At 37.3% G+C, this 57,671-nt stretch carries 42 protein-coding genes (1 of these 42 cut by a window edge); 15 read left to right on the top strand and 27 right to left on the bottom strand.

From position 1 onward, the window contains the following. The 3 genes from CGC49_RS08165 to CGC49_RS08155 form a co-directional block, all read left to right on the top strand. Positions 1-1,089 carry the 3' portion of a peptidylprolyl isomerase gene (locus tag CGC49_RS08165; RefSeq protein WP_095912346.1) on the top strand. Its footprint begins 279 nt before the window's first position, so only the last 1,089 of its 1,368 coding nucleotides appear in the window; its start codon lies off the left edge, out of view; the stop codon is at positions 1,087-1,089. A 72-nt stretch (positions 1,090-1,161) separates the two neighbouring features. Continuing rightward, entirely contained in the window at positions 1,162-1,878 is a 717-nt protein-coding gene (locus CGC49_RS08160; RefSeq protein ID WP_095912345.1) for a 16S rRNA (uracil(1498)-N(3))-methyltransferase, read from the top strand. 28 nt (positions 1,879-1,906) lie between these two features. Then, the gene (locus CGC49_RS08155) at positions 1,907-2,989 is read left to right on the top strand and encodes an AI-2E family transporter (protein ID WP_042007866.1); all 1,083 of its coding nucleotides are present in this window, start codon (positions 1,907-1,909) and stop codon (positions 2,987-2,989) included. 17 nt (positions 2,990-3,006) lie between these two features. On the opposite strand, the gene CGC49_RS08150 is transcribed toward CGC49_RS08155, so the two are convergent. The 13 genes from CGC49_RS08150 to CGC49_RS08090 form a co-directional block, all read right to left on the bottom strand. After that, on the bottom strand, positions 3,007-4,797 hold the full coding sequence (locus CGC49_RS08150; protein ID WP_042343451.1) for a chloride channel protein: 1,791 nt from the start codon (positions 4,795-4,797) through the stop codon (positions 3,007-3,009). A 126-nt stretch (positions 4,798-4,923) separates the two neighbouring features. Continuing rightward, positions 4,924-5,937 carry a LacI family DNA-binding transcriptional regulator gene (locus tag CGC49_RS08145; protein ID WP_095894059.1) on the bottom strand — a complete coding sequence of 338 codons (1,014 nt, stop codon included), beginning with the start codon at positions 5,935-5,937 and terminating at the stop codon, positions 4,924-4,926. Positions 5,938-6,073: 136 nt separating this feature from the next. After that, complete coding sequence (gene nqrF / locus CGC49_RS08140; RefSeq protein ID WP_095912344.1) at positions 6,074-7,387, bottom strand: NADH:ubiquinone reductase (Na(+)-transporting) subunit F; 1,314 nt, start codon at positions 7,385-7,387, stop codon at positions 6,074-6,076. Further along, positions 7,387-8,100, bottom strand: coding sequence for an NADH:ubiquinone reductase (Na(+)-transporting) subunit E (nqrE, locus tag CGC49_RS08135; protein ID WP_095912343.1), 714 nt, complete (start codon positions 8,098-8,100; stop codon positions 7,387-7,389). The genes nqrF and nqrE overlap by 1 nt, the downstream gene beginning before the upstream one ends. 25 nt (positions 8,101-8,125) lie before the next feature. Next, on the bottom strand, positions 8,126-8,767 hold the full coding sequence (locus CGC49_RS08130; protein WP_095894055.1) for an NADH:ubiquinone reductase (Na(+)-transporting) subunit D: 642 nt from the start codon (positions 8,765-8,767) through the stop codon (positions 8,126-8,128). 4 nt (positions 8,768-8,771) lie between these two features. Further along, a complete protein-coding gene (locus CGC49_RS08125) occupies positions 8,772-9,506 on the bottom strand; it encodes a Na(+)-translocating NADH-quinone reductase subunit C (RefSeq protein WP_095894054.1) in 735 nt (244 codons plus the stop codon). A 2-nt stretch (positions 9,507-9,508) separates the two neighbouring features. Further along, positions 9,509-10,735 (bottom strand): NADH:ubiquinone reductase (Na(+)-transporting) subunit B, encoded by a 1,227-nt coding sequence (locus CGC49_RS08120; RefSeq protein ID WP_095912342.1) that lies wholly within the window; start codon positions 10,733-10,735, stop codon positions 9,509-9,511. Positions 10,736-10,795: 60 nt separating this feature from the next. Next, entirely contained in the window at positions 10,796-11,674 is an 879-nt protein-coding gene (locus CGC49_RS08115; RefSeq protein WP_041913559.1) for a hypothetical protein, read from the bottom strand. A gap of 28 nt (positions 11,675-11,702) precedes the next feature. Further along, the gene (locus tag CGC49_RS08110; protein ID WP_095912341.1) at positions 11,703-13,052 is read right to left on the bottom strand and encodes a Na(+)-translocating NADH-quinone reductase subunit A; all 1,350 of its coding nucleotides are present in this window, start codon (positions 13,050-13,052) and stop codon (positions 11,703-11,705) included. Between the two features lie 263 nt (positions 13,053-13,315). After that, entirely contained in the window at positions 13,316-15,463 is a 2,148-nt protein-coding gene (locus CGC49_RS08105; RefSeq protein WP_095912340.1) for a S46 family peptidase, read from the bottom strand. A gap of 108 nt (positions 15,464-15,571) precedes the next feature. Then, entirely contained in the window at positions 15,572-18,664 is a 3,093-nt protein-coding gene (gene ccsA / locus CGC49_RS08100) for a cytochrome c biogenesis protein CcsA (RefSeq protein WP_232745170.1), read from the bottom strand. Between the two features lie 34 nt (positions 18,665-18,698). Next, on the bottom strand, positions 18,699-19,016 hold the full coding sequence (locus CGC49_RS08095; protein ID WP_042007852.1) for a heavy metal-binding domain-containing protein: 318 nt from the start codon (positions 19,014-19,016) through the stop codon (positions 18,699-18,701). Between the two features lie 211 nt (positions 19,017-19,227). After that, positions 19,228-31,389, bottom strand: coding sequence for a T9SS type B sorting domain-containing protein (locus CGC49_RS08090; protein ID WP_095912338.1), 12,162 nt, complete (start codon positions 31,387-31,389; stop codon positions 19,228-19,230). Positions 31,390-31,767: 378 nt separating this feature from the next. On the opposite strand from CGC49_RS08090, the gene pncB reads away from it, so the two are divergent. The 4 genes from pncB to CGC49_RS08070 are packed head-to-tail and all read left to right on the top strand — an operon-like array spanning position 31,768 to position 34,485. After that, complete coding sequence (pncB, locus tag CGC49_RS08085; protein WP_042008596.1) at positions 31,768-32,952, top strand: nicotinate phosphoribosyltransferase; 1,185 nt, start codon at positions 31,768-31,770, stop codon at positions 32,950-32,952. 17 nt (positions 32,953-32,969) lie between these two features. After that, positions 32,970-33,236 (top strand): hypothetical protein, encoded by a 267-nt coding sequence (locus tag CGC49_RS08080; protein ID WP_095912337.1) that lies wholly within the window; start codon positions 32,970-32,972, stop codon positions 33,234-33,236. A 26-nt stretch (positions 33,237-33,262) separates the two neighbouring features. Further along, positions 33,263-33,796: a Smr/MutS family protein gene (locus CGC49_RS08075; RefSeq protein WP_042008598.1), complete on the top strand. Its 534-nt coding sequence runs from the start codon at positions 33,263-33,265 to the stop codon at positions 33,794-33,796. A 23-nt stretch (positions 33,797-33,819) separates the two neighbouring features. Then, on the top strand, positions 33,820-34,485 hold the full coding sequence (locus tag CGC49_RS08070; RefSeq protein WP_042008600.1) for a carbonic anhydrase: 666 nt from the start codon (positions 33,820-33,822) through the stop codon (positions 34,483-34,485). 15 nt (positions 34,486-34,500) lie between these two features. Here CGC49_RS08070 and CGC49_RS08065 read toward each other — a convergent pair whose 3' ends face one another. Beyond that, entirely contained in the window at positions 34,501-35,286 is a 786-nt protein-coding gene (locus tag CGC49_RS08065) for an HAD family hydrolase (RefSeq protein WP_095912736.1), read from the bottom strand. 1,036 nt (positions 35,287-36,322) lie between these two features. Between CGC49_RS08065 and azu the strand changes: the two genes are divergently transcribed. Both azu and lipA read left to right on the top strand, forming a co-directional pair. Continuing rightward, complete coding sequence (azu, locus tag CGC49_RS08060; RefSeq protein WP_042008605.1) at positions 36,323-36,847, top strand: azurin; 525 nt, start codon at positions 36,323-36,325, stop codon at positions 36,845-36,847. A gap of 322 nt (positions 36,848-37,169) precedes the next feature. After that, positions 37,170-38,054: a lipoyl synthase gene (lipA, locus tag CGC49_RS08055; protein ID WP_042008607.1), complete on the top strand. Its 885-nt coding sequence runs from the start codon at positions 37,170-37,172 to the stop codon at positions 38,052-38,054. 737 nt (positions 38,055-38,791) lie between these two features. Here lipA and CGC49_RS08050 read toward each other — a convergent pair. From CGC49_RS08050 to CGC49_RS08035, 4 genes are read right to left on the bottom strand one after another with little or no spacing between them, the layout of a single operon-like run. Beyond that, positions 38,792-39,490 carry a hypothetical protein gene (locus CGC49_RS08050; RefSeq protein ID WP_095912336.1) on the bottom strand — a complete coding sequence of 233 codons (699 nt, stop codon included), beginning with the start codon at positions 39,488-39,490 and terminating at the stop codon, positions 38,792-38,794. After that, positions 39,477-39,869, bottom strand: coding sequence for a GntR family transcriptional regulator (locus CGC49_RS08045; RefSeq protein ID WP_042008612.1), 393 nt, complete (start codon positions 39,867-39,869; stop codon positions 39,477-39,479). The genes CGC49_RS08050 and CGC49_RS08045 overlap by 14 nt, the downstream gene beginning before the upstream one ends. 3 nt (positions 39,870-39,872) lie before the next feature. Then, positions 39,873-40,661: a hypothetical protein gene (locus CGC49_RS08040; protein WP_095912335.1), complete on the bottom strand. Its 789-nt coding sequence runs from the start codon at positions 40,659-40,661 to the stop codon at positions 39,873-39,875. A 9-nt stretch (positions 40,662-40,670) separates the two neighbouring features. Beyond that, positions 40,671-41,507, bottom strand: coding sequence for an ATP-binding cassette domain-containing protein (locus CGC49_RS08035; protein ID WP_095894044.1), 837 nt, complete (start codon positions 41,505-41,507; stop codon positions 40,671-40,673). Positions 41,508-41,701: 194 nt separating this feature from the next. Here CGC49_RS08035 and trxB point away from each other — a divergent pair, with 194 nt between their 5' ends. Both trxB and CGC49_RS08025 read left to right on the top strand, forming a co-directional pair. Next, the gene (gene trxB, locus CGC49_RS08030; RefSeq protein ID WP_042344994.1) at positions 41,702-42,646 is read left to right on the top strand and encodes a thioredoxin-disulfide reductase; all 945 of its coding nucleotides are present in this window, start codon (positions 41,702-41,704) and stop codon (positions 42,644-42,646) included. Between the two features lie 214 nt (positions 42,647-42,860). Next, positions 42,861-43,289: a DUF4268 domain-containing protein gene (locus tag CGC49_RS08025; RefSeq protein ID WP_095912334.1), complete on the top strand. Its 429-nt coding sequence runs from the start codon at positions 42,861-42,863 to the stop codon at positions 43,287-43,289. Between the two features lie 18 nt (positions 43,290-43,307). On the opposite strand, the gene CGC49_RS08020 is transcribed toward CGC49_RS08025, so the two are convergent. The 9 genes from CGC49_RS08020 to CGC49_RS07980 form a co-directional block, all read right to left on the bottom strand. Further along, complete coding sequence (locus tag CGC49_RS08020; RefSeq protein WP_369801119.1) at positions 43,308-44,081, bottom strand: tetratricopeptide repeat protein; 774 nt, start codon at positions 44,079-44,081, stop codon at positions 43,308-43,310. 41 nt (positions 44,082-44,122) lie between these two features. Then, the gene (locus CGC49_RS08015; protein WP_095912332.1) at positions 44,123-45,886 is read right to left on the bottom strand and encodes a BatD family protein; all 1,764 of its coding nucleotides are present in this window, start codon (positions 45,884-45,886) and stop codon (positions 44,123-44,125) included. 86 nt (positions 45,887-45,972) lie between these two features. After that, a complete protein-coding gene (locus CGC49_RS08010; RefSeq protein ID WP_042008628.1) occupies positions 45,973-46,878 on the bottom strand; it encodes a tetratricopeptide repeat protein in 906 nt (301 codons plus the stop codon). A 1-nt stretch (position 46,879) separates the two neighbouring features. After that, positions 46,880-47,917: a VWA domain-containing protein gene (locus CGC49_RS08005; protein ID WP_095912331.1), complete on the bottom strand. Its 1,038-nt coding sequence runs from the start codon at positions 47,915-47,917 to the stop codon at positions 46,880-46,882. 95 nt (positions 47,918-48,012) lie between these two features. Next, positions 48,013-49,014, bottom strand: a complete 1,002-nt coding sequence (locus CGC49_RS08000) for a VWA domain-containing protein (protein WP_042008633.1) — start codon at positions 49,012-49,014, stop codon at positions 48,013-48,015. Between the two features lie 94 nt (positions 49,015-49,108). Then, positions 49,109-50,725, bottom strand: a complete 1,617-nt coding sequence (locus CGC49_RS07995) for a hypothetical protein (RefSeq protein WP_095912330.1) — start codon at positions 50,723-50,725, stop codon at positions 49,109-49,111. 1 nt (position 50,726) lies between these two features. Continuing rightward, positions 50,727-51,593 (bottom strand): DUF58 domain-containing protein, encoded by an 867-nt coding sequence (locus CGC49_RS07990; protein ID WP_042008638.1) that lies wholly within the window; start codon positions 51,591-51,593, stop codon positions 50,727-50,729. Positions 51,594-51,978: 385 nt separating this feature from the next. Then, positions 51,979-52,632: an SGNH/GDSL hydrolase family protein gene (locus tag CGC49_RS07985; protein ID WP_042008640.1), complete on the bottom strand. Its 654-nt coding sequence runs from the start codon at positions 52,630-52,632 to the stop codon at positions 51,979-51,981. A 40-nt stretch (positions 52,633-52,672) separates the two neighbouring features. Next, positions 52,673-53,674, bottom strand: coding sequence for a MoxR family ATPase (locus CGC49_RS07980; RefSeq protein WP_042008642.1), 1,002 nt, complete (start codon positions 53,672-53,674; stop codon positions 52,673-52,675). A gap of 321 nt (positions 53,675-53,995) precedes the next feature. Here CGC49_RS07980 and thrS point away from each other — a divergent pair, with 321 nt between their 5' ends. From thrS to rplT, 4 genes are all read left to right on the top strand, one after another. Then, complete coding sequence (gene thrS, locus CGC49_RS07975) at positions 53,996-55,933, top strand: threonine--tRNA ligase (RefSeq protein ID WP_042345001.1); 1,938 nt, start codon at positions 53,996-53,998, stop codon at positions 55,931-55,933. 215 nt (positions 55,934-56,148) lie between these two features. Continuing rightward, positions 56,149-56,646, top strand: coding sequence for a translation initiation factor IF-3 (gene infC / locus CGC49_RS07970; RefSeq protein ID WP_212895895.1), 498 nt, complete (start codon positions 56,149-56,151; stop codon positions 56,644-56,646). 77 nt (positions 56,647-56,723) lie between these two features. Beyond that, positions 56,724-56,921 carry a 50S ribosomal protein L35 gene (rpmI, locus tag CGC49_RS07965; RefSeq protein ID WP_042008648.1) on the top strand — a complete coding sequence of 66 codons (198 nt, stop codon included), beginning with the start codon at positions 56,724-56,726 and terminating at the stop codon, positions 56,919-56,921. Between the two features lie 129 nt (positions 56,922-57,050). After that, a complete protein-coding gene (gene rplT / locus CGC49_RS07960) occupies positions 57,051-57,395 on the top strand; it encodes a 50S ribosomal protein L20 (RefSeq protein WP_042008651.1) in 345 nt (114 codons plus the stop codon). Positions 57,396-57,671: the final 276 nt, after the last annotated feature.

Genomic DNA, 57,671 nt, shown 5'->3' with positions numbered 1-57,671 from the left:
ATGACAGATTCCGAGGTTCGTGAATCTGTAAACAAACGTGTTGCCTTTTTGGTAGAACGTATCGGAAGTATGAAAAAACTATTGGAATTTTACAATAAGGACAATGAACAGGATATGCGTGAGGAGTTGTTCAATCTTTTTAAATTGAATATGTTGAGCCAACGCATGAAAGGTGAAGTCGTAAAAAATGTAGAGGTTACGCCAGAAGAAGTGCGTTTGTTTTTTAACGCCATCCCCGAAGAAGAACGTCCTATTTTCGGAACCGAATTGGAAATCGCTCAGATAGTCATCGACCCAGTGGCACCCAAATCCGAAGTGCAAAAAGTGATTGACCGATTGAACGAAATCAAAGCGGATGTGGAGCAAACAGGAAGTAGTTTTTCCATGAAAGCCATTCTTTACTCTCAAGACCGTGGAACAGGAGGAGAAATGCTGACTTTCAACCGAAATTCACCTTATGATAAAACTTTTAAAGATGTAGCATTTACACTGCAAGAAGGAGAAATTTCTAAACCTTTTGAATCAAGCTTTGGATGGCATATCATTGAAATGGTTCGGATTAGAGGGAAAGAAGTGAGCGTTCGCCACATTCTGTTAGTTCCTGATGTCCCGAGAACTGCCTTGGTAGAAGCGAAAGAGAAAATCGAAAAAATCAAGGAACGTATTGACAATAAAGAATTTACGTTTTCCGATGCTGCACGTAACTTTTCCGATGAAAAAGAGACCAAAGGCAATGGTGGACAATTAGTCAATCCTGATGACCTTTCTTCTCGTTTTGAGCTAACCCGTATGGAACCAGTACTTTACAATCGAGTTTCTAAATTAGGCGACAACGAGGTCTCTATCGCTTATTTGGACGAAGATGCTAATGGTAAAAAACGCTACAAAATATACCAAGTAACCAATCGCCATGAGGAGCATAAGGCTGATTTTGTGAAAGATTATGTGAAAATTCAAGACCTCACACTAAAAGAAAAACAGTTGAAAACCATCGAAAAATGGATAAATGAAAAAGTTGAAAAAACACATATCGTTGTAAAGGGAACGTATAAGGATTGTAATTTTTCGAACAATTGGTTGAAGAAATAAAACAAAATTTCTGATATGTAACCTTGTTCCGTGATACTAAAATCGTACAGCAAAACCTACAAAATACTAAAAATGCAACTTTTTTATAATGCCAACATTGACGAAAATGACCATAACTTCTATTTTGACAAAGAAGAAAGTCAGCATATTGTCAAAGTATTACGTAAAAAAGAAGGCGATCAACTGTACATTACCAATGGAAAAGGATATTTATTTGAAGGAAAAATAACCCTTGCGACTACCAAACGTTGTGAGGGTAACATTTTGAATGTCAAATATAAAGAAAAACATTTCTACAATCTTCATTTAGTGGTTGCCCCCACAAAAATGAATGAACGCTACGAATGGTTTTTAGAAAAGGCCGTAGAAATTGGCGTAGATGAAATTACACCCGTCATCTGTCAGCATTCCGAACGAACTGTTGTAAAAACAGAACGCCTTGAAAAGATCATTCTCTCGGCAATGAAACAATCATTGCAATTTCACCTACCGAAGCTCAATGAACCAATCAATGCATTGGATTTTTTTCATAGATACAAAGATGAGAAAAGTTCTAAATATATTGCCCATTGTCAAGAAGAGAAAAAAGTATTATTCTCGAAAATATTCCACCCTTTTCCGCAAAAATTAATCGTGCTGATAGGCCCTGAAGGCGATTTTTCTAACGAAGAAATTAAAACAGCATTCAGCACTGGTTTTCAGGCTATTTCATTGGGTGAAAACCGATTACGAACTGAAACAGCAGCTATTGTAGCGTGTAATGTCGTTGCTACAATGGCAACACTTTAAAATAGAAAATCACTAAATAAAAAATAATATGAACTCAAAAATGATTGCTAACGGAATATTAAGAGCTGTGGGAATAATGGTTTTAGTAGTTTTATCTCTTTATGCTCTTTCCCTTTTGAAATCGATTCTGATTTACATAGTCTTAGCATTGATAATCACACTTTTAGGAAAACCATTCGTTTTCTTTTTTCACAGACGACTAAAAATCAGAAGCAAAAGCGTTTGTGTAATCCTAACGATGACCATATTCATCATCTTAAGTTTGGGGGTTTTCAGTTTGTTCATTCCTTTGCTAATTTCACAAGGTAAAAATCTTTCGGGACTTAACATTGACCTACTCCGTACAAATTTGGATAATCTTTTACTGCATTTTTTTAAATTGACAGGAGTGAGCAAGGACGAAGAAGAAACTCTACTCAGCGTATCAGATGCTTTAAATTTCATTGACATTCCAAACCTTATAAACTCGTTTATCTCATTCATAGGAAGTTTTGGCGCAGGACTATTTTCTGTACTTTTTATTACGTTTTTCTTCATGAAAGACAACACTTCACTAATGAAGTCAACGCTGTCGTTATTACCGAATTCGCAAGTAAAAAGAACACGCACATCAATTGTAAAAATCAACAGCTTACTTTCACGCTACTTTGCAGGGCTGATTCTACAACTGACTATTTTGTTTGTTATTTACACCATCGTATTACTTATTTTTGGAGTACAAAACCCTTTCATCATCGCGTTTTTATGTGCTTTATTAAATTTGATACCCTACATCGGGCCTATTATAGCCTTTGTACTAATGGCTTTACTGACAATGAGTAGCAATATCGACAATGATTTTATGTCGGTTACCTTGCCAACTACGATTTATGTTCTGATAGGTTTCCTCATTGGACAGTTCATCGATAATGTGTTCTCACAACCGCTTATTTTTTCTAACTCTGTAAAATCAAGTCCATTAGAAATTTTCTTAATAATTTTGATATGCGGTACACTTTTCGGGGTTATAGGCATGGTAATTGCCATTCCTGCCTACACTGTATTGAAAGTCATCCTGAAAGAATTCTTACCTAACAACAAAATAGTCAAAATTCTTACGAAAAATTTTTAAAGAAAGATACACACGTTTTAATTAGAGAAATAAATCAATTTTCGGCGATATATGGTCAATAGTTTTGATTTGGATACAAAACCAATATAGGCACCTTCTTTCACCACGGGTAAATTCCACGCTCCTGTGTCTTGGAATTTCTGCATGATGTCAGGCATTTTATCTACTCCCAAACAGATGATTGCCGGAGGTTGATGCATGAGATCACCCACTTTTATTTGATCATATAACGCTTGGTTAAACATCATCTGACGTATATCGTCTAAAAGGATAATACCTTCAAAACTCTGATTTTGAGCATTTACCACAGGAAATATATTCCGATTAGATTTTGTAATAGCCTTTTCAATCAATTCTCCCAAGTTCATCTGTGCGGTTACAGGAATAAAGTTTTTCTCAATTACTGCATCAATATCCATCAGAGTGAGTACCTTATGATCCTTATCATGGGTGATTAGGTTTCCTTCTTGTGCCAAACGTTTTGTATAAAGTGAATGCTTTAAATAGTATTTCGACAAGGCAAAGGATACGGAAGCTACAATCATCAATGGTACAAAAAGCGTATGTCCTCCTGTAAGTTCTGCAATGAGAAAAATGGCTGTAAGCGGTGCGTGTAACACCCCTGCCACCAAACCCGCCATCGCTACGAGCGTAAAACTGGCTAACGGAACGGAATGCCCCAAAAACGGTAATTGATTAATGGTTCGTGCTACTAAATTACCCAATATTCCTCCTGTGAAAAGAGCTGGAGCGAACACTCCTCCCACCCCTCCTGCTCCAACGGTAGTTGCCATAGCAACCACTTTGAAGAGAACAAGCCCTAACATTAAAGCAATAATAGACCAAGGATTATCTACCTCCCAATTAAATGCATTTTGCAACACCTCTTTCGGGTTGCCACTAATGAGTTTATTCATAACCTCAAACCCTTCTCCGTAAAGGGGCGGAATGAAAAAAACTACCAATCCTATCATCAACCCACCAAAAAACAAACGTTTGATTAGACTATCAATTTCTTCAAAATAAGCGGTTATTCGTTGAAAAATTGTACAGAAATAAATAGACACTGCTCCAGTCAAAATCCCCAAAACAATGTAATAAGGTACATCTGCCAGAGTAAATTCTCCATCTAAATTAATAGGCATCAGAATTTCATTTCCAAGAAAAAAATAAGATGTAAGCACCGCTAACAATGAAGATGCCATCAGAGGCAAGAGTGACATCAAAGTCAATTCTAAACTAAATACTTCAATAGCAAATACGATAGCTGCCACTGGAGCCTTGAACATTGCAGCCATGGTAGCTGAACAGGCACAGGCTATAAGCAAAGTTCTATCAGATTGGTTTACGTGAAACAATCTGCTCAAATAGGAACTAAATCCAGCTCCTGAAATGACCATAGGGCCTTCCAATCCCACCGAACCTCCGAAACCCACTGTAAAAGGGGCTGTAACGAGACTTCCATACGTATGATAGGTAGGAATAATGCCTTTGAGTTTAGACATGGCGTAAAGGGTATAAGGAATGCCTGGCTCTAAACGTTTTCTAATGACATACCTCAGTATAAAATACACGATTAAAAAACCTATGGTGGGAAAAACGAAATAAAAAGCTCGGTGATAAGAAGCTACCAATCCATTTTGCAATACAAATTGGATTAGAAGAGTTACTTTTTTTATGAATACAGCAAAAACCCCCGAAACAACACCAATAACAGCACACAAAATGAGAATAAATTGACGATTGGTAAGATTTTTTGCCTTCCAAAATAAAAATCTAACAAATAAACTTCTCTTTTTTAATCCCATTGGTCAGTTAATTAAGTTTCGGTTGCTTAAATCAAAAAACACAAAACACTCATCATCAATAACATAAAACTCATTTTTTCGATAAGGTAAAGTATTTTTCTGATTGTATAATTTATTATATATTCATTACCTGGTTGACTCTCTTATTTGTAGTGATGTTTTTATAATTTCTGTTCTAAAATTACGGTCTTGATTAGTATTTTCGATACTTTCAACGAGTAATTCCATTGCTTTTTTACCAATTTCGGCTCCATGTTGATCAATAGCAGTAAGTTTCGGATACGAATATTTCGCCAAAGAACCATCGGCAAAAGTAATAATTCCTAATTCTTGCGGAATTTTAATATTTCGATCGTGAGCTTCACGCACTGCCCTAACTGCCAAAAACTCATTATTACACAACAATGCATCAAATTTACATTTGTCAAAAAATTCAGAAATGATTGTATCGGAATGTACATCTTCAACCGCTAAAATTAAACTTTCATCTATCGGAATTTGAGCATCTGAGAGCGCGTTTTTATATCCTTGTGTACGTAAATTTGCTACGCTGATGTAATTAGGAACAGTTAGTAGCCCTATACGATGGTATCCCGCCTGAATTAAATGATTCACAGCCCTGTATGAGGCCATTGCATCATCTACAATTACCTTGTCGCAATAAATATCTTGAGCCACTCGATCAATAAGCACCAAGGAAAGTTCTTGATTTAAAATTTCACGCAAATGGTGGTAATCCTTTTTAGCTTCACTGCCTTTGGAAAGAGCCACTATAAATCCATCAATACCCGTTTGCATTAATGTTTCGATATTTTTAACCTCTTGCTCAAACAATTCATTTGAAAAACATGTTACAATATTGTAACCTTTCTCTTCAGCTACACTAGCTATACCACTCACAACAGTTGAAAAAAAGTCATGTGCAATCTCAGGAATGATTACACCTACCGTTTTGGATTTTTTATTTTTTAAACTCAGTGCTATTGAATTAGGTCGGTAGTTATGTAACTTTGCAAAAGCCTTGATTCTTTCAGTAATCTCTTTACTAATCTCTCCACTGTTGTTAAGAGCCTTAGAAACTGTTGAAATACTAACATTCAATTCTCTGGCGATATCCTTTATACTTATTTTCTTTTTCATTATTCTTTCTATCCAATTTTCCGAGTAAAAATAGGCATATTTTCTCAAAAACCAAAACTTTTATAAAATTTAAAATCCTCGCCGTCCAATGACAGCGAGGATTTATTATTTTGAAAAAAATCAAATCGTGAAAGACCTATCCACCAAAGTCGTCGAAGCGGATATTTTCATCAGGCAGACCGAAATCTTGTCCCATTTTTTGTACCGCTTTGTTCATCATCGGAGGTCCACAGAAATACAATTCGATGTCTTCTGGTGCATCGTGCTTGCTCAAATATTGGTCGATAACCGCATTGTGAACAAATCCTGTAAATCCGTCTCCTTCAGTATCGTTAATGTCTTTCTTAACTTTCCAATTATCCTCTGGAAGTGGCTCAGACAACACGATGAAGAACTTAAAATTCGGGAACTCACGCTCCAATTCCCAGAAATGCTCCAAGTAGAACAACTCTCGTTTAGAACGTCCTCCGTACCAATACGTTACTTTACGTCCTGTTTTCAACGTTTTGAACAAGTGATATAGGTGCGAACGCATCGGTGCCATACCTGCACCACCTCCTACGTACAACATTTCGGCATTCGATTCGTTGATGAAGAATTCCCCGTAAGGACCAGAAATAACCACTTTATCACCTTTCTTACGAGAGAAAATGTATGATGAAGCCACCCCGGGGTTTACGTTCATCCAGCCGTTTTTAGCTCTGTCCCAAGGCGGAGTAGCGATACGAACGTTCAACATAATTTCGCGTCCTTCGGCAGGATACGAAGCCATTGAGTAAGCACGTTCCACGCTTTCGGTATTTTTCATCACCAATGGCCAAAGGTTAAATTTGTCCCACTCCATTTTGAATTTTTCAGGTTCGCCAGGGTGTTCCGCAGGGTGAGCCGTGATGTCAATATCCGAATATTTAATTTCGCAAGGCGGAATTTCAATCTGAATATATCCCCCTGGTTTGTAATCCATATCCTCAGGAATTTCCACCACAAATTCTTTGATAAACGAAGCTACGTTGTAGTTACGCACCACTACGGCTTCCCATTTTTTAATACCAAAAATTTCTTCCGGAATGGAAATTTCCATATCTTGTTTTACCTTCACTTGACAAGCCAAACGAGCTCCTTCTTTCAGCTCTTTTTTGGTAAAGTGAGGTGTTTCGGTAGGAAGAGCCTCTCCCCCACCCGAATGCACGTGGCACTCACATTGGATACACGACCCACCGCCCCCACAAGCCGAAGGCAAAAATATTTTTTGATTTCCTAAGGTAGAAAGCAACGAACCTCCCGAAGGCACTTCAATTACTTTCTCGCCGTTAATCTTGATTTTTACAGGTCCTGACGGAGCCAACTTCTGCTTTACAACCAGCAAAAGTGCCACCAACAGCAAGGTTATCACCAGCAAGGCAATTACCGTTACTGCCACCGTTACAAATATACTACTTGATAATACCATTACTTAATTTCTTTTGTGTTATTGGCTAATTTTTCAGTTTTATCAACTTTTTGCTCCATCATCGTTTGGGTTTTCTCCTCTTCGGCTTTCTTTTCGCCTCCGGTGAGCATACCTCCGAAACTCATAAACCCGATAGCCATAAGCCCCGTGATGATGAAGGTAATCCCTAATCCACGAAGTGCAGGCGGAACGTTCGAATAACGGATTTTTTCACGAATGGCAGCAATGGCAACAATGGCCAAAAACCAACCAATCCCCGAAGCCAATCCGTAAGTAGCCGCCAAACCAATGGTAGGAATTTCACGCGATTGCATAAAGAGCGAACCTCCCAAAATCGCACAGTTTACGGCGATAAGCGGCAAGAAAATCCCCAATGAATTGTACAAAGCAGGAGCAAATTTCTCAACGATAATTTCTACCAATTGTACCATTGTTGCCACCGTAGCGATGAACAAAATGTAGGTCAAAAAGCTCAAATCATAGCTTGCATATTCTTCGCCTAACCAAGCCAACGCTCCCTCTTTGAGCAGATATTCGTTCAGTAGCCAGTTCATCGGAACAGTTACAGCCAATACAAAAATAACCGCTGCTCCCAAACCAACCGCCGTAGATACTTTTTTGGACACCGCCAAATAGGAACACATACCCAAAAAGGTAGCAAATACCATATTATCTACGAATATCGACTTAAAAATCAGTTCTATATATTCCATTTTCTAATCTTTATTTAGTTACTAATTATTCCTCAATTAAGGATTTATTACGCGTACGCTGAATCCAAATCACAATTCCGTAAGTGATAAGAGCCATCGGAGCCAATAACATAAATCCGTTATTTTCATATCCTAATGCATACAAACCTGTCTTTTTGATAGGATCGCCCAATACTTGAAATCCAAGAAGCGTTCCCGAACCTAAAAGCTCACGGAAGAAAGCCACAATGATAAGAGCCAACGCATATCCGCCTGCGTTTCCAATTCCGTCCAAGAACGATTTCCAAGGCGTATTTCCCAAAGCAAATGCCTCAAAACGTCCCATAATGATACAGTTTGTGATGATAAGCCCCACAAATACAGAAAGTTGCTTACTCAACTCGTACGAAAAGGCTTTCAGCACTTGGTCAACGATAATTACCAACGCCGCTACCACCAACAATTGTACGATGATACGGATTTTTGAAGGAATAATATTTCTAATTAAGGAAATTACCACGTTCCCTACTCCCAACACAAATATTACGGACAATCCCATAACGATAGCCGCTTTAAGCTGTGCCGTGATTGCCAATGCGGAACAAATTCCCAACACTTGCACGGTAATCGGGTTGTTATCCCATAGCGGGTCTGTAACCAATTTTACGTCTTTTTTTGATAGTCCCATAATATTAGTTTTTTAAGTTTTTAATATAATCAACGTACGCACCAACGCCCGTTTTTACCATCTCGTTTACTCCGTTTACGGTAAGCGTTGCCCCTGCAATGGCATCTACCTTGCCGTCTTCTTTGCGTTTGTTTTCAGGGTCTCCGTTTGATTTTGAACCCTCTACGCTTTGGAAGTTGCCCGAAGCGTCCAACAAATGCTCTCCGATGAAGTCGTCCATAAAGAAACGCTCTTTGATGTTTGACCCCAACCCGGCAGTTTCTCCTTTGTGGTCGAAGAAAACACCTTGTACGATAAGATTCTTATCCACAGCCACATAGCCCCAGATAGCGTCCCAAAGTCCTTTTCCGAAAACGGGAATGATGTAAAACGTTTTGCCTTCTTTCTCACCTACAAAAAGCGGTAAGCCTTTCTCGGCAGTCCATTTCGGGTCTTCAATCAAATCGGCCTCAACGGCTTGATTTCCTTTAATAAAGTATTGCCCTTTGATGTACTTTTTAAACTCGGCAGTAACCTCGTTGGTCGGAACAAAAGTTACATCACCCTCGCCCAAATTGGTATTCTGATTGCGGTTTACGCCCATTGCGTAAAGTACGTTTTGTTGCTTTTCGAACTTCTTATTCTCGCTGATTCTATCGCTCAACGCCGAAGAAACCCCCGCAAGCAACGCTCCTACGATAATTACCATTATGATGGCAAAAATCACTGTATATGAATTACTTTCAGTTCTGTTTGACATATCTATGCAGTTTTAGCTTTTAGACGTTTTTTTCTTCTTGCCACATTTGCCTGAACCACGTAATGGTCAATGGTTGGAGCAAATACGTTCATTAGCAGGATTGCCAACATCACTCCCTCAGGGTAAGCAGGATTGAAGCAACGAATCATTATCGAGATGAAACCTGCCAAAAATCCGTAAATGTATTTCCCCGTATTGGTTTGCGATGCCGTAACAGGGTCGGTTGCCATAAACACCGTACCGAAAGCAAAACCACCCACCAACAAATGTTGCCAAGCCGGTAAGCTCCACAAAGTGAAGAATTTAGTACCTTCCATAGCAGGAGCAAAAGCGTTGAAAATATACCCCATTGCCAATCCTCCAAGTACCATACTGAGCATAATTCTCCAACTTCCTATTTTAGTGAAAATCAAGAATAAAGCTGCTAAAATAATTAGCAAAGTTGATGTCTCACCGATAGACCCCGGCGTAAAGCCAAAGAACATATCCGAAACAGAATATTTATCCGCAATGTTGTGATGCTGAGCCAAATGCCCCAAAATAGTTTCCCCTGAAATAGCGTCTAAATCCGCTCCTTTGGCGATTTCAGCCGCACGCTCGGTAGCTCCTTGCACCCAAATTTTATCACCACTCATCGAAGTAGGATACGCGAAGAACAAAAACGCACGAATGGTCAGTGCGGGGTTTAAGATGTTCATTCCCGTTCCTCCGAAAACTTCCTTACCGATGATTACCCCGAAAGCCACCGCTACGGCAAGCATCCAAAGGGGCAAATCCACAGGAACGATAAGCGGCACGAGCATTCCCGTTACCAAATATCCTTCCTCTACTTCGTGTCCGCGAAGGGTGGCGAACACAAATTCAATTCCCAAACCAACGGCGTAGGAAACCGCTACCAACGGAAGCACTTTTATAGCTCCGAAAGAGAAGTTTTGCCACGACCAAAATTCGGGACTAAAAAAAGGTAGCCCTACGGCGTGCGATAAAGCTCCCGTAGCTACATAATGCTGATACCCCACGTTAAAAATCCCGAAGATAAGACACGGAACCAGTGACATAATCACGGTATTCATCGTACGTTTGAGGTCGTCAGCTGCCTTAATGTGCGTACCGCCGTGGGTCGTTTCATTAGGCAAATAAAGGAACGTATGCAAAGCATTGAACGTCGTTTCCAGCTTCGTTCCCTTATACTTTTCTTTTAACGTATGTAATTTACTTTTTAAGCTCATTTTTAAAAAGAATGATTGTTATATTTTATTATTTTCTGCAAGAGGTAAATCAAAAAAAATTTACGCTCTAACTCTTAATTTCAGTGCATCGTACGCTGTTTTGTCGATACGCATATACTGAATAAGGTTTTTGGTTTCAAATTTGATTTTGCCTTTATCGTCTTGTTGTGCCTTATTATTAATTACCGACACGTAATAAACACCTTCCAAGGCATATAAAACAAAAAAACTATGACTTTGCTTTTTATCAGACAAGGTTAATTCGGAGATTCGCTCATAATCACCTGATTCTAAATCACTTTTAAACGATTCTTGATCTTCAATGTAAGATAACAACGGAAGTTTTTCTTCCTTAAACCATTTGTCAGCAACTTCGCTAAAAGGTCGTTTCGCTTGGTTTTTAGTTCCCAAGAAAGCTGCGTAGAAAATCACTATAATCTCGGCTACCCATACTATCGAAAGAAAAATACCATTAACTGTCGAACCTTTCACTCCCCAAGTTCCTACGGAATTGATTTCGGCTATCAATGAAAACAAATCAGAAGGATTCAGTAACAAATGAAATAATTCTCCAAAATTGACGTTGCTGATTGCCACCCCAATACGATTATTCCCAATAGTATCGGTCGTATTCAATGCCAAATCTGCCCAAACTATCCATTGAGCATAATAAGCTACCAAAGCACCCAATAGAGTAAAGATAACCCCTAAGGCATAGTTACGAACCTTCCCTAATTTGATAACTAAATTTGCAATCACCCCAGCAATAGCAAATCCGAACATAATGGTAATCAACACATTAATATAAACCAACGGAATATACCAAGTTGCGTAAGCGTAGATACCTCCCAACAACGGAAGTACGAACAACGATACCAATAAAAAATAAACAAACGCAACGGGAGAATACTTCCCAGAAGGCTGATAATACTTTGTCATAATGTTTTTCAAATTAAAAATCAAACACCTATCCCAACTCCTGCATCATTAAATCCAAACCTTCACGGATAATCTTCTGATGGGGTTGTTTTGAAACACAAACAAATTCAGTAAGTGCAAAATCTTCAGGAGCAACTTCATACGCACCCAAGTTTTCCAACTCATCTAAATCTTTGTACAAACACGCTTTTAAAAGTTGCATCGGATAGATGTCCAACGGAAAAACTTCTTCGTACATACCCGTCATCACAAAGGCACGATGTTCGCCATTGGTGTTGGTGTTTAGGTTGTATTTTTTCTTCGGATTGAGCCAAGAGAAAGTCATTGCCCTCGTGGTTGAAACTTTATTAAAAATAGGTTTGTTCCAACCGAAAAACTCGTAGTCGTCTCCTTCGGGAATTACCGTGATTTGGTCATCGTAATACCCTAAAAATCCGCCTTCCGAAACTTTTTCCCCCGTAAGCACATCACCACTGATGATACGTGATTTCTCCTTTTTAAGATTTCCAGAAACAAGGCTATCTATCTGAGCACCAGCAACTACCGAAAAGTATTGCGGTTTTTCCACACAAGCCCCCGTAAGAGCCACAGTGCGAGTAAGGTTGAGCTTTCCAGTTACAAAAAGTTCACCGATAACCACCAAATCTTGCGGGGTTACCACCCAAACCACTTCGCCCTTGTTAATCGGGTCAATTTTAGCAATTTGCGTACTGACATTTCCAGCTGGATGTGGCCCTGATACGTTGTGAAGCACAATGTCTTTGAAGTTACGGAAAGGAGACAAAGAACTGTCTTTAAACACCGAAACGTGTACTTTTCCAGTGGTCAGTTTCGCCAATGCAGAAAGAGCTACTTGCAACTGAACCTCTTTTCCTTTCAAGGCGTAGTCATAGTCGGGAGCAAGCGGATTAGTTTTACAAGCTGAAACAAAGATAGCCTTTGGTTTGTCATCAGGATTGGCAATGACGTCGTAAGGACGCTGTTTGATAAACGGCCAACACCCCGAAGCTAACAAATGCTCTTTGATTTGTTCTGCTGACAACTCTTGTACGTTCTTTTTTCCAAAATCTTTGAACTCTTGTCCGTTGGCCTCGATACGAATTTCCAAAATCCGACGTCTTTCCCCACGAACAATTTCTGTCACCTTACCACTGACTGGCGAAGGGAACAAAATACGCTCATCACTTTTCGAATGAAAAAGAGCCTCGCCTGCTTTCACTTCACTACCCTCTCTTACAATAAGTTTAGGGATGATTCTATGAAAATCATCGGGTTTTATACCATACGTTTTAGCCAGCGGAAGTTGCTTTATTGCCTTATCAGCCTCCCCTTCTAAGCGAATGTCTAACCCTTTTCGAATGCGGATGTCGTTTGACATATCTGTAATAATTGTTAGTTAGTTTTATTAAAATTCGGGCACAAATATACTACTTTATATTTATTTATGTAGTAAAATAGATAGTTTTTTCAGTGTTTTATGCTTCTTATATTTGATTTGTGGATAAACACATGTGGTCACGCTATCCTAAAAAGTTAAATATAACAAAATGTTACTATTTAACTTATGTCTGGGATTTGGCGAACCCTATGTTCCATATCAAGAAGAGACCGTTCAATACATTGAACAGCCTCTCTTACTACCTATTCCACAATAGTCATTTCATCAACAATATGTTTTGCTCCTGCATATTTGTCAATTATCCAAAGTACATAACGAATATCCACATTAATGGTACGTTGCAATTTAGAATCAAAGATTACATCTCCCGCCATAGCTTCGATATTTCCGTCGAAAGCGAGACCGATAAGCTCCCCTTTCCCGTTCATAACAGGTGAACCTGAGTTACCTCCGGTAATATCATTATCAGTCAAGAAATTAACATGCATTGTTCCATCTTTATCCAAATAGCGACCAAAATCATTTTTATCATACATTTCCACCAATCGTTTTGGCATATCAAATTCTGGATCGTTTGGTTTATATTTTGCTACCATTGACTTGAATGTTGTGTAGTTATTCAACGAAGCATCTGCGTTGCGAGGATCGGCAGGTAGCGATTTAACAGTTCCGTAAGTAAGTCGCAACGTTGAGTTTGCATCTGGATATTGAATACGACTGATACCTGATTTACGCAAACCATCTACATATTTTCTGTATGCCTTACTGTAAGCATCTTCCAACGCGTTTAATTCTTCTGAACTTTCTCGCAACTTGGCTATTAATGATTTAGACAACAAAATCAACGGATCATTTTTAAGTCTTTCTGCATTTGGATTGTCCATAAACTCTTGTACACGTTCTTTACTTGCTACCACACTCACTGAAAAAGCTTCTTCAACAAAGCGGTCGAAATCACCTCGATATTCTCTATTAATTTTTTCAACTTCATCTGCTAAATTTTTGCCTTTCATCGCGTACAACTTCAAGGTTTTTGCTAAAATAGCTTTTTCCGCAGGAATATGCATATTATCATAAACAGCTGAAAGCCTTTCATCTATAGATGCAGCCATTGTAATTCTCGCCATGTGTGGAGCTTCAACTAATTTCCCTAATTGGTTGTTCAACTCGAATGGAAGAACACTAAAATTAGTGGCACGGAACAGCGTTTGTAGATAATTTCTATCAGCTGAACGCTCATTGGTACGCTCAAAATAGGTTGCAATGGTTTGTAGCACATCTCCGTAAGTGGCTCTATTAGCTTTTTTTCTTGCCCATTTTGCAAATTTTGCTTCGTAAGAACGTTTCACATCAGCAGTCTTGTGGAGAGTTAAAGCCTCAATCATTCCCTGTCTGTTTTTCCAGTAGTTCGCAATTTGAGCATATTTTGAAGCATACATCAAACGAACTGCAGGATCAGCATCCATAAACGGTTTCATACCGTCCATAGCCGCTTTTGAAGATTCAACCCATGCAGGGTAGGCATATTTCACATTTTGATCTACCCAATGCGATGGCACCCAACGGTTAGTACGTCCTGGATAACCTAAAATCATTGCAAAATCATTTTCTTTAACCCCTTTGATACTCACTGCCAAATGTCTTTTGGATTTCATTGGAATGTTATCAGCTGCGTATTCGGCTGCATTTCCATTTTTATCGGTATAGACACGGAATAAAGAAAAATCTCCTGTTTGACGAGGCCACTCCCAGTTATCAGTATCACCCCCAAATTTACCAATACTTTCCTCTGGCGTACCTACCAAACGTACATCCTTAAAATCTTGGTAAACAAAGTAATAGTACTCATTTCCTTGAAAAAACGGACGCACTGAAACCACATATTTTCCATTTTCACTATTTTCTTTAATAATCTTTGCAGTTTCGCGATTCAAAGCTGCTTCTCGATCTTTTTCGGACATTTGATCATTCACCACTGCCAACATACGTTCAGTTACGTTATCCATACGCACAAAAAAACGTACGTAGAGCGAGGAAGGTTTTATGTCGTCTTGGTCACTCTTTGACCAAAAACCATCACGCAAATAGTTGTTTTCGGGAGTAGAAACTTCAGCAATTTGACGGTAACCACAGTGGTGATTTGTCAACACCAACCCTCTGGGAGAAATAATACTCGCTGTACACCCTCCGTTAAACTGCACAATAGCATCTTTCAAACTATTGTTATTGATGTCATAAATCTCTTTTGCAGTGAGCTGCAAACCTTTTTTCTGCATATCACGTTGGTTCAAACGTTCAATAAACATCAAAAACCACATCCCTTCATCGGCACGAATCACACTCGGAACGAATGTAAAAGCCGCAACAATTGCTACAATTATTTTCTTCATTTTACTGATAAATTTATATTAAAGGCTTAAAGGTAAATATTATTTGCAAATTAAATCATACTTTAAGATTATTTAACTTTTATCGGAGAGAATTCTTTACAAAATAAACTAATTACTATACAACTTATTACGTTCCTCCTGAGGCATTTTTTTGTAGGAATACCACGCAAAAACACTTATGACCACTAACAACGCTACTACAAAATAAACCCATTTGGGAATAGGAATAGGATCCCCTGTAGCATAAGAATGAAGCCCTACTAAATAGTAATTCACCCCAAAGGAGGTCATTACGATAGTGGAAAATGCCCACATAGTCACAAGATAATAAACTAACGCATTTCTAAATTTTGGAATGAGTCGCAAATGTACCACCACACTGTACACAATAATCGAAATCAATGCCCAAGTTTCCTTAGGATCCCAAGCCCAATAACGTCCCCAGCTTTCATTTGCCCAGATTCCTCCCAAAAACGTCCCTGCAGTAAGCAAAAATAAACCAATAGTAACTGCCATTTCTTGTACAACAATCATTTCCTGCATGCCTCGCCACCACGTTTTTTTTGGTTGTAACGGCTTGAATATTAACAAAATCATGGACAATAAAGCAATAACAAAGGACAAGCCTAAAGGTGCATAGCTTCCAACAATCACAGTCACATGAATTTTCAGCCAATAGGAATAGAGTACTGGTTTCAATGTGGTAATTTCAGGATTAAGCCAGTCCAAAAAGCTCACTAAAAGCAACGTCCCCGAAAAAAGCAAACCTAAAGGTAAGGTAAACGAGGATTTTCGAACAAAGAGCAATCCAAAAAGCAAAATCCCCCATGAAACAAATAACAACATTTCAAATCCATCGCTCCACGGCGGATGTTTAGCGATATACCAACGTAACCCTAAATCAAAAGTAAATACCACCCAAATAATACAAGCCAAAATAGACCCTACTGTCAGTGTCTTTTGCAACCATTTAGCCGACAGAAATAAACTTAAAATATTAAAAATAAGAAGAACTCCTCCTAATAAAATACATATTCCAAAGAGATAATTCCCTATACGAGTACGAGTGTAAAAAATCTCAGCTTCTACTTCGTTCTTGGTGGGATATACATTTTTTCCTGCTTCTTTTTGATATGTTGCCAAATAAGAAAGAGCCTGATCGGCTTCGGAAAAATCGTTGGTTTGCATTCCTTTTTCTAATCCTGCAATGTAGAAATTATGTATATTTTTCACAAAATCAGCATCTTGCTCTTCAAATTCTGAAAACTGATCAGCTGTTAACCATTTATTGTTTTGAGATTTCGTATTAGGATATAGTCGTAAAAAATTACCTGTAAATACATTGTAGAGAATATTAAAACGTTCGTCTACTTTGAGTAATTCCTTCTGACTTTCAGAACGCTGGGCAGGTTTCAACCGATTGGTTTCTTCTACCACATCCTTGAGCAGATACGCACCACTGGCATCTAAGAAATCCATAAACTGGAGCATTCTTTTTTGATTGACATTCAGAATATTAAATACAATGGCTCCTTTATCAGTATTTATCTTTATAAGTGGCTTTTCAGCAAAAGTTTCCGGACTTTTCTGTAAGGCTATCAAAAATTGTTCTGGCGATATTTCAATTTTTTTACCCTCATGTGTATTGAGCTTCACACTAGTTTTTCCTGTTAACTTTCTGGTAATTTCATAGGCTAAGGTAGTTAACGGCTTCATTCGTCCGTCAAAATCTTGAACAATCAAACGTCCATACTCTTGAGCTTTTTCTTGCGGGATAATATGTTCCTCTAAATAACCTCCGGACTGAGCAAACGAAGGCAACACAAAAAACATGAACAATACAGAATGCAACTTACCTATATCTAATGCTTTTATTTTTTTTAAATTACGATTTAGAAAACTAAAACGACTTCCATAAGCGAATAGTAACCAAAACATTGAAAAGAATAACACCCCATAACCTAAATAAGTGATTATAGTTCCTTCACGGTCTTTATTGAGTGACAATAATGTACCTTTTTCATCCTTGTCATAGGACGATTGATAAAATCTATACGACTGATAATCAAGAACATTATTCATAAAAATATTATACGAAAATGACTTATCTCCGTCAATGACCTCAACATAACTCATGTAGCTTTCGGCACTTTCACTTCCTGGATAACGTTTCAAATGAAACTTATTAAGTTTCAAAGCAAAAGGAAGATCTATTTGCTTGGAAGCATATGTATAAGCGTATCTTTCACCTTGATAATCAAACCATTGCCATTCGGGAATATTTTTAGTAGCTGAAAAATAGCTCTCCGTGATTAATTTTCCTTCATTTCTGACTTCTAACTTAACGACACTTACCTCTTTTTCCGCTTTATCATTCTTACCTAAAGGTTCATAAACCAACTTTTTATTATCATGGATAGCTTCAATCATGAAAGAACCTCCCGACCAACGATAGACCGTATGTGGCATAACATTAGTCCATTGTTGTGGTGAGAAACTGGACATCTGCTGGGATTCCAAATGAATTGTATGCAGTGGAATAGCACTCCACAATTGCCAATTATTTTCGTTCTTTTGTATTTTAAACACATGCTCTTCATCAGATTGAAAAGCTAAAGAATAATTGTCAACCTTCTGGCTCTGTCCAGATTTCATTAAATGATAACTACTTTCTTCATCTGTTTCCAACATGACAATTTCGAGAAATGACTCCTCCCCATCAACAAATTTTTGGACAGCTTTCGGTAAATACTCCGTAAGAACACATTCGAAGTGGTTATCATTGTCATCAATTTGCATGGTTTCTTCCGAAAAAAAATATGGAATAGGTTGTGATTTTTTGTAGAAATAGGCATTTTCGGTTTGAAACTGAATATACTTTTCATTGGTAGTATAGGAAGTTACAGTTTGATTTTCACGGATATGCACCATCCCTTCTTTACTAAAATAACGGGTTACACCTGCTCCTATAATAATAAGAATAAACGCCAAATGTAGTAATCCTACAGGAAGTTTACTTTTTGAAAACAGCCTATACCTTTTGATATTAAAAAGAAAATTAATGGATAACCAAATCATTATAAGTTCAAACCACCATGCTTCATAGACGAAAGCTCGAGCTACAAGAGTACCGAAATCATTTTCAACAAAAGTAGCTACTGCCATCGACAACGCTAATAGCAGTAGCAATATAACAGACATCTTTATGGAAACCACGCGTTTCATAAGCTAAAGTTTAAATGACCACAGCAGTACCACTGGCAGTAACCATCAACATTCCTCCGTTATTTCCCAAGGTTTCATAATCCAAGTCTATACCTACAACGGCATTTGCTCCCATAGCCATGGCACGTTGCTGTAATTCAACAAGTGCAGTATTCTTAGCCTCTACGAGTACTTTTTCATAGGTTCTTGAGCGTCCTCCAAAGAAATCAGTCAACCCAGCCATAAAATCCTTTATAGCATTCGCCCCAATTATGGTTTCCCCTGTAACAATACCTTTGTATTCCTTAATAGGCTTACCTTCTAAAGTTGGTGTAGTTGTTAAAATCATTTATGTATATTTTTATGTATAGGCAAATTTAATGATTTTCTTTTTACTTTTCAAATTTTTCAAAAGAGAAAAGCTCCCGGGTTACCAATTCAAGGCCTTTTATCGTACTTACGGTTATCTGCTTTTGTCAACAACATTAGAAGATTCATTGTAATCTGAAATAATAAAGGCTGACCTAAAAAGATCAGCCTTTACTATTCTTTAAATTTTACTACCTATAAATGGTGAAGTTTCCTTTAAACTTACGTGGATCTATATCGCTATTAAGCTCTAATAGATACCAGTAATCTCCACTTGGAAGAGGTTTCCCGTTATAGATTCCATCCCATGACTCACCTACTTTAAGGGTTTTTATTTTGCGACCATATCTGTCGAAAATATGTGTTCGAGCATACGGATATTCATCAATATATTTCGGAGTCCATGTATCATTGTTTCCATCTCCATCGGGAGTGAAATAATTTGGAATTGTAATGTCATGGAACAACTCTTTGATAGTAGCTGTAACGGTACAACCTACTGCATCATAGATAATCACATCAATCACTTTGTAACGTTTTCCATCTTCGCCAATCTCTTCAGGATCAGTTATTTTTAATTTATACACTCCGTTACCTCCTTGATTTTGTCCGTTGAAGACATAGGTGTACGGATATTGACCATCTTTTCCTGCTACTTGGATAGTGTTGATTTCATCATTTGCTACTCTTTTGACTTTGTCCAACTGCATTAAATTCTCTATCTTCACTGGGTCGCCCAAGGTGTAAGAACACAGTACAACCTGTCCTGTTGCTGCGATCTCATCTCTATGGAAAATAGTCAACACTTGCAAAGGTTGTGTTTGGTCAATTCCATTAGCATTGATTATTGCAACATTTCGTTTTGTGTCAAACCTTGCAAATACACGTTCTGATTTACTTCCTAACTTGTAGCTCAACTTCATTGGATCAACGGTATGCTTGAATTTCACCTCAATCCAAGTTGTGTACTTATTGTCTTGACAGTCGTGTATCTGAGTTGCAGTTGCTTCTAAATTCGGAGTTTCTTCCACTTCAAACTCATAAACTGGTGACATCGTACAGCCTTGTGCATCGGTAATATGTACCTCATATTTACCTTTTGATAAACCTCGAGCTACATTTCCAAGAAATGCCGTATCGGTGCTTATTACTGCCCCTGTAACTGCTTTTACAATACTTACTTCATAAGGAGCTGTTCCTCCATGTACCTCATAATTGATCCAAGCAGTAGCTTCACCATGGCACACCACTAGCTCAGCACTTACCACTTTGAACGATAGCTCTTCAGGTTCAGTTACATTCAATTCGCCTATTTTCTGATCACAGTTCCAAGCATCCATGACCCATACTTCATACTCACCTGGAGCTAAGTTTTCAAATCGTGGAGATTCTTGAGTAATCACGGTGGCTGTTCCCTGACGTAATTCAAAGAAATAAGTAGGTGAACCTGAACCTCCTGCTACATTTGCGATTTCAATGATTCCGTTGGCTGCATCTTTACATGTTACATTCTGAATCACAGTTGCTGTTGCCGTAATAGGTGTTGGATGTACCAAAGTAATGGTTACCGAGTTATCCTGACAACCGCTTCCATTTCTATCTATAACCTGAACAGTGTAGACTTGTGACGAGCCATTTGAAGTTAATCCTGTGAATAAGAATTCTCCTTCATTTGTGATAATATTTCCTCCTATTTGTGGCGACGAAACGTATCCACTCGAACCATGTAAAATCACCTGATATGGAGCTTCACCTCCAGTAACTTTGACCAAAATCTCTCCTTTATTATCCAAGCAAGTTACTCCATATGTTTGAGTAGCTGTAGCCGCTAACGGACGTTCGCTCTGTAAGATTTCAAAAGCTACAGGTTCTGTTGAACATTGATTGCTCAATGCTTTTGCAATCATTTGATAATTTCCTGCTAACAAGTTTGTCACTGTAGTAACAGTTCCTCCAGTGACAGTTCCTGTTACCGTTGAACCTGCTGAACCTGTCACTGGACTGATGACAAATTCAAATCCTGCTGCGGCATGATTTCCATCACCTAAACGCATATCTGAGAAATTCAAAGTTACTGCTCCCGTCGCTTCTCCATAACATTTCACATTGACAATATTTGAAGCAGTAAATAAGAATGAATTCGGTTCATGAACGTCATAAGCTGTTGTAACAAAACAATTGGTTGCTGGATTTGTGACTCTGATAGTGTAATTACCTATTGGCAAACTAAACACCTGTGTCGTAGTTGCTACACTTCGTGTAAACTCCGTAGTTTCTGTTCCATTGGCATTTCGTTTGATTACCTCATAAAGAAGTGTTTCTCCGTTATATACACTTGTTGTTACAGTTACGCTTACTACCTCTTGATTGGTTGTACAATCTATTTCAACAGAACGGGTAGCCGTTACACTCGACAATACCAAAGTTGGTGTTACGGTTACTGCTGGTGTGATTACCTCACAACCATTAGCATCGAATACTTTAACAGTGTAGGTTTGCGTAGCTGCAACATGGTCAGTAAGCGTATAGGTGTACGATGTTGTTCCTTGACTGATAACCTTTATATTGACAGGTATAACAGAACTTTGCTCATAGAACTCTACTCGTGTGTAGCTCTGTGTTCCTCCACTCACTTTTGACAAATCAAAAGTCAAGGTCGGTAACGATGTTGTATTTCCTACACATTGGTAGCTTTCCATTGTCAAAGCATTTGATGCTAAGACAAGTGGTGCTGGAGTTGTAACTACAACCGTTTTTGTTACCACACATCCATTAGTTGCTACTGCACTAACGATGTATGTCTCTCCTGTTAAAGAACCTGATAAGCCATCAAACACAGCGTAATCAACACCTGAACTTGTAGCTGGTAACACCATACTTGTAGTTGGATTTTCAATAGTAAACGTATAAGGAGCTAATACACTCGGACTTACTTTCACTCGTGCGGAACCTGTTCCTGTGCTACAAGTTGGGTTAGTTAAGCTCAACACCTCCATCTCTGGAATTTCAGGAAGGTCAATCGAAAAGTTTCTTACCTCCGGACATACCGATGTCTGGCTACGGGTTGCCTCGTCATACAGACGAATAGCATATGAACCTACAAGAACTGCTGGTGAAATAGTCACCGTTACGGTACCTGCCGTTGTTGTTTTCACTCCTGTTATCGGCACAAAAATCTCCGAAGTGGTGTGATTGATAGGATCCAAAACAGTTTCCACCTTATTGATCGTATAAGCATATTTACCTGAACCTCCTGTCAGATTTTTGATAACAATATCAGCCGACACAGCTCCACAGTGAATCAACGGTGTTACCACTTCATATTTCACCTGCGAATACAATTTAATATCCTCTGAGGTTGCACAATCATTAGCATCTTTCAACTCAATGGTATATGTTTGTGTAGAAGGCTGTAAACGTACTGGCAATGATACAGATGTAGCATAAGGAGACACACTCATAGGCATCCAATCTGCAGTAGGCGTTCCTCCAAGTTTCACTCGGTAGTAGTGTTGTCCTGTTCCTACTTTTGTTAGATTTAAACGCACTGAATATGCTGTTTTATCGCTTGTACAAGGATTATCCAGAACCACAGACGAAATCTCTGGAGCTTTATCTTGATCTACCGTAACAGAGCGAGTCTTGATACATCCATTATTATCACGTACAAACACATGCCATGTTCCTTTATCTAAACCTGAAACTGTATGTCCATCAGTGGATGCTACTATAAGTGCAGTCAATGTTGATGTTCCAATTGCTGGAGGAGTTCCTAAAGCAGATTCATTATGATAATAATATTTGTAAGGAGCTACTCCATGACGCGCATCAACCGAGATACTACCTTGCCCTCCTGCCTGACAGTTATCATTGATGACGGACAAATCTTGAATTACTAACTCCATTGGAGCCTGTGGCACTACGACAGGTTCAGATGCTTTTCTACAATGAGGTGCTGTTGCTGTTTCTTCTGTGAATACAACATATACCTTACCTGCAGGCACCCCTAACACAGTTCCTGTTTGGATGGTTGCAGAAGTCACTCCCGGAGGAATTGCTATTGAACCTCCTGCACCAAGCACAGGATCGTGGGTTGCATAATAGTAAGCCTGATATTTTAGATGAGTAATCATAGGATTCATTCCTTTAACCTCAAAATCAATTTTTCCATCGTTTGAACCTCTACATGTAGTGGTTGTTGGAGTCAATGTAATACTCAAAGTAGATGATGCTGTTGGCACTTGAGTCACTTCTTCTATCACATAACATTTTGTTGATGAGTCATATACGATAAATCGATATTTAGCCCCTGGTGTCAAACCTGGAATGGTAGCTGTTGTTCCTGAAACAGTTGTTCCCGACACAGTTGTTACATCAGTCACTGTTCCTGCATACCACGTGTTCCCTCCGTCTATCCAAGTTGGCGATGATGGAGGCGTTCCTGAAGGAATTGTCATACCTTGTTTATAGATAGCTACCCAATGAGAACCTGCAGCAATGGAACTTCCTGCCGCACTACTGTAAGCAGACACCTCTAATGATGCCGTATCACACCCTGGTATAGTGGTTGCTTTTGCAACAATTCTATCTGATGTACCAAAAATCTCAAAGGTTTTTGTTGTTACACATCCATTAGCATCGGTAATCGTACCCACATATTCATGTGGAATTAAATTTGGTACAACAATTATGTCTCCTAAGTTCACATTCGACTGATTGTACAATGCTGTACCATGTGGCACATCTTTGTAATGCAATTCGATAGAGAACGGAGCTGTTCCTCCACTCACAAAATTAAATCTAGCCTCTCCATTATTCATTCCTCCTCCTAAAACTCTGTCACAACTAACATCTACTGTTGTTACTGCAACATTTAACTGAGGAGATTGTCCTATAGTAATATTCTGTGAGTCTGAAATACAGCCATTTGCGTCACGCACCGTCAATTGATAGGTAGCTGCTTTCAAATTGATGATGTTACCCACTGCTTGCGTTGTCGTGTTAGTTCCATCGAACAATATCAAATCGTACGGAGCTGTTCCTCCTTGAATGTCGGTCAATGACACGTTAATTCGACCTGTTGCCGAACCATAGCAGGCTGCATCCTCTTTGGTTAAAGTTGTTTTGAACTGAGGACGTGATATTTTCACTTCTTGTTTTGATGCTTTTCTTTCACAAGAACCTGCCGTCACTTTGAAGTAATAATCTCCTTCAACATTGGTTGTAAATGTAGCCGTATTTCCTGAAGCTGTTAGAGTGATGCCCGTAGCATTCGTGCTTTGGTAACTTACTCCATCGTTGCTCCACAAGAACTGTTTTGGCTGAGTTGGATTACCTCCTGTAGCGTTCAACACAAAAACAGCATTCGATCCTGTGGCACAAGTCAAGGCTCTTGTTGGTTGTACGTTCAGAGTCAACGGCTCTGGAATATCAACAGTGATGGTTGTTGAACAATTTGCTCCATCAATTACCTTAAACACATACACTCCTGGATTCAAATCCTCGAATGTGTACTCTGCAGTGGCTGATGGAGGTGTGAAGTTCACGCCATCTTTACTATATCGATAGTTTCCGTTTCCGTCAAGTACTTGAATGGTAACCTCAGCCTTTTCACCTGGCAACAAACAAGCATTATTACTATTCGCTTCTAAGGTCAGTGTTTTTGGTGCATCCACTTTCAAAGTTGAGGTAGTCACACAACCATTAGCATCGGTCAAACGTAACTCATATGTTCCTGGCGCTAATGCCCTTGCTCCGTCAAAAACAGCCTCATTATTTACCATATTTGCTACAGTTGAAATTCCTCCCGAAGGTACTGCAGTAACGGATTGATATGGTCTTGCTCCTCCAGTAGCCATAACTTTAACATCTGCGTTCATCGGATTACAACTTGCCACTCGAAGCAATTGTGTAGTTATTGAAACGGTTTCTAATGCATTGATGGTATAAGTTAATTCCACCAAACAACTTGGTTCATTCTGTTTTCTGACATACACAGTACCGCTGGTTACTGCTGCTAAATTAGGAATCACAGCCATATCAACATTAGACACGCTGGTAGCCGTCGGCGTTATTGTTGTCCAATTAGCATTATCAAGCGAATAAACAATATCACTTCCGTTTCTATTTTCAATTCTTAATTTCAGTTTGCCTAGTCCATCACAAGCAGCATCTTCTGCCGAACCTGTAACAGTGAATGCTTTTGCGGCCTCTATCACTACTGATTTTGCATCTGTTCGTGGGTTGCAAACCTTGGTTTCCTGCCAAATCAAAATATCATCAACTGCCACATCACTTCCAACACTGGTTGAAACAGGTTCTTTACTCACAATTTGGAAAATGACCTCAGTGTTTGTTCCTATGTCCGCACTATTGAATGTAACAGCTCTTGAATGCCATTTCTCATCTGCTAATATCTGTCCTAAACTTATTCGTTTAAGTTCAACTCCTCCTGAGGTCAGTAGAACAAAATCTAAGTTTGGATTAACACCTCCTATATAAGTAGATTTCAGTAAATTATATAATTTCACACTTACCTTAACATCTTGTCCAGCAACAATATCTTTGATGTTTTTAGTATATATAACCCCTAAATTACCTTGGTTAGAGTTAGCATTTACTGCTAAATAGCGACCATTTACAACTCCTGAAGCATCGGTTGGAGTTGTCCACTCGGCTCTTGGCGTCACTTGTTTTGTAATAACATACTGACTATTTTGCAACTCCTCATTAGGTTTGCAAGTCATGTATATAATGGAGTTATTACAAGTATCATTTCCTGTTCCAAAATCTTCTTGGAACAAAACATTAGGGGTGGTCGCTGACGATGATCCCGATTGGTGGTACACATAAACAGAATAGTTTCCTGCATCCAATGTGAACACTCCTGAAGTATTTCGTTCTGTAATTCCTCCGCCTACCACTTCGTACTCATACGTACCCGCAGGAGAGGCAGTCACAGTGAATGTACCTTTACCTAAACAACTGTACATCACGGTGCTAACATTAACTTCTGGAGATGGAATATCTGTTATCGTAACAGGAATTGCAATTTCACATTTAGCACTATCTCTCACATACACATTTCCTGAACCGGATAAATATACAACATTTGAAGTTGTATAGCTACCACCTTCTGACTTATACATATAGCCCGTACCAGTTCCTCCGCTGACGTTATTAATATGAACTTTGTATCGTTTTGGTGAATTGGTAGTGTCGCACGATTTGTCTTCCACCACCCCAGCAAAAGCTTTCAACGTATTTTCATCTTCTCCTATTTCAATTGGATTGACATACGTACAAACTCTTGAACCTTGTGTGATAATAACTTCTAGTTCATATTTCCCTTGTACAATTCCCTGAGCATAGATTCCAGAAGCGTTCTCAAATGTTTGCACCCGAGTTCCACTTTGTAAACGATGTAATCGTGTGATTATGTCTTGAGGATGTGCTGTTGTAAACGTTACGGAAACAACTCCTGAAGTGTCTCCACAAGCTACGTTTTTCACATTAATAGCATAGTCCGTAATCCCCTCTGGTCTAATCATTTCCCCTGGAGAAACCGTCTCGGCATAGGCTCCATTTGCGTCTTTTACAACGAAAATATATCTTCCCAGCTGAGTAACATGTACATCTTGATCCACTTGCACACTTCCCTCTGGAATGGTAGCAATGAATGCTGTATCAGGAATAGAAGTGTAATCAGGATAACGTTGTACCCCATCTATTTTCCATATAGCGAAGCGATACGGTGCTTTTCCTCCTTGTGCCCCGAAGCGAACTTTTACATTATTACAGTCACTCCATGAAAGCACCGTTGCTGTAGTTGTCAGATTTTTCCGTTCTTCAACTGTTGCTCTCAATGTTGTTGAGCAATTAGCTATACTTCCTGATTTCACTTCAATAGTATAAGTTCCAGGAACTGAAATTCCTCTTACTGTAATGTCATGACCTCCGTTATATTGGTCGTAAGTTATAATATTAGCAGCATTACTACTATCCATATACGTCTGCCCATTCGGATCTTTAATTGTATATTGATAAATTACGCCCTCAGTAGCCATCTTCACATTGAAATGTCCAGGTTGATAGTTGGTGATATGCCCCACAGGTTGTATCACTTCCCCTGACAATCCGTTCATAAACACCTCAAAATAATAGTGAGCTTCACAGCCATTGGCTGAAGAAACTTTCAATCGGTAGCGTCCGGCAGCATTAATGGTAAATGAACTACCTGTAGCTCCTGAAATAGTTTCCCAACAACTGTCATTATAGTTCTGACATCTGCCATCGTTGGGTGGTGAACAGCTTGCTTTAAAACGTTGCCACTCAAGACTCGAATCACGGAAAGTTACAGTAATAATTTTCGATGACTCATTACACAAAATGAAGTGACTCGTCCAACGTCCATCAGCTCCACAAGTAGCCCCTCCGTTTGCCAATGCTCTGATAGGGTCTGCTGTTGCACTTGAGCTAAACGACTCAAAACGAATGATTTCTTGGCTTGTTACGGTAACAGTTCCAAAAGTAGTATCTGAACATACGGCTGTTTTTTGCACCATATATTCAGCTGCTTCCGTAGCCATGTAAGAATTTCCTGTTACCGAAGGAATTTCTGTACCGTTTTTAAACCATTTATAGGAAATAAATCCTGGTGTTGCTTTCAACATCAATGAGGACCCGACACAGAACAATTCCGAACGAATGTCATTTTGTGTTGAAATTTCAATGGAGTTCATTCCTGTTTTGGTTTGCGTTCCCGTAGGACACGTTTGATTATCTCTTTGATATTCAATTTCATACTTCACACCAAAGATATTCATACAAGGCGTTCCTATTTCCGCATACGTTGCATTCATCGTCAAAGGAATATAGATAGCTCTTTCCCCACTACTGCCTTTTAGTATCTCCTTCGGCAACACAAACGTATACACCCTACCAACATGGGTGTACGTTGGCATTTGGGTTAAAGTGGTCGGTTGATAGGTTGGAACACCTATATTAATATATGGGTTGGCTGAAAAGTCTACCGTCAAAGTGGCAGTAGCCAAATCATCTAAACCGCTATTGTTGTACACTATTTTATATTGGAAACCTTCATTCAATGCTAATTTGCGGTTCAATACATTTCCATTGCCATCAATATAATTGGCTTGGATGTCTAATGCTAAGACATTTGACTTGACCTCCACATTAAAAGTACAAGTACTTGTATTTCCTGAGGTGTCCGTAAACAGATAGGTCACGGTGTGAATTCCTATTGGGAATCTGTCTCCGCTTTGGTGGGTTTGCGTATGCGTAAATCCACAATTATCCGTAGCAGTTACCGTTCCCCAAGTAACGACGGCATCACAAGCATTGGCTGGTGCGTTCACCACAATGGCTGATGCAGGACATCCTGAAATCACGGGTGGCGTGGTGTCAGGAATGAACGCTACCGTTACAGGAGACGTTACGCCCACAGCAACACCACAGATTGAGGTGTCTTTCAAGGTGTACTCTGCCTGAAACTGTGTACTTGTCATCACCGTTTGAGTGATAGTAGCTCCGGTTCCTATGCTTTCAAGCGAACCATCGGTTTTAATTTTAAACCATTCAACATTGAACAGCACCTCTGAGCCACTAAAAGCGAGCCTCACTACATCTCCGTTACAAGGATTTTGACTCTCTGGAGAGGCTGTGATTCTCGGAGGAGCATATGTATCCGCTTTCACACGAACGTCATAAATACCCTCCGTACACTGATGGCTTACTTTTACGGTATAGTCTCCGTCAGGCAAATTTCTAAATATATGACTATCCGCCTCTGAATCAGCGTCATACGTGACAGATGCCACTTCTGTACCATCTTGTTTGTAAAGTGTGAAGGTCAAAGGATAACGAACATCTTCTCTGTTTTGAACATACATAATCGCCATACCCGTACCCGTTGCCGTTCCGCAAGAAGTTCCTATGGCACTCACTTGCAGAGGCTCCGTTTTAGTAATCGTCAATTCTTTCACTATCTCCACTTGCAGTACCGACCCTCGTTGGAATTCAGGGCTGTTAAGGCGTAACGCATTGAGGTATTCAGGAATCAACGTATATCCTGCCACTCCCATAACATTGGTAAGGTTTTCCAACACGTAGCCTGAACCACTTCTTTTCCACACGGCATGTTTGTCATACGAGAAACTATAGGCTCGCACACGATATTCACCCGCTTCCAATCCTACAAACGTTCCTCTTGGGTCATTCATATCCAAACGTTGAGATGTAATCGGTCCATAAGTTCCATCAGGTCTTTTCTTCTCCAAGACTATCGGAGCCCAAAGCACCGTTCCTCTACGTACGTTACTTCCTATAGCATAATGAATTTCTGAGGCCTCGCAACCCAATACGGGTTTTACGTAATTTTCGCCCAGCGTCATTCCTTCCTCAAAATCAATCTCTCTACTATCTGTATTTCCACATTCATCTTTTACTGTGATTCTATACTTCCCCTTAGGGAAATCACCATACATAACGTTGGAGTTTACAACCTCTGCATTAGGAACTATCTTTTTCACAGGAAAAACAATGCTTCGCTGATGTTGCACACCATTGTCAAGAGGTAAAGAAGTATTGAAAGTCATGGTAAACGTAGCTGTACCTGCGGGAGGAACTGAAGGAGTTGCTCCTGGAACAGAAATAGGCTCAATAGTTACCTCCAAAGGATAATTAAAACTTACCGCTGAAATCCATTTTCTGAATGAAACCGTGTTTTCAAACAGCCCCTTACCGACGTAGAGTCCATCGAAAAATTGGCTTATTTGATTCGCTATCGGTTGAAAATTATACATCCTTTTTGGCTCATAACAAGATTGTAAACCTGTTTTTTTATACACGACTTTATAATGACCATATCCTGTATCTGTCACATCAACAATGTCGTGACGGTCATTCCATTGAAGAGAAGGTATCACATCATGAGGCATGTACAGAGGATGTCCTGCAGGAATCGGGACTTGTGTTTTGCGTTTCCATCCTACTGTAGCATTAAGATTGGGTGTTCCCGTACCTTCCCATTTATAAATCTCAAAGTAGTATCCGTCCTTACCTTGATTGTACAACTCGTCATCTGTCAAAAACAGTGAAAAGTCTTGATACCATTCATACTTGTGATACCCCGCTGGATCGGATGGGTTCGCTGTGTTCGGAAACTCTACTTTTTGGTAGTAAGGTGCTGCGTATAACAATTTGCGACCTTGACATAAGTCATCCAAATGAGAATAGTTAGCAATACCAATAGGTGTTTGATTGGGTGCTGCCGCTACTATCTGCATAGGATCCATTGGGGTCAAGGTAAATTTCTCTCGAATAGGTGTCATACCAATATTGATAGTTACCTCTACCTCATCGCCATCTTCAAACACATAATCTGACACAAAAGAATTATACTCTGCAACAATATTGTAATTAGCACTAAATGAAGAAGTAATGTCGTACTCAGCTTCTTCAATAATATTACCGAGTGCATCTCTTTTGGTACGCTTTACAATAGCTATCCCTGAATTATTTTCACTTATATAGCTATGTATGGGTGCCATATCATTCCTACCGTCTTTTCTCTGTATACGGAAAGAGATTCGGCGTTTACAATCCATATTGGTTTGGATACGGGATTGTCCGTCCATTTTCTCAATTTCAATACAATCCACAGAGGGGTTTATAGGAGGGATACTCACGCGTTCCTTACGAAGTTCACAATTGGGAGTTATTCCTGTCATATCTTGTACATTGACAAACACGTACTGATTTGCTGTCAATGGATGTGTTGCATTTCCTTGTACAGTGACATCTAAGTCTGTATTAGCGTTGGGACGCGTAAACGTCTGTGCAGGCACAAGCACATTTCCTGCATCGTCAGTAATTGACACCTCAAAGTTAGGCCCTTTCCCTGTGTTCCTTACTATGGTAAAAGATACCTTAGCGTCATTAGTATTATTACAAGACGAAGCCGTTACTTTCCATTTTGTCAACTGGGTACTGACGTAGGTCGTAGGTATCGTTACAACTTTAGGTTGGGAACGCACCCAACCATTTTCATTGATAACCGTGATGGTGTACGTTCCTGGTTGCAACGAACCAAAGATATACTCAGAAGTGTCAAACTCTTGCACTCGAGTAGATGGCAACCCTGGAGTGGGTGGCAACTGAATCTCTGCGGTCAGCTGTGCTGGGGCGTAATTCCCCGCCCCCAAATTCACCTTTATCTTGGAATTGGAATAGCAATCACCAGGTTCGGGCGTAACCGTAAAGTCATCTAAATTCTGCGACTTAGCGATACATACTGTGAATAATAAAACAATTGTTAGTAAAAATCTATTCATAAATATGATATAATATTGAAACAATTAAGCACACAAAGTTATATGTAAAATTCAGAATTACAAAAAAAATATTTCTACCAACTGACAATCTTACAAGAAAAAAATTCATAAATTGGACCACAAAACACATTAAATTCACACCTATTTCTGATTTTCATTGAATTAAAAACAATTTTGACACCACAAAAACTGATATTCATCAACAGAAAGCCCTTTCTATTTTTAACGTAGCTGACCTTTTTTTTAACATTCAATCTTTCCTTTTTAACGAAACAGAAAATAGTTTTTTGCTTATTCTAAATTATTTGTATATCTTTGCTGGGAGTCTGCTACATTTCATTAAATTACACCATATTAATATTATATATACATAAAAATATGTCGCAAGAAAATTACCGAGTTTTTAACTCCATCTTAGATAACGATTTCTACAAATTCACGATGCAGTGTGCTGTCGTTAAGCTATTTCCTAACACTAAAGGACGATACAAATTCATCAATCGTGGCAAACATGAATTTCCAGAGGGTTTTGCTCAAGCGATGCAACAATCTGTAAATCAAATGTCTCAATTGAAACTTACCAAAGAAGAAAAGGCTTTTTTGAAAGCATCATGCCCATACCTCAACCCTGCGTACATTGACTTTTTAGAGGGATATAGGTATGACCCTTCAGAAGTAAAAATCACCCAAAACGGTAGCGATTTTCAAATGGAAGTAGAAGGACTTTGGTATCGTACCATTCTTTGGGAAGTGCCTTTGTTGGCAATGGTTAGCGAACTGTACTACAAATTGACGAATGCCACACAATGGAGCGATGGTCAAATCATCGAAAACACCATCGAAAAGGTAAAATTCTACGAGAATTTAGGCGTTGTTTTTGCAGAATTTGGAACACGTCGGCGCCATTCGTACTATGTACATAACTTGGTTATGCAAACGCTTACTAAATCACAAAAATACAACTTTTCAGGTTCAAGTAACGTACATTTGGCTATGAAATACCAAGTGAAACCTATTGGCACACACGCTCATGAATGGTTTATGTTCCATGCCGCTGAATATGGTTACAAAATGTCCAACGCCCTTTCATTGGAACATTGGGTAGATGTTTTCCGTGGCGACTTAGGTATTGCTCTTTCAGACACTTACACTACGGATGTATTTTTCAAACAATTCGACAAAAAATTCAGCAAACTCTTTGACGGTGTACGACACGACAGTGGCGACCCTATTGTTTTTGCTGAAAAAACCATTGAACACTACAAAAAATTCGGAATTAATCCTCTGTCGAAATACATTATTTTTTCCGACGGACTCAATCCAGAGAAAGTAAAATCAATCGCTGAAGCATGTAAAGGAAAAATCGGAATTTCATTTGGAATTGGAACAAACTTAACCAATGACGTAGGACTTCGACCGATGAACATCGTAATGAAACTTACGGAAGTATTGACACGTGATAACGAATGGGTATCGACTGTAAAACTATCTGATGAACCTAACAAACATACGGGCGACCCGAGAATGATTGAATTAGCTAAAGAGCTACTTCAAATTAAATAATTAAAAATGAAATCACTATGAAAAATAAGTGGATTTATTTACTGATGGTGCTCGGTGCTACGATGGCATTTACACGTTCATTTTTTAAGGGTTACGAACAGCTTCTGCTCATCGGAGGGATGGCTTTACTGATGTTTGGAATTTACAATATTTCAAGAAAATTGAATTCAAAAACGTCTGATCCCTACCCTATGCCTCAGGAAGAAAAAACCACACCCTACCCTCACTCTAAAATAGAGAGTGAGGTAAAGACCGAAACACAGCAACAACAAGAAAAGAAGTAAACGAACAGAATAAGATTAGCTAAAAATTGAATATAGGTGACCACATAGAAGTTTTAGACGACACTATTCGGGGAAAAATCGTTAAAATTAAAGATCAAGAAGCTACAATTTTAACTACTGATGGCTTTGAATTGACATTTCTACTTTCGGAATTGGTAAAAATCAATGAAAACAACATGATTCGCGTACCTATTTCAGATATGAATCATGATTTTCTAGCTAAGAATATCGAAAAAAAGAAAAAAATCATTCCACGGAAAGATAAAAAAATCCCACCAATGGAAGTAGATTTGCACATTCACCAACTCACCAATTCCACCAAAAATATGACTAACCACGACATGCTTACCCTACAACTAGAAACGGCTCGTCGGCAACTGGAATTTGCTATTGAAAAACGTATTCAGAGAGTAGTTTTCATCCATGGTGTGGGCGAAGGTGTTCTACGTACAGAATTGGAATATTTATTAGGAAGATACCCCGTAAAATTCTACGATGCAGAGTATGCAAAATACGGCATTGGAGCTACGGAAGTGTATATTTTTCAAAACGCTAATTAACAATAGCTTAAAACCAAAAACAGATGCTAAATTCATATGACGATATTTTCAAAAACAACAAAAAATGGGTAGAAAAAAAACTGAAGGAAAACCCGAGCTTTTTTAAAGAATTAGCAGAAACTCAAAACCCTGATTATCTGTACATTGGCTGTTCCGACAGTCGTGTTACGGCAGAAGAACTTATGGGGATGAAGCCAGGCGAAGTTTTTGTACATCGAAACGTAGGAAATATCGTTAACAATATTGACATGAATGTAGCTGCTGTAATTCAGTACGCGGTTGAGCATCTGAGAGTTAAACATATTATTGTCTGTGGGCATTATGAATGTGGCGGAGTGAAAGCTGCAATGATTCCACAAAACATGGGATTGCTAAACCCTTGGCTAAGAAACATTCGTGATGTTTATCGTTTACATCAAGTTGAACTGGATCGCATTGATGATGAACAACTTCGCTACGATCGTTTGGTGGAACTCAACGTACAAGAACAGTGCATAAATGTCATCAAAATGGCGTGTGTGCAAGAGCGATATATCATTGAAGAGTATCCAATTGTTCATGGATGGGTTTTTGATCTGAAAAATGGCAATCTAATCGACCTTCAAATTGACTACAAACGGATTATGAAAGACATCCAAAAAATCTATGATTTGACCAATTGCAAATGGATGATGCAACACAAAAAATAATTAAAACACAATATATCAACTAATTAACTCTAATATTTTCCGAGGAACTCCACTATCATTGTTATCATAGTCGGTAATGAAAGAAGCTATTTTCTTTACTTCTTCATGTGCATTTTTCATCGCATAGCTGAATTTAGCTTGTGCCATCATTTCAACATCGTTCATCTGATCGCCAAAAACCAAGGTTTCTTCCGGAAGAATTCCCCACATTTTTTGTAAAATAGACACAGCAACCCCTTTATTTACCTCCTTGGCTGTAATGTCAAGCCACATATCCCCTGATATAACCACTTTAAAATCAGATTCATAGACTTTCAATTTAGGATACGAATTTTGTTGTGAACCTTTTTCATCACAAACAGTCACTTTCAATATGTCATCATCTACCATATTAAAATCTGTAACATATTCAATAGCAGGATAATGAAGGTTAATTTCCTCGTAAAGTCGGATATTTTCTGTTTTCACATAAGCCTTTCTTTTACCACAAAGAGCCACCGCAATCCCCTCTATGGATTCACAAGTTTCTAAAATTGGCTTCAACAAAGTTTTTTCAATTGAATTTTCGTGCAACACTTTATCTTGATATTTAACCAAAGCACCGTTGTCAGAAGCAAAAGCTATCTGTTGTTGAATCGGTGCAAACAACTGCTCTAAACTCTGTATTTGTCGCCCACTTGCCGCACAAAATCGTATATCTTTTTGTTGAATCAATTTAAAAACTTCCCAAAAAAGAGGTGGAATTTCTTTGAATTTATTAACCAAAGTTCCGTCAATATCAGATACAATTAATTTTATCATCATTTATTTTTTTTTGCAAATATACTATACAAAAGAGATTATTACCAACACTTCGTTAAGAACGAACACAAATTATTGATTTTCAGAAAAATAATGACAATAAAATATTAAAGAAAGGCTTTGTTTTTTTACCCAAGTATATACCTAAGTCAAGAAAGTAGCTCCAAGGATTGACTATTTTTGGTCGGGATACGAAAGGGGGATTGGGACAGAAAAAGAGCATTTCATTTGGACACTTTTCAAACTATCAATAATAAAGAAGGAAAACCATTGTTGATGATAAATGAACAAACGAATCACTCTTTCGTTTTCTTTCTTAAAAACAAAAAAAACGTAAAAAATATTTTCTCCATTAACTCTTTATGAATTCGACATTTTTTCTCATAAAAAAAATAGACATTTCTTTTTTATTTAACACACACTCCGTAAAAACAACAACATAACTAATTGAAATTTAGGAAAACATTTCACTGTTTATTTGTTTTTATAAAAAATATTCTATACGTTTGTAACTGAAAAATCACAACATTAGTCAAGAAACGGACTTACCCTCCAAAAATCGGAAATGTGAAAGTCGAAACCGAATTAAAATAAAAAGTAAACCGAGTTACGAAAATCGAAAGAGTAGAAAAATATTATTAATCAGAAAAATCTGCAAAAACAAAAGGTTTTTCTAAAAACATTTTTTTTAATTTATATTATGCCAATCGTTATACTAACTATATGTGTTGTTTTTATCGTATATACATTATTTGATTTAATCAAGAATGTGCAATTGGATAAAAGACAGAAAGTGACTTTTGCTTTTTTGATTTGTGCGTTTCCTTTATTAGGTTCGTTCGTCTATGTATATTCAAAAATTTTATTTATTAAGAAGTAAACCAAAAAAGAAAATGACAGACACCTTGCTTCCTCATAAAAATTTTGACGCTTGGTAGCTTAATACGCAATTTAGAATTGAAATAAATTACTTTTGGGTATATCAAAAAAAATCATTATCTTTGTACCTAAATTTTAACGTTAAATTCTATCTCAAATGAAAAAAGTATTATTGGTAGCTCTTATGGGGGCATTGGCAGTTTCTTGCGGAAACACAGAAACAAAGAAAAAAGAGGAGTCTTCTGTAACTCACAATCATGAGCATGTAGCTCCTGAAACACCTTCAAATTCTACAGCTAAACATGTTGAAAATGGTACAATTGTTTTGGAAGGTACGGATCAAATGACGTTCAACCTTTCTGAAATTAAAGCAAAAGCAGGAGAAAAGGTTACACTAACCTTAAAACACGTTGGTAAAATGCCTGTAACGGTTATGGGACACAATTTTGTATTGCTAAAACAAGGCACTGACGTGGCGGCTTTTGCAGCTGAAGCATTGAAAGCAAAGGATAGTGACTATGTTCCAGCGGGAAGTGATGCTGTAATTGCACACACAAAAGTAATTGGCGGTGGAGAAGAAACTACTATCACTTTTGACGCTCCTGAAGCTGGAACGTATGATTTTATCTGCTCGTTCCCTGCTCACGCAGCTATGATGAAAGGTAAATTCATTGTTGAATAATTTACTTATTAAATAACACACATTTAGGACGCTGTCCGAAAAGTAAACAATTGCAAGATTCAGCCATTTGATCTGGCTGACGAGGCAAGGTTTTCTTGTTACATTCAAGATACGTTTATATGTTTTTTTAACTTATAAATTCTTCTTTCATGCAAAACAGTAAGGAGTTATTCGTTAAGTGCATATACAGGTATACTGAAAATATCACAACAAGATTATAACTTTTCGGACAGTTTCTTTTATTTGTAAATAAGCGATACTATTTTGTCAATTTCCAAAAAAAGTGTACTTTTGGGCATTATTTCCATAAGAGAATAACTTTATGAGTGCCGAAACAATGACAGTAGAAAACAATGTACTTCCGCCAAAAGGCAAACCGAAATGGATTCGTGTGAAACTTCCCACAGGAAAAAAATATACTGAACTTCGAGGGTTAGTTGATAAATACAGTCTTAATACCATCTGTACCTCAGGAAGTTGCCCAAACATGGGAGAATGTTGGGGGGAAGGAACGGCTACGTTTATGATTTTAGGAAATATATGTACACGTTCTTGCGGGTTTTGTGGCGTAAAAACAGGACGTCCTGATTCTTTGGATTGGGAAGAACCAGAAAAAGTGGCACGTTCAATCAAATTGATGAACATAACACATGCCGTTATTACCTCCGTGGATAGAGACGATTTGAAAGATATGGGTAGCATCCTATGGGCAGAGACCGTAAAAGCCATCCGAAGAATGAGTCCAAAAACTACTTTAGAAACCTTAATCCCTGATTTCCAAGGCGTAGAAAAGAATATTGATCGTATCGTAGCCGTAGCTCCCGAAGTAATTTCACACAACATGGAAACAGTTCGACGATTAACACGTGAGGTACGTATTCAAGCAAAATATGACCGCAGTTTGGAGGTACTTAAATATCTTAAAAGCAGTGGAGCTCATCGCACAAAATCTGGAATTATGTTGGGATTAGGCGAAACGGAAGAAGAAGTAATCGAAACGTTACACGATTTGAAAGCAGCAAATGTGGATATAGTTACAATTGGACAATACTTACAACCTTCAAAAAAACATTTACCTGTAAAACAATTTATTACACCTGACCAGTTTGCGAAATTTAAACAAATAGGCGAATCATTAGGTTTCCGTCATGTGGAAAGTGGTGCTTTAGTACGCTCTTCGTACAGAGCTCATAAACATGTTTTATAAGAATCATATAATTAAACTAAGCAGGAAAGAGCTACTGACATCCCTTCAAAAAAATACAAGATATTGTATTTCAAATAATTGAAAAGTTATAAAGAATAGTTTCTTTTTCATCTGGCTATTCTTTTTACACTTACCACACTAGTTAGAAGAGAGAGTAAGCAATACTGAGGAGTAATTCGTTAGAAATATAATCAATGTTCAAAACAATGGTTTTAAGAGTGTTTTTTAAACATACTTTTTTATTAAATCTACGGAAGAACACTATCAATAAACGGTATTACACCCTTGACTTTTGTATTTTTAAAAGAACCTCTTTACAAACTTCTTTTAATCTCAGAACGAAGCTATCTGTATAGAACTAACTTTTCTTTTAAATACGTAAAACAGCTTCTAAGTGATTGATGCACAATATTTCCATTATCTTGAAAATAGGTAAATGTATTAAGTAAAAAACTGATGATATAGCAAGTAGCTAAGCGTAACCTGTTATAACAAAAAACTTTGAAATGGCGTTCGTTTGTTGAGTCTAATGATACATAAATCGAAAGCGTTGCTCACCATTTCTTGTCTCATTTTTTACAATATGGTTAGATTATATGCTTGACATTTTTTATTCGTTTTGGATATAAAACAAGAGTTATAGCGAAACTAATTCCACTACAACCCTTAGTAAGTTCATAACTCACAATATTTTACACAGTTTTTGAACACAATTCCACCCATTGCGTGAATTATAATCAAGTCTTTATTTGAATAAAATCATTTAAACTTTCGGTAGCCTTGACAGTTGTTTCCGAACTGACAGTAGCTGAAAAATTATCAATGTCAAGATGTTTGACCATTAAGAGCGATTTTCCGGATAATGTAATGTGCATATTTTCAACTTTTGTTGGAGTATCTACTAAGATAGTACTTTTCGTACCTTCAATAGTTATATTTTTATAATCTCTTGTTTTTCGTTCTTGTTGTAATGTGATATGAGATTCGTTCATACATATGTCCAACGAAGCGTTTTCTACGGAAGGGTAGGCATCCAGCGTAAAGTTGCTTTTATCTAATGTTAATGACTGTAAATCAGGGGTGTGAACTTGAAAGAAATAAGTGTATTCCAAGTTTTTTTCTGTTTTTATATTCTCATAAGAAACTATAAGTGTATCCTGATGATAGATAAATTTAGGTCGGGGAGCTGATTTGTCCTGAGGAACGAACGCAAAGGCAGAATCCGAGGATGCGAATGCTAATTGCATGTTGTGATAACTTCCTACAACTTTCAGATGTTTGAAAGGTAGTAGCTTTTCAGGAACATAGTCATACGTGTATTTATTGAATACTTTCGGAGCTTTTTTATTTTCTACATTTTTGAGCAGTGTCAAAAAAATAGGAAATAGCAATAGCGTTACTCCAAGTCCCATAAGAATTTTATTACTGGTTTTCATCTTGTTTAGCTTTTAATTGTTGTTTAAATACTTGAAATTTAGGTTCTAAATCATTTAGTTCTATTCCCAAAGTGTGCAATGTGTTGAAAAAAGTAGGTAATTCATTCTCAAGAAAGTCCGCTTGTCGGAAGTTTTTAGCTTGTTGCTTTCCTTCTTTTTCAACGAAGTAGCCAATCCCTCGCTTATCGATGATAATTCCGTTAGTTTTTAGCACTTCGTAACTTCGAGCTACTGTATTGGGGTTTACAGTCAATTGTACTGCTAACTCTCTAACACTCGGTATTTTAGTTTCAGGGAGCCATTCGTCTAACAGAATTTTCTTGCAGACAAACTCTGCTATTTGTAAATAAATGGCTCGTCCAGTATCTCTAATTTCCATAGGCTATCGTATTTCTTTTTCCTTAAATTTAAAATAAGATAATGTGTACAACATAAAAATTCCGATATAGAATAACAAGGTTAATAACAATTTTATATTTTCTGAATTTTTGTGAATAGCATAATAGCCCATTCCTTCATCTGCTTCCACCCCCAATACAGTATCAAAAAAAATACTGCCATATTCTCCTAAAATTGAATTCAAAGCTATCATAAAACAAATCCATAAAAAGAAAGAAAAAGTAGTGAAAAACATGGAAAATTTATTAAAAAACAGTACTCCTGCAAAGAAAATAGACTGTGCCATCAGACAAATAACTGTTCCTATTCCAATAAAATGGCTAAATGAAGGTAGTCCAAAATCTTCTGGAGCATACGTATTTACAAAGTCCAATTTATCCACTATTTGAGCTGAAATATAATACAAAAATCCATACAGGATTGTGAAAAAGATAAAGAACAAAACACAATAGATAAACCATTTAACCAACCATTTCTGAGTTGGAGTAGCAGGAATTAACCATTCGTAAATAGCTGATTTTCTTTTCTTAAAATCCCTAAAAGCGATGTAGGGAGAGATGATAGCCCACACAAATATTGTGACTATATAGGGCATCATAAAAGCCTCTGTAGAGAAAAAGAAATATCCTGTATCTACTGAATTTATCCAACTGACATAACAATAGTAGGATATCACACCTATACTTATGAGTAATGCTACTATTGTAAAAAATATAAAAAACGTACGTTTTTCCGTCCATTCCTTGCGGAGTAATAGTCCAATTTGTTTCATGGGATGTTGTTATTTTGAGTTAAACCATTGATTTATTTGTTCAGAATTAGTAGTTACGGCTTTGTAAAGCAATTCCAAATCCACCCGATTTTCGGTATTCTCATGATTGGGAAGTACCATTACATTGCCAAAGAAATTGGTTTCAGCATAAAAAGCCTTGCTCAGCTCAGCTTTATTTTCTGAAATTTTAAAATTTAGTTTCTCAGAAATCGTTCGTACAGATTGATTGAATAATATTTTTTCATTATCCAATACTATCACGCGGTCGATAAGATTTTCTAAATCTTTAGCTTGATGTGTACTGATGATAAAATAGCGGTCATCATTCATCTGTTCAGCAAGTATTTTTTGAAATTGAGTTTTACCCATAATGTCGAGTCCGTTCGTAGGTTCATCCATCAGTACAATAGCAGTATTCGTTGCTAAGGCAAAGCTAATCAGGACTTTTTTGCGCTGTCCAAGGCTCAGTTTATTAATCTGACTTTCTGAGGGAATTTCAAATCTATTTAAAAATTCAAGGAATTGTACCGTATCAAACTTTGGATAAAAAGGAGCGATGGTTTTTTCATATTGCCGAATCGACATATCAGGCAGATATACTTCATCGGTAATTAGAAAAATTTCCTGTAGGAATTCCGTCTGTCGCTTCTTAGGTTCAAATCCCAAGATCTCCACTTTTCCTTTGTGAGGAAACAATAACCCTGTGAGGTTGTACAACAACGTGGTTTTCCCGACCCCATTTTTTCCAAATAATCCACAAATTTGTCCTGCTTCAATCTGCAAGTTCAAATTTTGGAATACAACTTTCTTGTGGAAAGAAAAATCTAAATTTTGAATTCGTATCATACATAAACTGATTTAGTGTTCTACTTAACTAATACACTGCAAAAGTATATTGAAAAAATGAAACCTCCAAATATTTTGAGATTTATTTTAAAATATTTTCAAAACACCTCACCATTGTACCATTCGACAAATAATTGTTTAATTCATTTAAAATATGTATTTTTGTGGGGTTAACTATAAAAAACAGTAATACAATGGCAAACGTAGAAAAAGTAAAATGCCTAATAATTGGCTCAGGTCCAGCGGGATACACTGCGGCAATCTATGCCTCACGTGCCAATATGTCTCCTGTTTTATACCAAGGAGAACAACCTGGAGGACAGCTGACCACTACCAATGAAGTTGAAAATTTTCCTGGATATCCAAAGGGAATTACAGGTCCTGAAATGATGATTGAACTGCAACAACAAGCAGAGCGTTTTGGTGCTGAAATAAGAAACGGATGGGTGACAAAAGTCGATTTTTCGCAAACACCTCATAAAGTTTGGGTAAACGAAACACACGAAATCCACGCTAAGACTGTTATCATCGCTACAGGAGCTTCTGCAAAATATTTAGGTCTGCCTTCCGAACAACATTACTTAAAGATGGGAGGTGGCGTTTCTGCTTGTGCCGTTTGCGATGGATTTTTTTACCGAAAACAACAGGTTGCTATCGTAGGAGCTGGGGATTCGGCATGTGAGGAAGCTTTGTATCTATCTAACATATGTGAAAAAGTAACCATGTTAGTGCGTCGTGATGAGTTTCGTGCATCGAGAATCATGAAAGAACGTGTGCTAAAAACGCAAAACATAGAAGTGCTTTTCAATACCGAAACAGAAGAAGTTTTAGGTGACGGTCAGGTAGTTACGGGGATTAAAGTTCGTAATAATCAAACGAATGAAATCTCTGAAATACCCGTAACAGGATTTTTCGTTGCAATTGGACATAAGCCAAACACCGATGTTTTCAAGGAGTTTATCACTTTAGATGAAGTGGGGTACATTAAAAATGTGCCAGGAACTTCTGAAACCAACGTAAAAGGAGTTTTCGTAGCAGGAGATGCCGCTGATAGTCGCTATCGTCAAGCTATCACAGCTGCTGGTTCAGGGTGTATGGCAGCTTTAGATGCCGAACGCTACTTAATGACCTTAGAATAAAAATCTCTTCGGATTATTTTCCTGAGATATGGATTTACTTCGGTAAGAGAGTGCAAATTAATTCTTTGACACGAAGTAGGTTATGTAAAAAAAGGCAATACTTAATTGAAATAGAAACTTTGTCAAATTCTTTTTCGTTTTTCAAAATTGAGAAAAAATTGACAAAGTTTTTTAGTGCTTTAATCAGCCTCACCACAGATTTAAAAACCAAAACATGTTTAGCAGAGCAGAAGCAAAAAAACTACGCGAAGAATTTTGGATTTCTTTTGGCAAGTCATTTCCTCGAAAATGGGTGCTTTATGACACGAAAATTAAAGATTTCAGTTTTAAATTCTATTTTGACCAAAAAAAAGCAATGGTAACACTTGACATCGAAGATAACAATTTAGAAAACAGGTGTTTATACTACAATAAAATGCTTTCCCTGAAACAGATTCTTTTAACAGAATATCTGCCTGATGCTATTTTCGAAGAAACTCATATACTTCCTAATCAGAAAGGAATCAGTCGAGTTTACGTCCAAAAATACGGTGTGAATATCCATAACAAGGACAGTTGGCGTGAGACTATGGAATTTTTGTACCGTACAATGAGTCAATTTGAATCCTTTTGGTTTGAATATGAAGATGTTATTAAAGAGTGATATTGTTTACTTAAGGTATTATAAAACTCGTAACACATTTTCCTTCACCCATCCTATTTTTCCATCTTCCAAACGGATTTTTATCCATTCGTTAAGGGTTTCGATAATTTCTACCTTTGTACCTTCATGCAGAATAAATACTTCTGAGCTATACGCATTGGGTTCAGCAAAAACACGGATGGTTTTCTCGAATAGAATTGCATATTTCTCATTCACATAGTTTTTATAGTGGAAATTTGCTATGAAATAGGTGCCTACAGCAGTTACTATGCAAACAAGAGTAAGTGTAAAAAATATGCGTTTCAAGATTGTTGAAGGGGTGAAAAAGTAAATCAAAAAGCATATTACAAAAGTAAAAACACTCAAAATAGGAAAAATAGCCCATGTACTGAGTGAAAATAATGAAGTAATACGGTTTGATAACTGTGTGTACCACGTTTTGGGTAATGGAGTGATAACATCAACCGTCATTTGGTTGGCGAATACTAGATTGTTACGAGCATCCTCGTTGTCAGGATTGAGCTTAAGAGCTTTTTCGTAGTAGTAAATACTTTTTCCTACTTGATTCAGCTTGTAATGAGCATTTCCTAAGTTGTAGTATAGTTCTGAGGATTCATATCCCGAATCTAAGATACTCATGTACGATTCTATAGCTCCTTTAAAATCGTTCGCATTGTAACTTTCTGTAGCCTTAGAAAATAACTTTTCATTGTCCTGTGCAAGGCTCGTTCCCAGTCCTAAAATAAAGAAACTAATGTTCAATATATATCGTAATTTCATAGTATTTTTTATGTTATTTCTTTAATATTTTTGTTTTATTCGAACACAATATCTTACTTTATCTGCTTATCAAGCTCAGAGAGTACCTGTACTGATAGCTCATAATCTTTCTCCAATGAAGCAACAGAATGAGCCTGTGAGTAACGGGCTAATTCGCAGTTTTTTAATAAGCTAATAAATGTTTCCAGCGTAGAGGCTTTCACTTGTTTTTCTTGTAGCAGTGAGCTGATTTTTTCCTTACTCATTTCGTAGGTTTCAATTTTCAGTTTAGCTTTCAAATAGTTGTGAAAAGCTCGTTCTAGTGCTTCATAGAACGTATCTTTGTCCGTTATTCTCTGTTTTGCTTCACTTAAATACTTCTTGGCTAAACGGTTTGCTTTACGGATTTTGTTTCCTTCCACATCGCCTTGTCTTTTTTGCTGGAATCGTTGCCAGAATAAAGCTATTGGTATAGCGAGTAGGGGTAAAAATAACCACCAATAATAAGCCGATGTACTGAAAAAAAGAGGCTGATCTATTGGTTGTAAATTTGGATTGAGTTGTAAAAATCGGAACTGATTTCCTAAATTTTGTACGCTTTGTTTTACTATTTCTCCCGTGCTTTGAATTTCTTTGGCAGGACTTCCTGCTATATCAAGGAGAATATCTTCTGTTTTAACGGTATGATACTTCTGTGTACTTGGGTTAAAGTAGGAAAACGAAGTAGCTCCTACGGGATATTTTCCTCCATATTGAGGCACAATTGTATAAGTTTGCTCTACTGTTCCTCGCATTCCCGAAAGGGTGGTGTTGACATTGTCCTTTTGCTCAGGGTTGTAGACCTCCAAAGATGAAGGGAAAGTAAGTTTAGGTAAATCAAATAGTTTCAAGTTCCCATTCCCCGAAACTTGTACTTTAATTTGAGTCGATTCTGATGCATTCAGCTCTTTGCGGGTTGCGTTTACCTCAAAAGTAAAATCACCCACAGCTCCTGAAAAATCATTGGGTTTTCCTTCTTCGGGAAGCTCACGAACGTTAAGTACTCTATTCCCAGAGCTAACTCGCTGTACGGATTGTTGCATAATGTTTCTGCCGAAAAAATCGCGTTGTTGCGTAGGTACAGCCAAAACTGCATCCACTGATAGTGGTTCCAAGGTAATTTTTCCTGTTTTTTGTGGATATAGCACCATCTTTTTTATGGTCACACAACGGAAATTTTTTCCTTGGTAGGTGCAATTATCTACCTCATACTGCGACATGGCCATCCGTATTTCTTGACTCCAAAAGTTAGGAAATTTTGGAACATCCACAACTCTTAAATCATTCAATGCAACTTGTCCACCCACATAAAGTTTATAGATTACGCTGATTCCTTCGTTCAGATATGGATTTCCTTTTGAAACTTCTGCTACCAAAAACAAATTGTCTTTAATAAGGTCAGTGGTCGGTTTATCCAACGAAGGTGTTTCTACTGCTTTCGTAACACTTATTTCAACTGGCTTTGTGGTATAGGTCTTTCCACCAATATCAATACTCGCTCCTTGAATAGTGAATTTTCCCTCAGCAGTAGGCTGCAAGGTATAACTAAATGATTTTGAGAAAGTTCTCACCCCATTCATCCACATATCTGAAACCGATTGCGAAGGCCCCATAACTACTGTGAACCCTTTAAAGTCAGGAGGAGTAAAATTATCTCCATTTTTGTTCATTGTGAAGTCGATACGCAAACGTTCATTTACTCCCAATTTGTCTTTGCTGACCTTGGCAATAAATTCCACTTCTTGAGAGTGTAACACACTGAAAAATAAGCTAATAATAAATAATATGCGATGTTTCATATTTTTTCTTTATTTCTAATTGTATAGATGACAAAACCTTAAAGCCAATCAACTCCAACTTATTGATTAGTAATAAATAGAAGCTATTACCAATCTTTTTCTGATTTGATACGCTCACCTTTTACCTTTTTAGCGTTAATTTTCTCCTGAACTTTCCGATCTTCGTTATTCATAGCCTCTAAAATACGCTCCATCTGCTGAGGTGATAGTGACGCAGGAGTGTTTTTGCCTTCACCCTTATCTTTGTCATTCTTGCCATCTTCAGGATTATTGGGTCTATCTTGGTTGTTGCCTTTATCTTGATTTTTATCTTCTTTATTATCGTCCTTCTCTTTGTCCTTATTGTTTTTGTTATCTTGATTATCTTTATTCTCCTCCTTTTCGTTTTCTTTGTTATCTTGCTTATTATCCTTATTCTGGTCTTTGTTTTCCTCTTTATTTTGACTGTCTTTGTTCTCGTCGTTTTTGTTTTCGTTGTTATCTTGTTTATTGTCTTTATTATCTTGACTTTGAGGAGGATTTTTCTTCAACATCTCTTTAGCAACAGCTAAGTTATAGCGAGTTTCTTCGTCGTTAGGATTATTTCGTAATGCTTCTTGATATGCCTGTACAGCTTTTTCATATGCCTTTTCTTTCATAAATGTATTCCCTAAGTTGTGGAAGATTTGATGTTTTTCGGCATGACTTACCTCTGCTGAAGTGGACGCATTTTTCAATCGGTAGAAAGCTTCGTCGTAGCTTTTTTGTTTATAGTACATCGTCCCTAAATTGTACTGAGCAATGCCGTTTTCTTTGTTTTCAGCAATTGCATTTCGATATTCAACCTCTGCTTGAATAGGTTTATCGCTGTTGAAAGCCTTGTTTCCCTTTTGAGTATATTTTTCAGACCTATTTTTTGCTTCTTCAAGAGTTTTCTTAGTTTGTTCTTCTCTGTTTTGAGCAAAAGTTATGAAGCCTGTTAATAAAAATACAAATAATAAAATCCGCATCATTCTATTTCTTTTCGTTAAACAAATTGAGTTTTTTTACCCACAGGGTTTTACGTTCAAAAATAAATAAATCGAAGACCAATAGTAACAGAGCTACCGCCAAAAACCATTGGAATTGGTCTTGATAATCAACAAATTTTTGAGTTTCAAATTCGGTTTTTTGAGTGCCATCTAAAATGGTTATAAGTTCATCAATCGTTTCTTTTGTATTTTCGCCGTTTATGTATTTTCCGTTGGCATTTTCTGCGATTCCTTTTAGTAGATTCTCGTTCAGTCGAGAGATGACTACCTCGCCATTCTTGTCACGTTTGTAGGACTGAGTTACGTTGCCTTGCTTGATTGGGATAGGGCCTCCTTTTTCAGTTCCTATACCGATGGTGTAAATGCTTACTCCTTGATTAACAGCTTCTTCCGAAACTTCCAAAGCTCCCATTTCATGATCTTCACCATCAGAGACGATTATCAAGATTCGTGCCGTTTCCTGCGTATTGTCGAAATAACTGCATGTCATTCGTATCGCCTCTTGGATTGCCGTCCCTTGTGAGGAAAGCATATCGGTGTCCATACTTTGCAAAAACATTTTGGCAGCCGAATGGTCAGTTGTCAAGGGTAACAACGGATAAGCACTGGCCGCATACGCTACAATTCCTACTCGGTCGCCTTTCAGTTGATTTAGAGTTTCGGACACTAATCGCTTAGCCTTTTCCAATCGATTGGGAGCCACGTCTTCCACTAGCATACTCTTAGAAACATCAATAACAAAAAACACGTCCACACCTTCTCGTTTAACAGTTTCGAGTTTCGTTCCTACTTTTGGATTTGCTAATGCTACGGATAGAGCCACGATTACAACAGAAAGTATCCCTAACTTTAACAACGGTTTAAAGCGTGAACGATCGGGAGCTAAACGTTTTAGTAGATTCTCATCGGAAAATTGTTTTTGTTGTCGTCTCATCCGGATGCGGGAGATAGAAAACAATAAAAATAGTACCCCTACCGATAAAATGAGCCACAAATATATTTTTTCGTCTATGTGTATCATGACACGATTTATTTCTTATCTAATTATTTTACTTTTTAAGTATTTCGTAACTATTTGGTTTACATGTTTTTTTTCTACGAATAGATATCAAAACCTTAAATTTCGTTCCTGAAAATGGAGTGCTTCAATAAAAATTCTAATAGCAATAAAAAGACTCCAATTAGAGCTAAAATTCGAAACTTTTCTTCCACCTTTGTGTATTTGAATTCTTCAATTTCAGTAGTTTCCATTTTATTAATTTCTTCGTAAATCTCTTCCAATTTTTTGTTATTGGTAGCTCTAAAGTATTTTCCCTCAGTAGTTTGAGCTATTTTTTTCATCAGTGGTTCATCAATGTTTACTTGAGTCATTCGGTAAACGAAACTTCCGTCAGCATTTAAAGCATAAGGAGATAGAGCCATTCCATTAGTTCCGATACCAATTGTGTACACCTTTATGCCAAACTCAGCAGCCATTTCAGCAGCGGTTTGTGGGTCTATAAACCCTGTGTTATTCACTCCATCGGTAAGTAGAATGATGACACGGCTCTTTGCTTTGCTGTCTTTCAACCGGTTTACGGCAGTAGCGAGTCCCATGCCAATGGCGGTTCCATCTTCTATTTGTCCGTAAGTAAGAGCATTTATTGCGTTGATTATCACTGATTTATCACTTGTTACAGGTGTCTGAGTGTAACTTTCTCCTGCGTAAACAACCAAACCAATTCTGTCCGAAACTCTATCGCGTACGAACTGCGATGCTACTTTTTTCAATGCTTCAAACCGATTTGGCTTTAAATCTTGTGAAAGCATACTGGACGACACATCAATTGCCATCACGATGTCGATTCCTTCAGTAATCTTGGTTTTAGCAGATTCTGAGCGAGTTTGTGGACGAGCTAATGCTATTATAATCAACGTTATAGCTAATATTCGCAACGCAAATAATAAATGATACCCAAAGGTTGTCCATCCGCTTTTTTGCTTAAAAATGGCGGCTGATGAAAGGGTTAGCGTTGGTCTTGATTTTTTGTATGTATAAACATACCATAAGACTAACAAAGGAATGATTGCTAATAACCAAAAGAAGATTGGATTTGCAAAAGTTATATCTTTAAACATACGTTAATTCTTAAAATCATTTTTCTTACATATTTTTTTGATGATATAAATCAACATTCCATGAGGATTATACCATGTTCTTTTCGAATAAGAGCTATTCCCGTTTGAAATGAATTGAATTTACAATTTTTTCGGCGATTTTATAAGCATTAGGGTCGTCAATATGAGTGATTAATAGTTGCTGTAAAGCTCCATTTTCTGTGAAACTATATAGTTCATAATGAGCCTGAAAAGGCGATTTTGTTTTTTCATTTACTAAAACCATTTTTCCGTAAACTTTCATACCCTTCGCACCTGAGGTTGAAGTATATTCTTCGGTGAATGTCGTAATATTGGTTGCTTTAGCAGCTTCTATTTGCGATAGTATCAAATTGTTGACTAATTCGGGATTTAACTCAGCTTGTTGTCCGTTCGTTTGAGGGTGAAATGTAATAATACTAGTCATTACGTACAATTCTGAATGAATACTTCCAAATTCAAAAAAATGTTGTTTCTTCACAGGCATTCCAACCTCTTGTAAATTAACAATTTGTTTACGTTTTAGAATTTCAGGAGTTGATAGTTCTGTAATCGGCACACCATAGTCACTTGTTACCCATTTTTTTTCATATAATTCTTTGATGTATTGACTGTTATAAAAAAGTTGAGTAATGCTATCGGCATAGAAATAGACTAAACTCCCGATAAGCAATACCACCGTACAGGCAATCCCTGAAATGACAACAAGTTTCCGTTTTTTGTTTTTGTTCTGAATTTCCGCAACTTTTTCGGACAAGCCTTCTGTCGTTTCTATTACTTCGGGTATGGCTTGTTTAGTTTTAATGATGACCTCTTCAATCATTTTCCGATCGTATTCGGCGGTACTGTCAGCTGGTTTGCTTTTGGCAAATTTTACTAAATCAGCAGTTTGTAGTACTGATTTTAGGTTTTTTACTGTGTCTTCCGAAAGATTCAGACTGCCATTTTCTTGCATTAATTTTATTTTAGAAAGTAACTCATCCGTAGTACTTTCTTTAGCTAAAATATGTACATCGTCTTCCAAATATTCGCGGACAATATCTGTCAATTTTGAGTAATACGCTTTGTGATTCGATTCGATTAGATATTTGGAATTTTGCAATTTTTTCAGATCTTCAATTGCCCTTTCGAAAGGAGGTAACCTCCTTCGTAATTCCTCTTCGGACAATTTTTTCTTATGGAAAAAGAAGTAATATACTAAAAATCCGATTGTTATAATGATGATGATTCCAAGTAAAACCCACAGATAAACCCTTGATTTTGAAGTTGAATTCACACCTATGATTGGTTTCACATCAAAAAGAGGTTGTTTGAGCGTGTCTATTGGTATCGAACGTACCTCTACGAGTAAAGAATCAGTGTAAAAATCTTTGGAATTAATAATTATTTTTTGACGTGGAATGGTGTAACTTCCTGAGTCGAATTGCGTTAGAAAATATTCTTTTATCAAGCGATATTTTTCTTGCTTTCGCATTGTGTCAATGGCAGACGAACGCACCATCTCCAGAGGCATAAATGTCTGTCCTTCAGGGAATGAAATAGGTTCTTCAGTTGTAGTTTCTACCGAAATTTTATATCGTATCTGTTCACCTATTTTGATGTTTTTAGTGTCGGTTTCTACCTTAATTTCCTGTGAATTAGCTGAAAATATACTCCAAAACAATCCACAAAAAATGATAAATTTATCTTTCATTTTATCCTCTTCGTTTAAAATAACCTAATAACTTTTGAGTGTAACTCTCATCACATCGGCAACTTACAGTTCCAGCTCCTGACTTTTGTAACAAATTTTCGTAATAAGCAACATTTTCTCTGTAATACTTTTCATACTGCATCCGAGCCGATTTTGAAGCCGTGTTCACCAGTATCAGTTCGCCTGTTTCTGCATCTTTCACAGTGATGTATCCCAAGTTTGGTAAAGTAGTTTCCTTTTGGTCATAAATGCGGATGCCTGTTACATCGTGCTTTTTAGCCGCAATCTGAATAGGTTTTTCGTACCCTTTATCCATAAAGTCAGAAAGTATAAATACGATTGCTTTCTTTTTCAGTACCTGACTTAGAAATTCCAAGGCTTTGGAAATGTTTGTTTTCTTGCTTTTTGGCTGAAATTCAATCAGTTCGCGTATTATTCTCAGTACGTGTGATTTTCCTTTTTTCGGAGGAATGTAAAGTTCTACTGTGTCAGAAAAAAGAATTAATCCTGTTTTATCATTATTTTGCAAGGCCGAAAACGCTAAAGTTGCAGCTATTTCAGTGATGATTTCGCTTTTAAATTGGTTCATCGTCCCGAAGAGTTCACTACCACTAACATCAACCATTAGCATTAGCGTCAGTTCACGCTCCTCTTCAAAAACTTTTACGAAAGGTTCGTTATAACGAGCAGTTACGTTCCAGTCGATATTGCGGATATCATCACCATATTGGTATGGACGCACCTCCGAGAAAGTCATCCCACGTCCTTTAAACGTAGAATGATATTCTCCTCCGAAGATGTTATCACTCAATCGGCGGGTTTTAATTTCTACTTTTCGTACCTTTTTTAATATTTCTTTTGTGTCCATTTTTTCAGTTAAATACTTTCAAACCAGGCGTTAAACATAGGTTTTATCTGTAAAAATTGCCTAATCAAGTAACTTCCCTTTTAGTATCATTTATAAATCTGAATTTAGAAAATCAGTAAAAACAGTGTTAAAATCTTGTTTTTTAACCAGTTATTTCGTCTATCATTTTGCTACCCTTTGTGTATTTCTGAACTACATAATCCTCACGTAGATTCTTCTTACAAGATGTTGCAAAAACTAAAAAAGACATAAAATATCCTACAGCTACCATTTGCATCTGTTAAAACGTTGATATATTGCATTGATGCTAATCGGTTTTGAATTGATTTTATATCCTTGTATTTCTTTTTTTTCATTTCCCATCTAATAATAAATGAATTCAGGTTCACAAATACGGGTGTAAAATATCTCTCCATTGAAAATACCCCTCTGCCATTAAGTGCAAACCATCATTGGTGTATTTGGCTGCCAATTTATCGGTTCCTTTTTCCACAAAATATGGGTATAGGTCAATGTACATAGCTCCATATTCTTCAGCAATAAGTTTATACCTTTGGTTGATATGCTTTATTACTTCTGGTTTCATATGATTTTTGAATGTGCCGAAATCAGGATTTACAGGCAATAAACTCTGAATATGAATCTTTGTTGTGGGAGATTCTTGTTGTATTTTTTGTACAATTTTCTTCATATTATCGACGATGGTTTTTACCTCAAAACCTCGGGCGATGTCATTCACTCCTATCATCAAAAATATTTTAGCAGGTTTAGCCTTTACGATATAATCTAAACGCTCATAAACTCCTTCGGTCGTATCTGCACTGATACCTCTGTTTTTTACTTTTTTCTCAGGGAATAACTCGCTCCATTCACCTCCGTTAGTTATGCTATTTCCTATGAAAACAATATCTTCTGAGGTTACAGGTAGCTTTTCAAACAAATCTGACCGTTGCTCGTAAAAATGCGAGTGTTTTCGTTCTTGTGTATATCCATTGAGAATAAAAACAGCAAAAAAGGACAAGACGACAAATCGTTTCATAATCAAAAAAGTAATATTTTTAAATGTAAAAACAATAGCTCTAAGGAACTTCTACTGTGTTTACGATTTTGTTGATAATCTCAACGGAAGTAACATTTTCTGCTTCTGCTTCATATGTAATTCCAATACGATGACGCAACACGTCATAAATAACAGCACGTACGTCCTCAGGAATCACATAACCACGTCGTTTGATAAAAGCATGACACTTGGCAGCAGTTGCTAAATTGATACTTCCACGAGGCGAAGCTCCAAATTTTATAAGAGGTTTTAAATCAGCTAAATTATATTTTTCAGGATAGCGTGTGGCAAAAATAATATCCAAAATATATTTTTCAATTTTTTCATCCATATACACTTCACGAACCACTTGCTGAGCTCTGCGAATTTGATCTAAGCTAACTACTTGATTTACTACCTCTTGTTGGCCTGATAAGTTGTTACGCATAATGAATTGCTCTTCATCCAGTTTTGGGTAGTCAATCACAGCTTTGAGCATGAAACGATCCACTTGAGCCTCTGGTAAAGGATATGTACCTTCTTGTTCTACAGGGTTCTGTGTAGCCATTACCATGAAAGGTTTGTCGAGGACAAAAGTATTATCGCCGATAGTAACTTGTTTTTCCTGCATCGCTTCCAGTAGTGCAGATTGCACTTTGGCAGGAGCTCTGTTTATTTCATCCGCAAGAATAAAGTTAGCAAATATAGGCCCCTTTTTGATAGAAAATTCATTTTGCTTGATGTTGTAGGTCATCGTTCCTACCACGTCAGCAGGGAGTAAATCAGGGGTAAACTGAATGCGACTGAAGGATCCATGTACAGCCTTAGCTAAAGTGTTTATTGATAGTGTTTTCGCCAAGCCTGGAACTCCTTCCAAAAGGATATGTCCTTGTCCTAACAATCCGATGAGCAAAGCATCAACCATATGTCGTTGCCCAACGATTACTTTATTCATCTCTCGCGTGAGTGAATCTACAAAAAGGCTTTCATTTTCAATTCGCTCATTAATTTGTCGTATGTCGACAGTAGTATTATTTTCCATATGTTATACCTCGTATTTTGTGCCTCGCAAGGTAGTAAAAATATTTGTCTTAAGTGTTAAAAATCTTATAAAATAATTAGATTTGTAATGATTTAAGAAATTCGTTTCAGTTTTTCTAAGACAAAGAGGTTTTATTTAACATTTTTTATATCTTGTTATCTGCTATGACAGCACTAAATAACGTCTTCTGTATTAACAAGCAACTGTGTATCAAAACTCACAAAAGTTGATGAAAATCGATTCTCACTAATAGAATATGCGTTGATTTTTTCATTTTTCGTTTTATTTTTTTACATTTGTCGCTTTAAATATGTAAATTATATGATCAAAGTTACACTACCCGACGGTTCAGTTAAAGAGTTTAACAAGGGCATAACGCCTTATGAAGTGGCTCTCAGCATTAGTGAGGGCTTGGCAAGAAACGTGTTGTCAGCAAGTTACGACGGAAAAGTGGTTGAGACTACCACGCCTTTGACCACCGACGGAAGTCTAATTTTATATACCTGGAATGATACTGAAGGAAAGAAAACTTTCTGGCATTCCTCAGCACACATTTTAGCACAGGCTTTGGAAGAAACATACTCAGATATTAAACTAACGATAGGCCCTGCTATTGATAATGGATTCTATTATGATGTAGACTTCGGACAACACAGTTTTTCTGAAAAAGATATTCCAGAAATTGAGAAAAAAATGCTCGAAATCGCCAAAGGAAAGCATTTATTTTCAATGCGTTCCGTAAGTAAAAAGGAGGCATTGGATTTTTACAAAAACAATCCGTATAAAACAGAATTGATAGAAAATTTAGAGGATGGTTCAATCACTTTCTGTGATCACAGCACCTTTACCGATCTTTGTCGTGGAGGGCATTTGCCTAATACAGGTTTTGTGAAAGCGGTAAAAATATTGAGTATCGCAGGAGCGTATTGGCGTGGCGATGAAAAAAACAAACAGCTAACACGTGTTTACGGAATTTCATTTCCAAAACAGAAAGATTTAACTGAATATTTGACTCTTTTGGAAGAAGCTAAAAAGCGAGACCACAGAAAGTTAGGTAAAGAATTAGAACTGTTTACCTTTTCAAATAAGGTTGGGCAAGGGCTTCCGTTGTGGTTACCCAAAGGAGCAGCTCTTCGTGAGCGTTTAGAACAATTCTTGCGGAAAGCACAAAAACAAGCTGGATACGAGCAGGTTGTGTCTCCGCATATTGGGCATAAAGATTTGTATGTAACTTCTGGGCATTGGGAAAAATATGGTAAAGATAGTTTCCAACCCATTGCAACACCTAACGAAGGTGAAGAATATTTACTAAAACCGATGAATTGTCCGCATCACTGCGAAATTTACAATTCAAAACCTTGGAGTTATCGTGATTTGCCTAAGCGTTTTGCCGAATTTGGAACGGTGTATCGCTACGAGCAAAGTGGTGAACTTCACGGACTTACTCGTGTGCGTTGCTTCACTCAAGACGATGCTCACATATTCTGTACTCCTGAGCAGTTAGATCAAGAGTTTAAAAACGTGATTGATTTGGTGTTGTATGTATTTGGTTCGCTTGGTTTTGAGAATTTTACAGCGCAAGTTTCGTTGCGTGACCCTGAAAATCCGACTAAATATATAGGTTCCGATGAAAATTGGCAAAAAGCAGAACAGGCAATTATCAACGCTGCCAAAGAAAAAGGATTGAATTATGTGATTGAAACGGGCGAAGCAGCTTTCTACGGCCCTAAGTTGGACTTTATGGTGAAAGATGCTTTGGGAAGAAGTTGGCAGCTCGGGACAATCCAAGTGGATTACAATCTGCCAGAGCGTTTCGATTTGTGGTATAAAGGTTCTGACAATGAATTGCATAGACCTGTTATGATACACCGAGCTCCTTTCGGAAGTATGGAGCGTTTTGTGGCGATTTTGTTGGAGCATACGGCAGGTAACTTCCCACTTTGGTTAATGCCGAATCAAGCTATTATACTTTCCCTTAGCGAGAAATATGAAAATTATGCTCAAAAAGTTTTGAAATTATTAGAAAATTTCGATATTCGCACTTTGGTAGACAATCGTAATGAAACGATTGGTAAAAAAATCCGCGAAGCAGAGACGCAAAAGATACCTTATATGTTAATTGTAGGGGAAAATGAGGAAAAAGAAGCCACAGTTTCTGTAAGAAAACATGGAGGCGAAAGTTTAGGAACACTTTCTGTAGATGCTTTCGTTAAGATTGTTGAAACTGAAATTGGAAAAAGTATAAAGTCGTTTAAATAAGAGAATAGCTTATAGCGAAATAGAAGTAAAACTATTGATATACAGTTGATTATCTGATTTATTTTGGAAACTACACTATCAATACTAGTACATAATCACTTCTGTAGGTGCTAATTTATTATTCTTTGAGTTAAAAATAGTATTAATTAAAAATCAGGAAGATTATTAACAAGAAGGTAAACACTCCAGGTAGAGATGACAAACAACCACACCGAATTAATAACGAGATTCGTGTGCCTGAGGTTCGTTTGGTCGGGGAAAATGTCGAAGTAGGCATATATCCCACTCGCAAAGCATTAGAAATTGCAGATGAATTAGAGTTGGATTTGGTAGAAATCTCGCCAAATGCAACACCTCCTGTTTGTAAAGTAATCGATTACAAAAAATTCCTTTACGAACAGAAAAAACGTGAAAAAGAAATTAAGGCAAAGGCTACAAAAGTAGTTATCAAGGAAATTCGTTTTGGACCTCAAACGGATGAGCACGATTATGAGTTTAAGAAAAAACACGGCGAAAAATTCTTGAAAGAAGGTGCTAAAGTGAAAGCGTATGTTTTCTTCAAAGGACGTTCAATAATTTACAAAGACCAAGGTGAAATTTTGCTATTGCGTCTTGCAACCGACTTGGAAGAGTTCGGAAAAGTGGAACAAATGCCAAAGTTGGAAGGAAAACGCATGACAATGTTCCTTGCACCCTTGCCTAAGAAAAAATAATGTTGTAGTTTTGCACCCGTTTTGCAGAAAACATCAAACAATAAAAACGAAATAATATCGCAAAAATCAAAAGCAAGATGCCAAAAATTAAAACTAAATCAGGGGCTAAAAAACGCTTTCAAGTAACAGGCTCTGGTAAAATTAAAAGAAAGCACGCTTACAAAAGTCACATTTTGACTAAAAAATCGACTAAACGTAAGTTGAAATTAACACACACAACATTGGTTCATCCAAATGATGAAGCAAGTGTGAAAAGACAATTAGGTTTGAAATAATTGTTCTTTTAACATCTGAGTAATTCAAAGTGAAAGACTTTTAGCTCAAAAAGGGAATTAATAACCATGGAGTTAGGTAAAACGAAGTGTCTGAAAATGACCACCTACTACAAAAAATAATTAACATTTATGCCAAGATCAGTAAACGCAGTAGCTCGTAGAGCTCGCAGAAAAAAAATAATGAAGCAAGCCAAAGGTTTCTTTGGTCGTAGAAAAAACGTTTGGACGGTAGCTAAGAATGCTGTTGAGAAAGCAATGCAGTACGCTTACAGAGACCGCCGTAATAAAAAGAGAACATTCCGTGCTTTGTGGATTGTACGTATCAACGCAGGAGCAAGACTTCACGGATTGTCGTACTCTCAATTTATGGGGAAATTGAAAGCAAACAGCATTGAGTTGAATCGTAAAGTTCTTGCCGATTTGGCAATGAACCATCCAGAGGCTTTCAAAGCTATTGTTGAAAAAGTAAAATAAAAAACGTTTAACAAAAGATATTATTTCGTTTTAAAAAGCTGTCCTTAAAGGATGGCTTTTTATTTTGTACTAACTTTTGAGCATTCAAATGTGAAAATGCTGTTTATGGTCATTTAATCCAAATTCCTATCGCGTAATTTGGGCTAAAAATAGTCAAAAAGTTATTCTGATTTTTTAAAGTGCTTATAAAAGCTCCAAAAAAAATCAGAATAACTTTTTCTTACACAGATTATAGGATATTCCCTTTTTCAAGTTTCTTTGAAAAACAGAAGCAAA

Source organism: Capnocytophaga sp. H4358 (genome assembly GCF_002302515.1).
GTDB lineage: Bacteria > Bacteroidota > Bacteroidia > Flavobacteriales > Flavobacteriaceae > Capnocytophaga > Capnocytophaga canis.
The sequence above is the reverse complement of the archived record's forward strand: the minus strand, read 5'-3'. Positions and strand labels throughout refer to the sequence as shown.

Coding starts and splice junctions, on each gene's coding strand:
- CGC49_RS08160 (WP_095912345.1), top strand. CDS start 1,162: ATGCAACTTTTTTATAATGCCAACATTGACGAAAATGACCATAACTTC.
- CGC49_RS08155 (WP_042007866.1), top strand. CDS start 1,907: ATGAACTCAAAAATGATTGCTAACGGAATATTAAGAGCTGTGGGAATA.
- CGC49_RS08150 (WP_042343451.1), bottom strand. CDS start 4,797: ATGGGATTAAAAAAGAGAAGTTTATTTGTTAGATTTTTATTTTGGAAG.
- CGC49_RS08145 (WP_095894059.1), bottom strand. CDS start 5,937: ATGAAAAAGAAAATAAGTATAAAGGATATCGCCAGAGAATTGAATGTT.
- nqrF (WP_095912344.1), bottom strand. CDS start 7,387: ATGGTATTATCAAGTAGTATATTTGTAACGGTGGCAGTAACGGTAATT.
- nqrE (WP_095912343.1), bottom strand. CDS start 8,100: ATGGAATATATAGAACTGATTTTTAAGTCGATATTCGTAGATAATATG.
- CGC49_RS08130 (WP_095894055.1), bottom strand. CDS start 8,767: ATGGGACTATCAAAAAAAGACGTAAAATTGGTTACAGACCCGCTATGG.
- CGC49_RS08125 (WP_095894054.1), bottom strand. CDS start 9,506: ATGTCAAACAGAACTGAAAGTAATTCATATACAGTGATTTTTGCCATC.
- CGC49_RS08120 (WP_095912342.1), bottom strand. CDS start 10,735: ATGAGCTTAAAAAGTAAATTACATACGTTAAAAGAAAAGTATAAGGGA.
- CGC49_RS08115 (WP_041913559.1), bottom strand. CDS start 11,674: ATGACAAAGTATTATCAGCCTTCTGGGAAGTATTCTCCCGTTGCGTTT.
- CGC49_RS08110 (WP_095912341.1), bottom strand. CDS start 13,052: ATGTCAAACGACATCCGCATTCGAAAAGGGTTAGACATTCGCTTAGAA.
- CGC49_RS08105 (WP_095912340.1), bottom strand. CDS start 15,463: ATGAAGAAAATAATTGTAGCAATTGTTGCGGCTTTTACATTCGTTCCG.
- ccsA (WP_232745170.1), bottom strand. CDS start 18,664: ATGTCTGTTATATTGCTACTGCTATTAGCGTTGTCGATGGCAGTAGCT.
- CGC49_RS08095 (WP_042007852.1), bottom strand. CDS start 19,016: ATGATTTTAACAACTACACCAACTTTAGAAGGTAAGCCTATTAAGGAA.
- CGC49_RS08090 (WP_095912338.1), bottom strand. CDS start 31,389: ATGAATAGATTTTTACTAACAATTGTTTTATTATTCACAGTATGTATC.
- pncB (WP_042008596.1), top strand. CDS start 31,768: ATGTCGCAAGAAAATTACCGAGTTTTTAACTCCATCTTAGATAACGAT.
- CGC49_RS08080 (WP_095912337.1), top strand. CDS start 32,970: ATGAAAAATAAGTGGATTTATTTACTGATGGTGCTCGGTGCTACGATG.
- CGC49_RS08070 (WP_042008600.1), top strand. CDS start 33,820: ATGCTAAATTCATATGACGATATTTTCAAAAACAACAAAAAATGGGTA.
- CGC49_RS08065 (WP_095912736.1), bottom strand. CDS start 35,286: ATGATAAAATTAATTGTATCTGATATTGACGGAACTTTGGTTAATAAA.
- azu (WP_042008605.1), top strand. CDS start 36,323: ATGAAAAAAGTATTATTGGTAGCTCTTATGGGGGCATTGGCAGTTTCT.
- lipA (WP_042008607.1), top strand. CDS start 37,170: ATGAGTGCCGAAACAATGACAGTAGAAAACAATGTACTTCCGCCAAAA.
- CGC49_RS08050 (WP_095912336.1), bottom strand. CDS start 39,490: ATGAAAACCAGTAATAAAATTCTTATGGGACTTGGAGTAACGCTATTG.
- CGC49_RS08045 (WP_042008612.1), bottom strand. CDS start 39,869: ATGGAAATTAGAGATACTGGACGAGCCATTTATTTACAAATAGCAGAG.
- CGC49_RS08040 (WP_095912335.1), bottom strand. CDS start 40,661: ATGAAACAAATTGGACTATTACTCCGCAAGGAATGGACGGAAAAACGT.
- CGC49_RS08035 (WP_095894044.1), bottom strand. CDS start 41,507: ATGATACGAATTCAAAATTTAGATTTTTCTTTCCACAAGAAAGTTGTA.
- trxB (WP_042344994.1), top strand. CDS start 41,702: ATGGCAAACGTAGAAAAAGTAAAATGCCTAATAATTGGCTCAGGTCCA.
- CGC49_RS08025 (WP_095912334.1), top strand. CDS start 42,861: ATGTTTAGCAGAGCAGAAGCAAAAAAACTACGCGAAGAATTTTGGATT.
- CGC49_RS08015 (WP_095912332.1), bottom strand. CDS start 45,886: ATGAAACATCGCATATTATTTATTATTAGCTTATTTTTCAGTGTGTTA.
- CGC49_RS08010 (WP_042008628.1), bottom strand. CDS start 46,878: ATGATGCGGATTTTATTATTTGTATTTTTATTAACAGGCTTCATAACT.
- CGC49_RS08005 (WP_095912331.1), bottom strand. CDS start 47,917: ATGATACACATAGACGAAAAAATATATTTGTGGCTCATTTTATCGGTA.
- CGC49_RS08000 (WP_042008633.1), bottom strand. CDS start 49,014: ATGTTTAAAGATATAACTTTTGCAAATCCAATCTTCTTTTGGTTATTA.
- CGC49_RS07995 (WP_095912330.1), bottom strand. CDS start 50,725: ATGAAAGATAAATTTATCATTTTTTGTGGATTGTTTTGGAGTATATTT.
- CGC49_RS07990 (WP_042008638.1), bottom strand. CDS start 51,593: ATGGACACAAAAGAAATATTAAAAAAGGTACGAAAAGTAGAAATTAAA.
- CGC49_RS07985 (WP_042008640.1), bottom strand. CDS start 52,632: ATGAAACGATTTGTCGTCTTGTCCTTTTTTGCTGTTTTTATTCTCAAT.
- CGC49_RS07980 (WP_042008642.1), bottom strand. CDS start 53,674: ATGGAAAATAATACTACTGTCGACATACGACAAATTAATGAGCGAATT.
- thrS (WP_042345001.1), top strand. CDS start 53,996: ATGATCAAAGTTACACTACCCGACGGTTCAGTTAAAGAGTTTAACAAG.
- rpmI (WP_042008648.1), top strand. CDS start 56,724: ATGCCAAAAATTAAAACTAAATCAGGGGCTAAAAAACGCTTTCAAGTA.
- rplT (WP_042008651.1), top strand. CDS start 57,051: ATGCCAAGATCAGTAAACGCAGTAGCTCGTAGAGCTCGCAGAAAAAAA.